General features: G+C 62.9%; 57 protein-coding genes and 3 pseudogenes (1 of these 60 only partly in view). 29 read left to right on the top strand and 31 right to left on the bottom strand.

Going from position 1 to position 55,053, the window contains the following annotated elements:
- Positions 1-571, bottom strand: the 5' portion of a protein-coding gene (locus LB556_RS29905; protein WP_224571094.1) for an SDR family oxidoreductase. 296 nt of this gene lie to the left of the window's left edge; the window shows 571 of its 867 coding nt (coding positions 1-571); the start codon lies at positions 569-571; the stop codon falls past the left edge of the window.
- 176 nt (positions 572-747) lie between these two features.
- Between LB556_RS29905 and LB556_RS29900 the strand changes: the two genes are divergently transcribed.
- Positions 748-1,014 carry a type II toxin-antitoxin system VapB family antitoxin gene (locus LB556_RS29900; protein ID WP_224571093.1) on the top strand — a complete coding sequence of 89 codons (267 nt, stop codon included), beginning with the start codon at positions 748-750 and terminating at the stop codon, positions 1,012-1,014.
- Complete coding sequence (locus LB556_RS29895) at positions 1,011-1,400, top strand: type II toxin-antitoxin system VapC family toxin (RefSeq protein ID WP_224571092.1); 390 nt, start codon at positions 1,011-1,013, stop codon at positions 1,398-1,400. Before LB556_RS29900 ends, LB556_RS29895 begins: the two co-directional genes overlap by 4 nt.
- 8 nt (positions 1,401-1,408) lie before the next feature.
- Here the strand turns inward: LB556_RS29895 and LB556_RS29890 are convergent, their stop codons facing one another.
- A complete protein-coding gene (locus LB556_RS29890; RefSeq protein ID WP_224571098.1) occupies positions 1,409-2,044 on the bottom strand; it encodes a helix-turn-helix transcriptional regulator in 636 nt (211 codons plus the stop codon).
- Positions 2,045-2,052: 8 nt separating this feature from the next.
- Entirely contained in the window at positions 2,053-2,925 is an 873-nt protein-coding gene (locus LB556_RS29885) for a S1C family serine protease (RefSeq protein ID WP_224571091.1), read from the bottom strand.
- A 169-nt stretch (positions 2,926-3,094) separates the two neighbouring features.
- Between LB556_RS29885 and LB556_RS29880 the strand changes: the two genes are divergently transcribed.
- Positions 3,095-4,045: a S1C family serine protease gene (locus tag LB556_RS29880; RefSeq protein ID WP_224571090.1), complete on the top strand. Its 951-nt coding sequence runs from the start codon at positions 3,095-3,097 to the stop codon at positions 4,043-4,045.
- 9 nt (positions 4,046-4,054) lie between these two features.
- On the opposite strand, the gene LB556_RS29875 is transcribed toward LB556_RS29880, so the two are convergent.
- On the bottom strand, positions 4,055-4,480 hold the full coding sequence (locus tag LB556_RS29875; RefSeq protein WP_224571089.1) for a VOC family protein: 426 nt from the start codon (positions 4,478-4,480) through the stop codon (positions 4,055-4,057).
- A gap of 66 nt (positions 4,481-4,546) precedes the next feature.
- Between LB556_RS29875 and LB556_RS29870 the strand changes: the two genes are divergently transcribed.
- Both LB556_RS29870 and LB556_RS29865 read left to right on the top strand, forming a co-directional pair.
- A complete protein-coding gene (locus tag LB556_RS29870; protein WP_224571088.1) occupies positions 4,547-5,140 on the top strand; it encodes a TetR/AcrR family transcriptional regulator in 594 nt (197 codons plus the stop codon).
- 140 nt (positions 5,141-5,280) lie between these two features.
- Entirely contained in the window at positions 5,281-5,379 is a 99-nt protein-coding gene (locus LB556_RS29865) for a putative RiPP precursor (protein WP_224571087.1), read from the top strand.
- Positions 5,380-5,434: 55 nt separating this feature from the next.
- Here the strand turns inward: LB556_RS29865 and LB556_RS29860 are convergent, their stop codons facing one another.
- Complete coding sequence (locus LB556_RS29860; RefSeq protein ID WP_224571097.1) at positions 5,435-6,397, bottom strand: LysR family transcriptional regulator; 963 nt, start codon at positions 6,395-6,397, stop codon at positions 5,435-5,437.
- Between the two features lie 107 nt (positions 6,398-6,504).
- Between LB556_RS29860 and LB556_RS29855 the strand changes: the two genes are divergently transcribed.
- Positions 6,505-7,140, top strand: coding sequence for an FMN-dependent NADH-azoreductase (locus LB556_RS29855; protein ID WP_224571086.1), 636 nt, complete (start codon positions 6,505-6,507; stop codon positions 7,138-7,140).
- Positions 7,141-7,194: 54 nt separating this feature from the next.
- On the opposite strand, the pseudogene LB556_RS29850 reads toward LB556_RS29855, so the two are convergent.
- Positions 7,195-7,447, bottom strand: a pseudogene (locus tag LB556_RS29850) (AzlD family protein).
- The gene (locus LB556_RS29845; protein ID WP_224571085.1) at positions 7,444-8,178 is read right to left on the bottom strand and encodes an AzlC family ABC transporter permease; all 735 of its coding nucleotides are present in this window, start codon (positions 8,176-8,178) and stop codon (positions 7,444-7,446) included. The pseudogene LB556_RS29850 and the gene LB556_RS29845 overlap by 4 nt, the downstream one beginning before the upstream one ends.
- Before the next feature lie 172 nt (positions 8,179-8,350).
- Between LB556_RS29845 and LB556_RS29840 the strand changes: the two genes are divergently transcribed.
- Positions 8,351-8,809, top strand: a complete 459-nt coding sequence (locus LB556_RS29840; protein WP_224571096.1) for an Lrp/AsnC family transcriptional regulator — start codon at positions 8,351-8,353, stop codon at positions 8,807-8,809.
- Positions 8,810-8,965: 156 nt separating this feature from the next.
- On the opposite strand, the gene LB556_RS29835 is transcribed toward LB556_RS29840, so the two are convergent.
- Positions 8,966-10,936, bottom strand: coding sequence for a putative bifunctional diguanylate cyclase/phosphodiesterase (locus LB556_RS29835; RefSeq protein WP_224571084.1), 1,971 nt, complete (start codon positions 10,934-10,936; stop codon positions 8,966-8,968).
- Positions 10,937-11,257: 321 nt separating this feature from the next.
- Between LB556_RS29835 and LB556_RS29830 the strand changes: the two genes are divergently transcribed.
- Complete coding sequence (locus LB556_RS29830; RefSeq protein ID WP_224571083.1) at positions 11,258-12,292, top strand: class I SAM-dependent methyltransferase; 1,035 nt, start codon at positions 11,258-11,260, stop codon at positions 12,290-12,292.
- Between the two features lie 101 nt (positions 12,293-12,393).
- Here LB556_RS29830 and LB556_RS29825 read toward each other — a convergent pair.
- Positions 12,394-12,507 (bottom strand): annotated as a pseudogene (locus tag LB556_RS29825) (HlyU family transcriptional regulator); the annotation flags it as partial.
- Between the two features lie 65 nt (positions 12,508-12,572).
- Here LB556_RS29825 and LB556_RS29820 point away from each other — a divergent pair.
- Positions 12,573-13,463 carry a hypothetical protein gene (locus tag LB556_RS29820; protein WP_224571082.1) on the top strand — a complete coding sequence of 297 codons (891 nt, stop codon included), beginning with the start codon at positions 12,573-12,575 and terminating at the stop codon, positions 13,461-13,463.
- Positions 13,464-13,483: 20 nt separating this feature from the next.
- On the opposite strand, the gene LB556_RS29815 is transcribed toward LB556_RS29820, so the two are convergent.
- Entirely contained in the window at positions 13,484-13,780 is a 297-nt protein-coding gene (locus LB556_RS29815) for an HlyU family transcriptional regulator (RefSeq protein ID WP_224571081.1), read from the bottom strand.
- Positions 13,781-13,823: 43 nt separating this feature from the next.
- Positions 13,824-14,465, bottom strand: coding sequence for a TetR/AcrR family transcriptional regulator (locus LB556_RS29810; protein WP_224571080.1), 642 nt, complete (start codon positions 14,463-14,465; stop codon positions 13,824-13,826).
- Between the two features lie 176 nt (positions 14,466-14,641).
- Here LB556_RS29810 and LB556_RS29805 point away from each other — a divergent pair, with 176 nt between their 5' ends.
- Both LB556_RS29805 and LB556_RS29800 read left to right on the top strand, forming a co-directional pair.
- Positions 14,642-15,319, top strand: a complete 678-nt coding sequence (locus LB556_RS29805) for a PspA/IM30 family protein (RefSeq protein ID WP_224571079.1) — start codon at positions 14,642-14,644, stop codon at positions 15,317-15,319.
- A 67-nt stretch (positions 15,320-15,386) separates the two neighbouring features.
- Entirely contained in the window at positions 15,387-15,647 is a 261-nt protein-coding gene (locus tag LB556_RS29800) for a YiaA/YiaB family inner membrane protein (RefSeq protein WP_224571078.1), read from the top strand.
- Positions 15,648-15,735: 88 nt separating this feature from the next.
- Here the strand turns inward: LB556_RS29800 and LB556_RS29795 are convergent, their stop codons facing one another.
- A complete protein-coding gene (locus LB556_RS29795; RefSeq protein WP_224571077.1) occupies positions 15,736-16,410 on the bottom strand; it encodes a PadR family transcriptional regulator in 675 nt (224 codons plus the stop codon).
- A 205-nt stretch (positions 16,411-16,615) separates the two neighbouring features.
- Between LB556_RS29795 and LB556_RS29790 the strand changes: the two genes are divergently transcribed.
- Positions 16,616-17,482 carry a patatin-like phospholipase family protein gene (locus LB556_RS29790; RefSeq protein ID WP_224571076.1) on the top strand — a complete coding sequence of 289 codons (867 nt, stop codon included), beginning with the start codon at positions 16,616-16,618 and terminating at the stop codon, positions 17,480-17,482.
- Positions 17,483-17,542: 60 nt separating this feature from the next.
- Here the strand turns inward: LB556_RS29790 and LB556_RS29785 are convergent, their stop codons facing one another.
- The 6 genes from LB556_RS29785 to LB556_RS29760 all read right to left on the bottom strand — a co-directional run bounded on the left by LB556_RS29785 (position 17,543) and on the right by LB556_RS29760 (position 23,684).
- Entirely contained in the window at positions 17,543-17,917 is a 375-nt protein-coding gene (locus LB556_RS29785; protein WP_224571075.1) for a thiol-disulfide oxidoreductase DCC family protein, read from the bottom strand.
- 14 nt (positions 17,918-17,931) lie between these two features.
- A complete protein-coding gene (locus LB556_RS29780) occupies positions 17,932-18,201 on the bottom strand; it encodes a DUF333 domain-containing protein (RefSeq protein ID WP_224571074.1) in 270 nt (89 codons plus the stop codon).
- A gap of 109 nt (positions 18,202-18,310) precedes the next feature.
- Complete coding sequence (locus LB556_RS29775; protein ID WP_224571073.1) at positions 18,311-18,604, bottom strand: GYD domain-containing protein; 294 nt, start codon at positions 18,602-18,604, stop codon at positions 18,311-18,313.
- A gap of 182 nt (positions 18,605-18,786) precedes the next feature.
- A complete protein-coding gene (gene rpoD, locus LB556_RS29770) occupies positions 18,787-20,811 on the bottom strand; it encodes an RNA polymerase sigma factor RpoD (RefSeq protein ID WP_027145766.1) in 2,025 nt (674 codons plus the stop codon).
- Between the two features lie 428 nt (positions 20,812-21,239).
- Positions 21,240-23,180 carry a DNA primase gene (gene dnaG / locus LB556_RS29765; protein ID WP_224571072.1) on the bottom strand — a complete coding sequence of 647 codons (1,941 nt, stop codon included), beginning with the start codon at positions 23,178-23,180 and terminating at the stop codon, positions 21,240-21,242.
- 141 nt (positions 23,181-23,321) lie between these two features.
- Positions 23,322-23,684: an RcnB family protein gene (locus LB556_RS29760; RefSeq protein ID WP_224571071.1), complete on the bottom strand. Its 363-nt coding sequence runs from the start codon at positions 23,682-23,684 to the stop codon at positions 23,322-23,324.
- Positions 23,685-23,973: 289 nt separating this feature from the next.
- On the opposite strand from LB556_RS29760, the gene LB556_RS29755 reads away from it, so the two are divergent.
- From LB556_RS29755 to LB556_RS29745, 3 genes are all read left to right on the top strand, one after another.
- Positions 23,974-25,638 carry a Na/Pi cotransporter family protein gene (locus tag LB556_RS29755; protein ID WP_224571070.1) on the top strand — a complete coding sequence of 555 codons (1,665 nt, stop codon included), beginning with the start codon at positions 23,974-23,976 and terminating at the stop codon, positions 25,636-25,638.
- Between the two features lie 130 nt (positions 25,639-25,768).
- Positions 25,769-25,978 (top strand): DUF2061 domain-containing protein, encoded by a 210-nt coding sequence (locus LB556_RS29750; protein WP_224571069.1) that lies wholly within the window; start codon positions 25,769-25,771, stop codon positions 25,976-25,978.
- A gap of 114 nt (positions 25,979-26,092) precedes the next feature.
- Positions 26,093-27,277 carry an MFS transporter gene (locus tag LB556_RS29745; protein WP_224571068.1) on the top strand — a complete coding sequence of 395 codons (1,185 nt, stop codon included), beginning with the start codon at positions 26,093-26,095 and terminating at the stop codon, positions 27,275-27,277.
- A gap of 167 nt (positions 27,278-27,444) precedes the next feature.
- On the opposite strand, the gene LB556_RS29740 is transcribed toward LB556_RS29745, so the two are convergent.
- Positions 27,445-27,990, bottom strand: coding sequence for a GNAT family N-acetyltransferase (locus tag LB556_RS29740; protein ID WP_224571067.1), 546 nt, complete (start codon positions 27,988-27,990; stop codon positions 27,445-27,447).
- A 313-nt stretch (positions 27,991-28,303) separates the two neighbouring features.
- Here LB556_RS29740 and LB556_RS29735 point away from each other — a divergent pair, with 313 nt between their 5' ends.
- Complete coding sequence (locus LB556_RS29735) at positions 28,304-29,287, top strand: murein L,D-transpeptidase catalytic domain family protein (RefSeq protein WP_224571066.1); 984 nt, start codon at positions 28,304-28,306, stop codon at positions 29,285-29,287.
- A 136-nt stretch (positions 29,288-29,423) separates the two neighbouring features.
- Here LB556_RS29735 and LB556_RS29730 read toward each other — a convergent pair whose 3' ends face one another.
- Positions 29,424-30,674, bottom strand: a complete 1,251-nt coding sequence (locus LB556_RS29730; protein ID WP_224571065.1) for a hypothetical protein — start codon at positions 30,672-30,674, stop codon at positions 29,424-29,426.
- Positions 30,675-31,304: 630 nt separating this feature from the next.
- Positions 31,305-31,754, bottom strand: coding sequence for a GatB/YqeY domain-containing protein (locus LB556_RS29725; RefSeq protein ID WP_224571064.1), 450 nt, complete (start codon positions 31,752-31,754; stop codon positions 31,305-31,307).
- Between the two features lie 275 nt (positions 31,755-32,029).
- Between LB556_RS29725 and carA the strand changes: the two genes are divergently transcribed.
- From carA to LB556_RS29710, 3 genes are all read left to right on the top strand, one after another.
- Positions 32,030-33,235: a glutamine-hydrolyzing carbamoyl-phosphate synthase small subunit gene (gene carA, locus LB556_RS29720; RefSeq protein ID WP_224571063.1), complete on the top strand. Its 1,206-nt coding sequence runs from the start codon at positions 32,030-32,032 to the stop codon at positions 33,233-33,235.
- A gap of 68 nt (positions 33,236-33,303) precedes the next feature.
- Positions 33,304-33,555 carry a type II toxin-antitoxin system RelE family toxin gene (locus LB556_RS29715; protein ID WP_224571062.1) on the top strand — a complete coding sequence of 84 codons (252 nt, stop codon included), beginning with the start codon at positions 33,304-33,306 and terminating at the stop codon, positions 33,553-33,555.
- Between the two features lie 10 nt (positions 33,556-33,565).
- Positions 33,566-33,949, top strand: a complete 384-nt coding sequence (locus LB556_RS29710; RefSeq protein ID WP_224571061.1) for a helix-turn-helix domain-containing protein — start codon at positions 33,566-33,568, stop codon at positions 33,947-33,949.
- Between the two features lie 153 nt (positions 33,950-34,102).
- Here LB556_RS29710 and LB556_RS29705 read toward each other — a convergent pair whose 3' ends face one another.
- The 5 genes from LB556_RS29705 to mntR form a co-directional block, all read right to left on the bottom strand.
- On the bottom strand, positions 34,103-35,368 hold the full coding sequence (locus LB556_RS29705) for a TCR/Tet family MFS transporter (protein ID WP_224571060.1): 1,266 nt from the start codon (positions 35,366-35,368) through the stop codon (positions 34,103-34,105).
- Positions 35,369-35,524: 156 nt separating this feature from the next.
- Complete coding sequence (locus LB556_RS29700) at positions 35,525-36,454, bottom strand: neutral zinc metallopeptidase (RefSeq protein WP_224571059.1); 930 nt, start codon at positions 36,452-36,454, stop codon at positions 35,525-35,527.
- A gap of 162 nt (positions 36,455-36,616) precedes the next feature.
- Positions 36,617-37,084 (bottom strand): hypothetical protein, encoded by a 468-nt coding sequence (locus tag LB556_RS29695; RefSeq protein ID WP_224571058.1) that lies wholly within the window; start codon positions 37,082-37,084, stop codon positions 36,617-36,619.
- Positions 37,085-37,214: 130 nt separating this feature from the next.
- On the bottom strand, positions 37,215-37,403 hold the full coding sequence (locus LB556_RS29690) for a hypothetical protein (protein ID WP_224571057.1): 189 nt from the start codon (positions 37,401-37,403) through the stop codon (positions 37,215-37,217).
- Positions 37,404-37,506: 103 nt separating this feature from the next.
- Positions 37,507-37,956, bottom strand: a complete 450-nt coding sequence (mntR, locus tag LB556_RS29685) for a manganese-binding transcriptional regulator MntR (protein ID WP_224571056.1) — start codon at positions 37,954-37,956, stop codon at positions 37,507-37,509.
- 84 nt (positions 37,957-38,040) lie between these two features.
- Here mntR and LB556_RS29680 point away from each other — a divergent pair, with 84 nt between their 5' ends.
- The 5 genes from LB556_RS29680 to LB556_RS29660 all read left to right on the top strand — a co-directional run bounded on the left by LB556_RS29680 (position 38,041) and on the right by LB556_RS29660 (position 43,010).
- Positions 38,041-38,229, top strand: coding sequence for a hypothetical protein (locus tag LB556_RS29680; RefSeq protein ID WP_224571055.1), 189 nt, complete (start codon positions 38,041-38,043; stop codon positions 38,227-38,229).
- Positions 38,216-39,760 carry an FAD-dependent monooxygenase gene (locus LB556_RS29675; RefSeq protein WP_224571054.1) on the top strand — a complete coding sequence of 515 codons (1,545 nt, stop codon included), beginning with the start codon at positions 38,216-38,218 and terminating at the stop codon, positions 39,758-39,760. The genes LB556_RS29680 and LB556_RS29675 overlap by 14 nt, the downstream gene beginning before the upstream one ends.
- Before the next feature lie 228 nt (positions 39,761-39,988).
- Positions 39,989-41,353, top strand: a complete 1,365-nt coding sequence (locus tag LB556_RS29670; protein WP_224571053.1) for an Nramp family divalent metal transporter — start codon at positions 39,989-39,991, stop codon at positions 41,351-41,353.
- A gap of 49 nt (positions 41,354-41,402) precedes the next feature.
- Positions 41,403-42,272, top strand: a complete 870-nt coding sequence (locus LB556_RS29665; protein WP_224571052.1) for a protein-L-isoaspartate O-methyltransferase family protein — start codon at positions 41,403-41,405, stop codon at positions 42,270-42,272.
- A gap of 87 nt (positions 42,273-42,359) precedes the next feature.
- A complete protein-coding gene (locus LB556_RS29660) occupies positions 42,360-43,010 on the top strand; it encodes a dihydrofolate reductase family protein (RefSeq protein WP_224571051.1) in 651 nt (216 codons plus the stop codon).
- 134 nt (positions 43,011-43,144) lie between these two features.
- Here the strand turns inward: LB556_RS29660 and LB556_RS29655 are convergent, their stop codons facing one another.
- Positions 43,145-44,014 (bottom strand): LysR substrate-binding domain-containing protein, encoded by an 870-nt coding sequence (locus LB556_RS29655; RefSeq protein WP_224571050.1) that lies wholly within the window; start codon positions 44,012-44,014, stop codon positions 43,145-43,147.
- Between the two features lie 95 nt (positions 44,015-44,109).
- Here LB556_RS29655 and LB556_RS29650 point away from each other — a divergent pair, with 95 nt between their 5' ends.
- Positions 44,110-44,709, top strand: coding sequence for a LysE family translocator (locus tag LB556_RS29650; RefSeq protein WP_224571049.1), 600 nt, complete (start codon positions 44,110-44,112; stop codon positions 44,707-44,709).
- Positions 44,710-44,860: 151 nt separating this feature from the next.
- On the opposite strand, the gene LB556_RS29645 is transcribed toward LB556_RS29650, so the two are convergent.
- Positions 44,861-45,655 carry an SDR family NAD(P)-dependent oxidoreductase gene (locus LB556_RS29645; RefSeq protein WP_224571048.1) on the bottom strand — a complete coding sequence of 265 codons (795 nt, stop codon included), beginning with the start codon at positions 45,653-45,655 and terminating at the stop codon, positions 44,861-44,863.
- Between the two features lie 212 nt (positions 45,656-45,867).
- Between LB556_RS29645 and LB556_RS29640 the strand changes: the two genes are divergently transcribed.
- On the top strand, positions 45,868-46,323 hold the full coding sequence (locus LB556_RS29640) for a MarR family winged helix-turn-helix transcriptional regulator (protein WP_224571047.1): 456 nt from the start codon (positions 45,868-45,870) through the stop codon (positions 46,321-46,323).
- A 24-nt stretch (positions 46,324-46,347) separates the two neighbouring features.
- On the opposite strand, the gene LB556_RS29635 is transcribed toward LB556_RS29640, so the two are convergent.
- Positions 46,348-47,526 (bottom strand): MFS transporter, encoded by a 1,179-nt coding sequence (locus tag LB556_RS29635; protein WP_224571046.1) that lies wholly within the window; start codon positions 47,524-47,526, stop codon positions 46,348-46,350.
- A 193-nt stretch (positions 47,527-47,719) separates the two neighbouring features.
- Between LB556_RS29635 and LB556_RS29630 the strand changes: the two genes are divergently transcribed.
- From LB556_RS29630 to carB, 3 genes are all read left to right on the top strand, one after another.
- Positions 47,720-48,076, top strand: a complete 357-nt coding sequence (locus tag LB556_RS29630; RefSeq protein WP_224571045.1) for an ArsR/SmtB family transcription factor — start codon at positions 47,720-47,722, stop codon at positions 48,074-48,076.
- Between the two features lie 202 nt (positions 48,077-48,278).
- Entirely contained in the window at positions 48,279-49,043 is a 765-nt protein-coding gene (locus LB556_RS29625) for an SH3 domain-containing protein (protein ID WP_224571043.1), read from the top strand.
- A 214-nt stretch (positions 49,044-49,257) separates the two neighbouring features.
- On the top strand, positions 49,258-52,761 hold the full coding sequence (gene carB / locus LB556_RS29620; RefSeq protein WP_224571041.1) for a carbamoyl-phosphate synthase large subunit: 3,504 nt from the start codon (positions 49,258-49,260) through the stop codon (positions 52,759-52,761).
- Positions 52,762-52,886: 125 nt separating this feature from the next.
- Here carB and LB556_RS29615 read toward each other — a convergent pair whose 3' ends face one another.
- Both LB556_RS29615 and LB556_RS31955 read right to left on the bottom strand, forming a co-directional pair.
- Positions 52,887-54,278 carry an ATP-binding protein gene (locus LB556_RS29615; protein ID WP_224571036.1) on the bottom strand — a complete coding sequence of 464 codons (1,392 nt, stop codon included), beginning with the start codon at positions 54,276-54,278 and terminating at the stop codon, positions 52,887-52,889.
- A 235-nt stretch (positions 54,279-54,513) separates the two neighbouring features.
- A pseudogene (locus LB556_RS31955) lies at positions 54,514-54,901 on the bottom strand (Rid family hydrolase).
- Between the last annotated feature and the right edge of the window lie 152 nt (positions 54,902-55,053).

Below are 55,053 nucleotides of genomic sequence, written 5' to 3'. Positions count from 1 at the left end.
GCGAATTGACCGCGATGCCGTCCTTGGCGAATTCCGCGCTCATGCCCAGCGTGCACATAGACATGCCGAACTTGGCCATGGTGTAGGCGACGTGGTTCTTGAACCATTTGGCCTTCATGTCGAGCGGCGGCGCCAGATTCAGAATGTGAGGGTTCTTAGCCAACTTCAGGTGTGGAATGCACATTTTGGACACCAGGAATGTACCGCGCGTGTTGATCTGATGCATGAGGTCATAGCGCTTCATGTCGGTTTCCAGCGTGCCGGTGAGCTGGATGGCGCTGGCATTGTTGACGCAGATATCGATGCCGCCGAATGTCTCGACCGTTCTGGCGACCGCCGCGGCAACCTGCGCTTCCTCGCGGATATCACACAGCACCGGCAACGCCTTGCCGCCAGCCTGCTCGATTTCCTGCGCCGCGCTGTAGATCGTGCCCGGCAGCTTGGGATGCGGCTCGGCGGTCTTGGCCGCGATGGTCACATTGGCGCCGTCGCGCGCGGCCCGCAGCGCGATCGCCAACCCGATGCCGCGCGACCCGCCGGAGATGAACAGCGTCTTTCCCTTGAGCGACATTTTTCCTCCGCTTCCCTGCACTCTTTTCGTCGGCGCGATCCTTGCCCGTGGCGGCTCCGGATACAAGGGCTTGGCGTCCCAAAGGACGATGACGCAACGGAGGCCGGTATCGCCCAACGCCTGTTGGATGCCGTGGCTTTGTAGTATATATTCTATACAATGAGGTAGATTATAGAATGGCGCTGTCCATCAAGAATACGAAAGTCGAACAGTTGGCGCGCGATTTAGCGCGTCGGCGTAGGGTGTCTGTGACCGAAGCGATCCGCCAAAGTCTTGAGCGCGAGATTGCCCGCGAGCGGCTGGTGCCGCGTGACGAACCCGATAGTCTCTTCCAGCGCCTGATGGCGATCGCCGACAAGGCCGGCAAGATTCCAAGACGCGAGAATGCGATGACCGAAGATGAGATCCTCGGTTACGATGAACTTGGAATTCCGACGCGATGATCGTCGATTCATCGGCTCTCGTCGCGGTTCTGCGCGCCGAACCTGGCCATGATCAATTTGTGCGCGCCATCACCAACGCCGGGAGACGGCTGATCGCGGCGCCAACGCTGCTTGAGACGACGATGGTGCTGGTCGGCGGCTGGCAGGACGAGATAGCCGATCGTCTTGACGCCTTCCTGAGCGCGGCTTCGATCGATACGATCCCGTTCACGGCCGACCATGCGGCGGTAGCCCGTCAAGCCTTCCTGCGCTATGGCAAGGGCAGACATCCGGCCGCGCTTAATTTCGGCGACTGCATCGCCTATGCCGCGGCTCGGCTCGAGGCCATGCCGTTATTATTCAAGGGCAATGAATTTCGACTAACCGATATCGAACCTGCCATCTGACTGAGGCGCTAGACCAGCACCAGCCCTTGCCGCATCGCAATGGCAATGGCATCCGTCCGATTGGCGGCACCGAGCTTGATCAGGATCGCGGCGACATGGAACTTCGCCGTATGCACCGAGATGTTGAGGCGCCGCGCGATTACCTTGTTGGGCGCGCCTTCGGCGAGCAGCGCCAGCACTTCAGCCTCGCGTGGCGACAGCACTGGCCGGGCGGCGTGGTCGTCCAAAACCTCGTCCTCGAACGGCTCGCCGTCGCCGGCGTGGAAATCCTCACCATGTTCGGGCGCGCGGCGATTGCCCGATACGCTGTAGCCAGCGGCGGCCAACCGGGCCGCCGCGGCGATCAGCAGGTCGTCCGCGCCGGCAGGCATGACGGCAGATACCGCGCCGGCAGGCTGCTCGCCACTGCCGCGCGCCGAGAGCAGCACCCGTGGCACCGAGGCCGGCACGGCGTCACCGCTCCTGTCGTCGACGATCGCGACGTCGGCCCGGCCGCCGCCGACCACCACCGGCAACAAATCGTCGCTGGCGGCAAGTGAGGCGGCAAGGCGCTCGGCGCGCCCGGCATCGGCAAGCGCGATCAGCACCACCAGCTGTCGCAAGGCGGCGCTGCTGCTGACCCGGTCGCTGGCGAGCGTTTCCATCATACCTCTCAGCTCAGCGGCTTTTCGCCGATGGTCAGCACGACATCGCGCTGTTCGCCGCCGCGCACGACACCCAACGTCACCGAGGCACCGGCGCTGTCGGGCCCGAGCCGGCGGATCAGGTCGCGCGGACCTTGCACGGCCTCACCGTTCCACGCCGCGATGATGTCGCCGAGCGAGAGGCCGGCGGCCTTTGCCGGGCCATTGTCGTCGAGGCTCATCACCATGGCTCCACGCGCGTCGCGGTCACGCACAGGATGTAGGCCGGCACCGAGATAGCCGCGCGCGACATGGCCCTTTTCGCGCAGCGTGGCAACGGCCCGCTCGATCGTCTCGTAGGGCATGACCAGAGCCCGGCCACGCGGCCCGAACAGCAGCATGCCGATCAGTGCCCCCTTGGCGTCCAGCACCGGGCCGCCCTCGAAGCGACCGCCGGCGCCGACGGCCAGGTTGATGCGCCGGTCGATGGTGCCGCCGCGCATCGAGCGCCAGGCCGGGCCGACTTCACCGACCGAGCCCGAAACGGCCAACTCCGCCCCGTGGCTGTTGCCGACGGCAATGGCGATGTTGCCCGGCCGAACCGCATCGGCCTTGGCCAGGACAGGCACGGTGCCCGCATCCGCCGGCTTCAGCAGGGCGACGCCGGTCGAAGGATCGCGGCCGACCAGTTCGGCCTTCGATGTCGCGCCGGAGGCCAGCGTCAGGTCGATCTCCTCGCCGGCCTCGACGGCCTCCTCGGCGGTGACGAAATAGCCGTCGCGCCAATGGAAGGCACTGGCCGTGCGGTGGTGATGGGTGGCGAAGCTCGCCGTCGTGGGGGCGGCCTTGGCGGCCAGACCGGCGATAGCGTCCGAAAACGCGCTCAGATTGAAGTCGCTCATATGGGTCTCCTGGGTTTCTTGCATATCCCAGATATCGCTCGACGGCGCTCCTGCAGATACTCGCCTGACGGCTAGTTGCGGGTTCGACTGGCCATCTGGTCAGGTCGCGGCGGTTCGGACCGCTCCGCACATATAGTTACGAAAAAGCCTGAAAACACGGAGCCCGCTCATGGCCCTCGCCGCCCAGAAATTCGAATCCGACGACACGCTGCTCGACGCCTATTCGACGACGGTCACGGACGCGGTCGACCGCATCGGCCCGGCCGTCTGCCGCATCGAGCGCATCGGCGGCCCGGGCGGCCATGGCTCGGGCTTCGTCATCGCGCCGGACGGGCTGGTCGTCACCAATTTCCATGTCGTGGGTGATGCCAGAACCGTGCGCGTCTCGATGCCCGACGGCGCCTCCAGCGAGGGCCGCGTGCTCGGCCGCGATCCCGACACCGACATCGCCCTGGTGCGCGCCGACGGCAGCTTCGCCGATGTCGCGCCGCTTGGCGATTCCAAGCGGCTGCGGCGCGGCCAGATCGCGATTGCCATCGGCAATCCGCTGGGCTTCGAATGGACCGTCACCTCAGGCGTCGTGTCGGCGCTCGGCCGCTCGATGCGCGCTTCGACCGGCAGGCTGATCGACGACGTCATCCAGACCGACGCCGCGCTCAACCCCGGCAATTCCGGCGGGCCGCTGGTGTCGTCGGCGGGCGAAGTGATCGGCGTCAACACCGCCATGATCCACGGCGCGCAAGGCATCGCCTTCGCCGTCGCTTCCAACACCGCGAACTTCGTCATTTCGGAGATCATCCGCTTCGGCCGCGTGCGCCGCGCCTTCATCGGTGTCTCCGCGGACACGACGAACCTGCCGCGCCGCGCAGCACTTCTATCGCAGGTCTCGACCAGCACGGCGGTGCGGCTGCGCAGCGTCGAGAAGGACGGCCCGGCGGCCAAGGCGGGGCTCAGGGAGGGCGACATCATCGCCGCCATTGACGGGCGCCCGGTAACCGGCGTCGACGACCTGGTGCGTATCCTCGACGCCGAGCGCATCGGCCGCGAGACGCAATGCACGGTGGTGCGCCGCACCGGCGTCAGCCAAGTGGCGGTGACGCCGGTTGCAAGGGCGAGCTGAGCCTGCCGCTCAGGCCCCGGCCGCGCCCTCCGCATACTGCGCCAAGAATTCCTCGCTGGGCGGGATCGGCTTGATGACGTCGATCAGCACACCGTTCGGATCCCTGGTGATGAAGTGGCGCTGGCCGAAAGGCTCGTCGCGCAACGGTCGCAGGATCGGCAGGCCGGCGGCGATGGTCCGCTCATAGACCGCATCGGGATCGCGGACCTCGAAATTGATCAGCAGGCCCGAGGCCCGCCCCCGCCCCTCCTCCGGGATCGTCTCATGGTCGCCCTGGACGATGCCGAGGTTCACTCTGCTGTTTTCCACCGATCGCAGGTGTACGTACCAGTCGCTGGTGAACAGCGGCTGGAAGCCGAAATGCTCGATGTAAAAGGCCGCCGTGCCGGCGACATCGCCGGTCATCAGCACCGGATAGTAGCTCGTCGTCTTCATCTTTCCTTCTCCCGTCGATTAACATACAGTCTGCATGTAAGTTCAAATAACATACAGGCTGTATGTATGCAACAGGAATCCACGCGCCGCTCCAACCGCGACCGCACCGAGGCGACACGCGCCGAACTGATCGCGGCGGCGCGGGAACTGTTTACGCGGAAGTCCTATGCCGAAACCGGCACGCCGGAGATCGTTGCCGCCGCCGGCCTGACCCGTGGCGCGCTCTACCACCACTTTGCCGACAAGCAGGCGCTTTTCGCCGCCGTGGTCGAACAGGAGGCGGCGGCGGTGGCGCGGGAGATTGACCGCGCCTCCAAGCCTGCGCTCAGTGCCCGCGATGCGCTGATTGCCGGTTCCAACGCCTATCTCGACGCCATGCGCACGCCAGGTCGGACCCGGCTCCTGCTGCTTGATGGCCCGGCCGTGCTCGGCCGGGCGCGAATGGATGCGATCGATAATCGTCACGGCAACCGCACACTGCGTGAAGGCCTTGTCGCGGCGATGCGGGCCCGATCGATGACGAAGCTGCCGGCGGAGGCGCTGACGGCCCTGCTTGCCGCGGCTTTCGATCGGGCGGCGCTCGCCATCGAGGCGGGTGCTTCAGCCGAGGATTACCGCGCCGTCCTGACGGCGCTGATGGACGGGCTGTCCCGCGCATAGTGGCGCCCAGTCGCGCAAATCCATCCTCCAGCGTTAAGCATCGCCGTGATGATGAAAAGACCGCGCGATGCAACCGGAACTCTCCGTTCGCGTTCTGGCAGGGTCCATGCATCCGTAGAGGCTCATGACCGGACCGACACATGAAAAAGACTTATGAAAAACCAACCCTGCGCAAGCGCGGGCAATTGACCGCCCGCACCGCGCAGATCGTGGTTTCCGGGGTGACCATAATCCAGTGATCTCTCAAGAGCGCGAGCTCCAGGGTCTGGGCGGGTGCCTCCGGGCACTGCCAGGTCAGATATTGGAGCCGGACACGCCATCGGCCTCCGGTTCGTCTTCGGGCACCTCGCCCGGCTCGAACTCGTTGAAGCAGCCGAGTTGGCGCTTGAACTGGTCGATAAGCCAGGCGGCGGCGGGCTTCGGGCTGCGATCGTTGCGGTGCATGGCAAACAGCGGCGAACTCACTTCCCTGTAGGGTTCGAGATCAAGTTCCACCAGCCGGCCGCTGGCCAGGTCGTCGGCGATCAGCCAGCGGGGCAATCCGCCCCAACCCAGGCCCTCGCGCATCAGTATGTGTTTGGTGCGCATGTCGGTGAGGCGCCAGGTGCGGTAGGCGAAGACGCCATAGTCGCGTCCCTTGGTACGCTCGGACTGGTCGGTGACGACAAGCTGCGTATGTTCGCGCACATCCTCGAGCGCCACCGGCCTCGGCAGCAGGGCGAGCGGATGACTGGGTGCGGCCGCCGGCACCATGGACATGAAGCCGATGCGCACGAGATGCACATTCACCTCGCCCAGCAAGCCGCCAATGCCGAGATCGGCTTGTCCGTTGACGACGAGATCGGGAATGAGGCCAAGCGTGCCGATATGCAGGCGCAGCATCACTGTCGGAAACCGCGCCTCGAATGCCCTGAGCACCCGTACCAGCACGGGCGAAGGCAATGCCACATCGACCGCCAGCGCCACCTCGGCTTCCAGCCCGTGATGGTGGCCGTCGGCGCGGGAGCGGATGCGCTGCAGCATGCCCATCATGCGCCTGGCATCCTCCAGCATCGCCCGGCCGATCTCGGTCAGTTGCGGCTCGCGCGTGCCCTCGCGCCCGAACAGCTTCAGCCCGAGCTGGGCCTCGAGATTGGCAATGCCGTAGCTGATGACGGATTGCGCCCGGTTGAGCTTGCGGCCGGCGGCAGAAAAACTCCCGGCATCGGCGACGGCGACAAGGATCTGGAGCTGGTCGAGTGTCGGATTGGGCTGCATCATTGTATCCACTTTATGGATGGGTCGTATAGAAAATATACCAGTTTATTTGATTGGTCGACAGCCCCATATCTGGCGGGACATTCATTCCACTGGAGAAACCCGCTATGTCCATTCTTCTCGTTACCTCAAGCCCACGCGGCGCCGCCTCGCACTCGACCCGCATCGCCACCGAATTCGCTGAAAAGCTGCTTGCCGCGGATCCGTCGAACACGCTGGTTGTGCGCGACCTCGTCGCCAACCCGCTGCCGCATATCGATGCCGACTATTCGACCGGCATCTACACCCCGGTTGAAGCGCGCAGCCCGCGCCAGGCTGAAGTGGTCGGCGTGTCCGATGTCGTGCTCGATGAACTCTTCGCCGCCGACACGGTGATCCTGGCCACCGGCTTCATCAACTTCAACATCTCCTCGACGCTGAAATCCTGGGTCGATCATGTCGCCCGTTCCGGCAAGAGCTTTGCCTATGGCGAGAACGGTCCCAAGGGCCTGGTCACCGGCAAGAAGGTCTACATCGTGCTGGCTTCGGGCGGCATCTATTCCGAAGGTGCCGCCGTGCAGATGGATCACGCCATCCCTTACCTGCGCAGCGTGCTCGGTTTCATCGGCATGACCGATGTCGACGTCATCCGCATTGAAGGCGTGGCCATGGGTCCCGACGCCGTGGATGCGGCGCTCGCCAAGGCGACGGCCAAGGTCGACGCCGTGGTGGCGGCGGCTCATGAGATCGCGGCTGCGGCCTAAGCCACTGATATCGACTGGGAAAAAAGGCAGGCGTTCGCGCCTGCCTTTTTCGTTCTAGCCTATAAGATGCCTGAGTACCCCTGTCGCCGCCACGCCGACCAGCACCGTCGGCAACATCGACAGGCGCGTTGCCGCCGCCAGCGTAATGGCCAACCGAGATCAGCACGCAGCCGGGCGCCGCCTCCATCACCGCGGTGGCGCGGGCACCGAGCACGCGGTTGCGCAGCACGACATAGCCGCCGATCCGCGTCAGATAGGTCACGCCGGCCATCAGCACGATGGTGAGAAGCGTGGATGCGTCGATCATGCGTCACCCGCCATCAGCCAGGCCGCGACCAGCCCGGCCATCGCGCCCGCGGCGACATACCAGGCGCCGGGAACAAAGAGAGAGACCAATGCCGCGACGACAAGGCTGACCAGCCAGGGCCGCGCCGCCGCCACGCTCTTCCACATGCCGCGCATCAGCACCAGGAAGACGGCCGGAAACGCCATGTCGAAACCATAGGTCTCGACATGGCCAAGCATCGGACCGAACAAGGCGCCAAGCGTGGTGAAGGATACCCACGCCAGATACATCGCCAGCGCCGCGCCCATGTAATAGCGCGGGCTGAAGGCCGGCGAGGTCCCGGCAGCAGTGCGTTGTTTGGCGTCGGCAAGGCCGAGCGCCCAGCTTTCGTCGCACATCAAGAACAGCGCCGGAAACACCTTGCGCCGCGGCAACTCGCGCAGGAACGGCGCGAGCGCCGCCCCCATCAGCAGGTGACGGCTGTTGACCAGGAAGGTGATGGCGACGATGAGCAGGATATGCGGCGGCGACGTCCACAGCTGGATCGCCGCGAATTCCGAGCCGCCGGCGAAGTTCAGTCCGGTCATCATGGACAACTCGGCCGTGCTCAGCCCTTTCTGCGTGGCCTGGGCGCCGAGCACCAGCGCGTAGGGAATGGTGCCGAACAGCACCGGCGCGCAGGATATCACGCCACGCCGGAATTCGGATCCCGAACCAGCACCGGCTGCCCCGACTGCCTGTGAAACGCTCATGCTTTTCCATCGGCGGCTTTGCGGGCTGCCGCTTCCGGTTAGGTTTGAAATCTTGTGATGTCGACGGCAAACATACCCACAAGTCTTCGCAATTTGGTTGCGAAGACAGTTGTTCTTCGAGAAATTTTGGCATTCAATGTCAGACATTGCCAGAAAAATGGAATCCAACACCATGAAGCTCGACGAGATCGACAAGCGCATCCTGCGGGCGTTGCAACGCGACGGCCGCATGGCCAACAATGATTTGGCCAATGAGGTCGGCCTGTCGCCATCGCCTTGCCTGCGGCGCGTCAAGCTCCTGGAAGAAGCCGGCATCATCGACCGCTATGTCGCCGTGCTCAATCCGGCCAGCATCGGCAAGGGCCTCACCTTCTTCACCCGCATCTGGCTGAAGGCGCAGGACGAGGACACGATCGAACATTTCGCCACCGAGGTGGCCAAGCTGCCGCAAGTGATGGAGTGCTATCTCATGCTCGGCGACTGCGACGCCATGGTGCGTGTCGTGGCCGCCGGCATCGACGACTACCGCCGCTTCCAGTCGGAACATCTCAGCCGCATCAAGGGCGTGCAGAACGTCAAGACCGACGTGCCGAGCCAGACGATCAAATACACATCGGAACTGCCGATCTAGGAGCGGTCCAGGAACGCGGCGGCCAGGCTCCCACAAGCAGGGTCGAAAACCGGATCCAGAGGGCGTGCATTCGGGAACCGGCTGTCGCGCGACCGCTACCCGTGCGCTGCGCCACAATCGACGGGCCGGTCGCCGGTCGAGCCGCCGCCTGCCCCGTCACGCCGACTTGAGGACTGTCAGCGACTGCTTTTGAATGGTCCGTTTGGCCTGGAAATTCAGGGCCGGCGCCGGGCGGCCGACATGGAAGCCCTGGACCAGGTCGATGCCGAATTGGCGCATGAGGAGCATCTGCTCTTCGGTCTCCACCCCTTCGACCAGGATTTTGTGGCCGCGATTCCTGACCAGCGCAATGATGTCCTGCAGCATCGCCATGCCCTTGGGGGTACCGCAGTCGTGGAGAAACGAGCGGTCGATCTTGACCGTATCGAAATCGATGAGACGAAGCCATGAAAGGCCGGCGAAACCCGTGCCGAAATCATCGAGCCATATCCGGATCCCGAGCAGCTTAAGGTCGCTGATGCAGCGCAGGATGTCGGAGTGCATCTCCATCTCCAGCCCCTCGGTGATCTCGAAGGCCAGCCTGTTGCCGGTCACGCCGGTCTCGCCCAGAATGGTCGCGACCGATGTCGCGAAGCCGGGGGTCTTGAGCTGGATCGGCGAGACGTTGACGCTGACCACCCGCACGTGATCCTGCGCCAGGAGCTCGGCGCACACGGTTCTTATTGCCCAACGCCCGAGCGCGAGGATGGCGCCGGTTCGCTCCGCGACGGGAATGAACAGGCTCGGCGGAACCAGGGTGCCGTCCAGCATCTTGAGGCGCATCAGCGCCTCCACGGCCTCGACCCTGCCTGATGCGACGTCCTGGATGGGCTGATAGACGAGCGAAACCAGATCCTGGCCGATCGCGATCTTCAGCAAAGCCGCGAGGTTCTCGCTCTCGTCGCTGCTCTGGGGATCGGTCGGATCGAACAGCCGGGCACAGTTTCGGCCGCCGGCTTTTGCCAGATAGAGCGCACGATCGGCCTCGTGGATGATCTTCTCCAGCTTGGCGGCGGTCTGCTTCCTGGTGAATGCCGCGCCCACGCTCGCCGTCACGATCGAGATGCCATCGCGCCGCAGCTCGTGCGCGATCGCCAGATTCTCGACGGTGCGGCAAATGGCTTCCGCGAGATCCGCGACCTGGCCTTTCCTGCCCATGCGGGCCAGGACGATGAATTCCTCACCGCCATAGCGGCCGATGGAGCCGTCATAGTGCTTGATCAGTTCGCTGAGCGCATTGGCGACCTGGATCAGGCAACGGTCGCCTTCCTGATGGCCGTAGCAGTCGTTGAATTTCTTGAAGAAGTCGACGTCGATGAGGATCGCCGCAAAACCGTGGCCGAGTTTTTGCCAGTCATTCCAGTAGTCGCGCAGTTTCTCGTCGATCGCCCGCCGGTTCTCCAGACCTGTCAGCGGGTCCGTCCGCGACAGCCTGAGCAGCGCCTTGCCGCGCTCGGTGGCCTCATTGTGCTGGATCTTGGCCTCCAGCGCATTCAGGAAGACGTTGTAGCGCTCTTCGTTCAGCTTCCAGTTCACATAGGATGTGAACGTGAAGCACGAAACGTAAAAAGTGCCAAATACCATCTTGTAGGTCAGCGATGCGGGTAAAAAGTAGTTCACCACGTACAAGATGCACAGAATTATCGTCGATGTGATGATCGAAACCTTGAAGCGGAACGTGAAGAAAAGATTGGCACTCATCATGAAAATGGTGCCGAAGACCATATAATAGGCGACGCTTTCCTTGTTGGCGCCCATGGAGGCGGGGTAAAGCCAGCCGATATAACCAAAGATGATGGCCGCTGCGCAGGTTACGTCAAGCCACTCCGTGGCGGCTCCCCGGCGCAGCTGCGCTTCAAGGATCAACAGTGCGGTAAGCCCGACCGCGAAGCGGGCCGTGATCGTAAGGGCGGCCACATCCGGTATCAGCAGCAAATCCGACACCGAAAACAAGACATAGATGAGGACGGCGATCCAAAGGCCTGGCCTGGCTTCCTTCCTTCGCTTCGCCTGGGCTTCAGTCCTGTAGAGGATGCGAAGTTCGGCCGCCCCCAATTGCTGGCGCGGATCATGTGGCTCCGCATCCACAGCATCGGTTACTCTGGATGAGACGCGCTCGTTCGCGACAAATCCCGGATGACGGGGATTTCGCGTTCCGAACTCTTTTCCAGCTTCCGCCCCCAACGCAGACCGACTCCTTGAGCACGACACGTTTGCCGCGTGATCAAATGCAATGATGCAGGACAAGTTTCCGTTAACTCGAACCCGGAATCGCTTCCTTAAAAACTCCAAAGAATTGGCATGGTTAGCGAGAAATTAATCATATCGGTAAAATGCCCGCGCACCGACATTGGCAAACGAAGTATTCTAGGTAATAAGTTAACTGACTGTTAACTATGGAGCGTTGGTGTGCAAACTGTGTTTGATGGCCAGAGTTTGATTACCGCAGAGGCAATCGCGGGAGGTCTCCGTCGAGGAAGGCCCGAGCATCATGGCGAAGGGCTCGAGACCGCTCGCGCGGAGCTTGCGCTCATCCTCCACACGACACAGCAACAGATCGAGCAGCAGAAATTTCCAGCTGAGATCGTTCGCCGCCTGCTGTCGCTTCTCAACGCGCTGCGTGCCAAGGTCCATCCCGACGTGTGGCAAGCCTTGATACCGCTGGCGCAGAACCACCCTATCCAGAAGTACTTTCTCGAGGATCCGCTGACGCATTGGTCATTCACCAAGCCCAGGGGGTATTCCGGCGACGCGCAGCTGCTCGACTACATCTACTGCGACCCTCACGTGGCCGAGAGCGTGGCGAACGCCTCGGAGGTCGGCAAGGCGCTTTACACCCATACCCAGAACGTTCCCTCATGCGTCGCGGCCCGAGAGCGCCGCGATCTTTTGACCCGCTATGTCGATGAGACCGCTGCTAACAATGGACCGGAAACCGAAGTCCTGGCTATCGCGGCCGGCCATCTGCGCGAAGCGAACCGTTCGGCCGCATTGGCCGAGGGCGGTCTCAAGCGCTGGGTCGCGCTCGACCAGGATCCCCAGAGCGTCGGACTGATCGCGCGCGACTTCCAGGGCACCGCGGTCGAGGCCATTGACGGCTCGGTACGGACCGTGCTCACCAGGGGCCACAGACTGGGCAAGTTCGATCTCATCTATGCCTCCGGCCTTTACGACTACCTCCAGCACAACGTCGCGGTGAAGCTCACCAAGACCTGCCTGCAAATGCTGAAGCCGAACGGCACGTTCCTGTTCGCCAACTACGCCGAGGGCACGCCTGACGCCGGCTACCGGGAAACGTTCATGGACTGGGTGCTGCTGCTGCGGTCGGAGGTCGACATGTGGAACATCATCAATGCCAGCGTCGACCGCAACACCGTCGAGGCGCAGGTGTACTTCGGCGAAAACCGCAACGTGCTCTACGGCGTCATCAAGAAGCGCGGATAACACCGGGCTGGATGGCACACCGGCTGACGTAGGACCTCGAACGCTTCGACCGGAGCGCTCGAGGTTTGCCCCTCGAGCGCAATCGACGCTCCTCAGGGCTCCTACCCCAATATCCGCTCGCCCTGTTCACCCACCAGCTGGATGCCCTTCTTGATCGAGATGTCGACGGCGTCGTCCAGCCCGGCGAAGCGGTCGGCGCGGAGGAATCGGCTATCGACGCGGCGACTTTGCTGCTGGGGCACGAGTTACCGAACCGGAGTATTTGTGGGGTTTTTCCATCATGGTAATTCGCATCAGCTTGCGAGCAGTCTTTCGCTTGATCGTCGCAGGTTTCCTCGCGACGACGCTTGTTGGTACTTCGTCGGGCGCCACAAAGCAGAAAGCGCCCGGAGAATGGCCCATGAATTTCATGTTGGTTCGGAACGGCGATTGCAATGTAAGCTGCATCCAATGGATATCCGCCGAGGGCACGATTAAACCCGACACAGCCGGACGATTTGAGACTTTTCTGCGAAAACTGAAGGGAAAAAGGCTTCCCATCGTCTTTCAGTCTGGCGGGGGAAACGTGGATGCGGCGCTTTGGATGGGACGCATGATCCGGGCTGCCGGCCTCGAGACCGCGGTGGGCAGAACGCAGTTGAACGGTTGCCCGATGCAGGTGCCGCGCTGCCCGGAAAAGATAGTCAAGAACGGCTGGTCGGAAGGGGAAGTTCATTCTGGCGGGGCATACTGTTTCTCGGCTTGCCCGTGGGCCTTGGCTGGAGGCAAGGTCCGCACTGCGGCTGCCACCGCCTCCATCGCCGTCCATCAGATAACGAACGGTCGGAAGAAACCGCGTATGCACAACGGCAGAAGAGACTTGGACGAAATTTCGACCGTGCCCGATCCCGCCCTTAAGCAGTTGCTATTCGACTATTTTGACGAGATGGGTGTCAACAGCGCCGATGTATTCGCGATGATGGGTCTGGCAACGCCGCAAGGTCTCTATCACGTTTGGAGCGCTGAGGCGCTCAAGTCAGGCATCATAACGAAAGTCTATTCATACTCCGAAGAACCGGGCTATGTCACCGATGGAACCGATGCCACGCACCCGGCTACTTCCATGCCGGCGACTGCTCCTGTGCCAGTGGCCATTCCAACGCAGGATGAACTAAACCATTTACTTCAGTAACGTGTTGCACGTCTGCTGCCCTACCCGAAAATCCGCTCGCCCTGTTCATCCACCAGCTGGATGCCTTTCTTGATCGAGATGTCGACGGCGTCGTCCAGCCCGGCGAAACGGTCGGCGCGGATGAACTTGTGCTCCTTCACCACGCCATCGATCTCCTTGGAGACGACGCCGCAGGTCTGGTACTGGCCGTCGGTCTTGTAGGGCGTGGCGCTGATGGTGAAACCCTTGTGCTCGACCTGCTTGGCGGGCGCCGCGCTTCCAGGCTCGGCCGCTTCGCCGCCGCCGCCACCACCGAAAAGACGTTTCAGAAAAGACATCGCTCAAAATCTCCTTGTCGCCGGTGATCGCCTTCCCTGCGATTCACGACGCTGTCGGTCCAGAATGCGCGAATGTGCCGCCGCGTTCCAGCCCCCTGATGAAGACGTTGACCAGGAGCGCGATCTGCTGGTCGATCTCGTCCGCCTGCCGGCGCACGGATCTGGCCGCATAGCCGCTGGTGACGATGCCATGCACGCTTGACCAGAGGGTGCGCGCGGCGATCCGGCGCATGTCCTCGTCGAGATCGAAGTCGCCATCGGCAAGGACGCTGGCGATGATCTCGAACAGCTGGTCGAGCCGCGCTTCGTAGACGTCGGGCTCGGTCAGCACCGGACGCCGCCTGTTGAAGGCAAGCAGGGCCGGCCAGCTGCCGGGATGCGCCTCGACGAAGCGCACATAGGCGGCGGCCAATGCCAGCAGCCGTTGGCGCACATCGGTGATGCCATGCCTGCCGAGATCCGCCATCGCCGCCGCCCCCGCGACACCGAGCCGGTCGAGCAGCCGCATGTTGACGGCGCGGTGGACACCGTCGAGATCGGAAAACAGATTGTAGACCGAGCCGACCGAGATGCCCGCCTGTTCGGCGATGGTCCTGGCCTTCAGATTGTCCATGCCGCCCTCGTTGAGCAGCGCTTCGGCAATGGCCAGCACCCGCTCGCCCGTCTCTTCCTTGTCGAGTGCCATGCTTTTCCTTCTGAATCAACGCACCTTGCAAAACGGCCTGCGAGCCTGACGCCCGCTTCGTTTACCATATGCCGGGCATCGTGAACAGCGTTCACAATTGCCCTTGAACAATGTTCATTTCCTGCTATGCTGGCTTCGTGAACATCGTTCACAGAAACTTCGAAGGGAGAAGAACCATGCTTAGCCTGATCAGAACATTGCTCGACGGCGCCAGCGCACGGGCCGAGGACGGCCTTAAGGATCGCTTCGCCATCGACCTTCTGGCCCAGCGTATCCGCGATGCCGAGGCGGGACTTGCCGCCGCCAAGCAGACACTTGCCTCACTGATCGTGCGCCAGCGTGCCGAGCAGGCTGGCCTCGACCAGCTCGACCGCCGCCACGCCGATCTGGAGTCGCGCACGGTCAGCGCGCTTGCCGCCGGCGACAGCGGGCTTGCCGAAAGCGGTGCGACGGCAATCGCCGAACTGGAGAACGAACGCGAAGTCCGCCGCGCCACGGTTCAAAGCCTCGGCGAAAAGATCTTGCGGATGCGTGTTTCGGTGGAGCGTGCACACCGCCGCATCATCGACCTCAACCAGGGCATGATCTCGGCCCGGGCCATCGATGCCGAGCGCAAGGCGCAGTCGCGCCTTGTCAGGTCGATCGGCCATTCGGCAAGCCTCAACGAGGCCGAGGAGCTCCTGGCTCGCATCAAGGCCGGCAGCCACCCGTTCGAGGAGGCCGGCATTCTCGACGAGATCGACGGCGAACTGCGTCACGATGCAATTCGCGACCGCCTTGCCGATGCCGGGCATGGCCGGGCGGTGAAGGTGCGCGCCAGGGATGTGCTCGAGCGCCTCAGGACCACCAACTGAAAATTTCCGGCCTGACTTTCACCACGCCATCAACCCCAGTTTTCATCAGACCAAAGGGAATACGACAATGAACGGCAATCAGACCTACATCATGTTCAACACCATCTCGGTCGGCGCCGCCTACGCCATGCTCGGCCTGTCGCTGTGGCTCGCACCGGTCGACCTCTCGACCAAAGGCTATTGGGCGATGGGCATCCTGTTGCTCACCGGCAGCCTGGTGAACCTGGTCAAGTACCGCACCGACGAGCGCATCTCCGCCGAGACCACCGCCAAGATCGAAAAGGCGCGCAACGAAAAGCTGATCAGCGAATATGTCGGCAAGGAATGAGGCCGGCATGGCTTGACGAGAAAAGCCCGGGTCTCCCCGGGCTTTTCTGTTGAGCATCAGTGCCTCAAGGGACGGCGGCATCGCGGGATCAGCGATGTGTCAGCGCTTCCAGCGCCTCGGCGGCGGCTTCGAGGATGGCGATCGCCTCGGCCTGCTTTTCGGCCGGAGCATCGACGATCTCGCTCAGTGCCGCGCGCAGGCGATGACGGATGGCGCGGAATTCGTCGCGCGTTTCCGAGCGCCCGCCACGGCCGCCGCGACGGTCGGCGCCATCGTCGTTCCAGCCGAACCAGTCGCGCGCCTTTTCCATCTTGCGGCCGAAGCGTTCGAGATGTTCGAGCACGCCGTCGATCATCTCGCGGTTGTCGGCAAGATGCGCCTGCCCGGCTTCGGTGATCGAGAACACCTTCTTGTTGCCTTCGCTCGACGACACGGCATAGCCGGCCTCTTCCAGGAAGGTCAGCGTCGGGTAGACCACGCCCGGGCTCGGGCTGTAGATGCCGCTGGTGCGCTCTTCCAGGGCCTTGATGATGTCGTAGCCATGGCGCGGCGCCTCGGCCAGCAGCGACAGCGTGATCAGCTTGAGGTCGCCGTCGGCCAGCATGCGCCCGGCGCGGAAGAAGTCGCCCGGACCGCGGCCACCGCCGCCCCTGCCCCCGAACGGACCGAAGCCGCTGCCACCTCTGCCGCCAAATTTGCCGGCCATGTGCATGAACATGCGCTCACCGAAATGAGGATGGTCTGAATGATTGTGTCTGTGCATTGATTGCTCCTTGAGTTCTATCTTACGATATATCTTAATTAGGCGCACATAGCCATGCAGTCAAGATATATCTTACGATGCATCTGGACCCATGCGCCAGAAGGGCTTGCCGCCGCGGCATCACGAATGCGTGCTGTGGCTGTTCGGGGAAACAAACCCGCCAACCGCCGCGAACTTCCAATCAAGGGCGTGCAGGGAGGTTGCGATGCCATCAGGAACTGACGGCAAGATTGCGCTGGTGCTGGCGGGAGGCGGCAGTTTCGGCGCCGTCCAGGTCGGCATGTTGAAGGCACTGGTCGCGGCGGGCGTCAGGGCGGATTTCGTCGTCGGCTCCAGCGTCGGCGCCATCAACGGCGCCTACTATGCCGCCGCCGGCACGGTGGAGACTATTGCGCGGCTGGAAACGCTTTGGCGCACCATCACCCGCAACGACGTCTTTCCGGTCAGCTGGCGCTCGATGCTGGGCTTTGCGGCGCGACGGGATTTCCTGTCAGCCTCGCATGGCATCCGCAATCTCGTGGAACGCAACCTGCCCTATCGCAATCTGGAAGATGCGCCGATCCCGATCCACATCATCGCCACCGATCTGTTTTCCGGCGAAGTGGTGGTGCTGTCACGCGGCAATGCGGCCGACGCGATCGCCGCTTCCAGCGCCATTCCCGTCGCGTTCGCGCCGGTAAAGGTCGGTGACCGGCTGCTGATCGACGCCGCCGTCACCTCCAACACTCCCATCCATGTCGCGGTCGGTCTCGGCGCGCGGCGGCTGATCGTTCTGCCGACCGGCTTTGCCTGCAACCTCAGTGCTGCCCCGCAAGGCGCCATCGCCAATGGCCTGCACGCATTGACCCTGATGATTGCCCGTCAACTGGTCCGCGAACTCGATCATCTGCCGGATGAAATCGATTACGCCATCGTGCCGTCGCTCTGCCCGCTGGCCGGCTCGCCTTATGATTTTACGCGCACGGCCGCCCTGATCGATGACGCGGAGAGATCGACGCGGAGTTGGATCGAGGCCGGCGGACTGTCTCGGCGCGCCGTTCCCAACCAGCTGCGCCCGCACAGCCATCACTGACGCATGTCGCCCAAAATCATACCTCGGGCGTTGGGGCAACGATATTGAGACCAAGAGACGCTACCAGCGGCCGTTGCGCCGGTTCCAGGCATAGAGCAGATCGGCGAACCGGTCGTAGCCAAACCGCGTCAGCGGCAGCGCGACAGGATTGCCGAACAGCTTGGCGAGCCACTCCTCGCCCGGCGTTAACAGCCACACGGCGATGGCGACGTCGGCGCCGACCAGCAATCGGCCATCCGCGTCGGTCGCGTGCAGCCGGCGGCGAATGTCCTCCAGCGACGCGCCCGCCCCTGCGAGCACCTCCGGCTCCAGGTTGATGTCGCGAAACTCGATCCGCCCGGCCTTGACCGCCTCGATCAGCCGCCGCTTCTGCCTGCCGATGCCGGCGTCGCAGACCGGGCAATATGTGTTGTACCAGACGGTCAACAAAGGCATGGACCTGTCGGCACTCACTTGCCGCGCATCGCTATCTTCGGCCCGACGCATCTGTTGTCGCGAAACAGTGCCCACTCCTCGCACAGGCGTCCGTTGGGCAGGCGGCAAAAGCCATATTCATTGCCGGCCTTGTCTTTCCTCATCACCAGCCGCCCGCCGACCTCGCCGCAATGGACTGAAGCCGGATTGGCCATGCCGACAGGTTTTTGCGGGGCCGTGTCGGCATCGGTCGGCATCAAGACCATTGCGGCGAGGCTGGCAGCCAATAGCGGGACTTTCTTCATCGCGACCTCTCCCTGGCCGCAGTCTATCACGACAAGGCGTCCCGTCTCGCGGCAAGACACCGTCAGGGCATGCGCATCATTGTCGACGTCGGGAAACGTCGCGACAGCTTCATGCAAGCGACGAGATGATCTCGCGATAAGCCAATTCCGGGAAAGCCTTCAGCGTCCGCGTCCTGATGTTGCCGGCCGCCGCCAGCATCAGCGAGAAGCGCGCCAGGACCGCGTCGTCGGGGGCTTCGACCACGGCCACCATGTCGTATTCGCCCATGGTCAGGTAGAACGCCTTGAACGATCCGCCCATTTCGCCCAGCTGCTTCCTGGCGGCATCGAGCCGCTTCGGTGAATCGCGCACATTTCTGGCGCCCTGCTCCGTCCAGTTCATCAGCACGATGTAGCTTGTCATGGCACACCTCCCTCCGGCGCCACGGAGCACGGCGACTTCGCCGGGGCGGGCTTCCGGGTTGTCGCCCAGAAAATGCATCCGAGGCGGGACTATCGTCCCTAAGATCGTCGGCTGCAAGGGCGAACACCGCCAATGACAAAGGGCGCCGATGGCGCCCTTGATCTTCGATATGATTGCAAGTCTCAGCTATCCAGGAAGCTGCGCAGCTTGCGGCTGCGGCTTGGATGCTTCAGCTTGCGCAGCGCCTTGGCTTCGATCTGGCGGATACGCTCGCGGGTGACCGAGAACTGCTGGCCGACTTCTTCCAGCGTGTGGTCGGTGTTCATGCCGATGCCGAACCGCATTCTGAGCACACGTTCCTCGCGCGGCGTCAGCGAGGCAAGCACCCGCGTGGTGGTCTCGCGCAGGTTGGCCTGGATCGCCGCGTCGATCGGCAGGATCGCCATCTTGTCCTCGATGAAATCGCCCAGATGCGAATCCTCCTCGTCGCCGACCGGCGTTTCGAGCGAGATCGGCTCCTTGGCGATCTTCAAGACCTTGCGCACTTTTTCGAGCGGCATTGCGAGCTTTTCGGCCAGTTCTTCCGGCGTCGGCTCGCGGCCGATCTCGTGCAGCATCTGGCGCGAGGTACGCACGATCTTGTTGATCGTCTCGATCATGTGCACGGGAATGCGGATGGTGCGGGCCTGGTCGGCGATCGAACGCGTGATCGCCTGCCGGATCCACCATGTCGCGTAGGTCGAGAATTTGTAGCCACGGCGGTATTCGAATTTGTCGACCGCCTTCATCAGGCCGATATTGCCTTCCTGGATCAGGTCGAGGAACTGCAGGCCGCGATTGGTGTATTTCTTGGCGATCGAGATGACGAGGCGCAGATTGGCCTCGACCATTTCCTTCTTGGCGATGGCGGCTTCGCGCTCGCCCTTCTGCACCTGGTTGACGATCTTCCTGAATTCCAGGATCGAGATCGCCGTTTCGGTGGCCAGGTGCTGGATCTCGGCGCGCAGGTCCTTGATCGCATCCTTCTCGTTCTTGGTGAACTCCTTCCAGCCGCGCGAGGTCAGATTGGCGATCGAGCGCGTCCAGTTCGGATCGAGTTCCGAGCCCTGATATTCCTTCAGGAACTCCTCGCGGCGCACGCCGTAGCTTTCGGCGAGGCGCAAAAGCTTGCCCTCGTTCTGCACCAGACGCTTGTTGATGTCGTAGAGCTGCTCGACCAACGCCTCGATGCGCGCCGTGTTGAGCGACAGCGACTTCACCGCCTTGATCAGCTGGTCCTTCAGCTCCTTCAGCCGGCGGTCCTGGCTGGGCGACAGCGTGCCGGCGGCGGCCAGCCTGTTCTCGACCTGCTGGTCCTGCAGCTTGCGCAGCTTCTTGTAGGTGTCGGCGATGACGTCGAGCGTCTCCATCACCTGCGGGCGGAGCTCCGCTTCCATCGCCGCCAGCGACAGGCTCGCCTCGTCCTCGTCTTCCTCGTCGTCATCGCCGATGCCGCGCGTATCGGCGCCGACATTGGTGATATCGTCTTCATCGTCGCGTCCGCGACGTGGCTTTTCCTCGGCCTTGGGTGCTTCCTCGACGCGCTCCACCACCGGCGCCTGCTTGGCCTCGGGCCCGGCATAGGTGGCTTCGAGATCGATGATTTCGCGCAGCAGGATCTTGGATTCGTTGAGCTCGTCGCGCCAGATGATGATGGCCTGGAAGGTCAGCGGGCTTTCGCACAGGCCCGCGATCATCGTCTCGCGGCCGGCCTCGATGCGCTTGGCAATGGCGATTTCGCCTTCGCGCGACAGAAGCTCGACGGAGCCCATTTCGCGCAGATACATGCGCACGGGATCGTCGGTGCGGTCGGTCGGCTCTTTCTTGGTCGTGGTGGCGGCGACCGCGGTGCCGGTCTGCTCGGCCAGTTCGTTGGCGTCTTCCTCGGCATCGGCGGCTGTGTCGCCGGCCTCTGCCTCTTCGCCCTGCTCGTCGTCCTCGACGACATTGATGCCCATGTCGGACAGCATCGCCATCGTGTCTTCGATCTGCTCGGAGGTCACCTCCTCGGAAGGCAGCACCGAATTCAGCTCGTCCATGGTGACATAGCCGCGCTTCTTGGCGGCCTTGATCATCTTCTTGACAGCATCATCGGAAAGGTCGAGCAGGGGCCCATCGGTGGCGCCTTCGCGTTCGGTCTCGACCTCTTCCTTTTCCTTTGTCGCCATAGTCTTTATCTTCTCCTAGCGGCCGGCCATCGGGGCCGCGTAAGCTGTCGGACCAGTCAAATCGGATAAGCTCGTTTTTTCTAAACGCGCCTCACCCGGCCCACGAACTGCATCCACTCTTTTGTTTGGCGCATGCCGTTGCCCCAAAACCGGGTTTCACTCTTGGGCGGCATACATTAAGTCCAGATTAACCCTGATATCTGTGGCAGGCGGACTGCCTGTCCAGTGACCGAGCACCTTGCATCGCTTGTTTCCCGTCGACGCGGGTGCGGGTTAACGTTTCGAATCGTCCTGATTCCGCCATTCTATTCGAAGGTCAAGCGCCTCTGGCATGATTCGCATGAAAAAAGCGAATCAATTACCCGACTTAGCGCGCCATGCCCCCGAAAGGAGCCATGGCAACGCCTTCGTCCCGCACGCGCTCGCACCTAGGCTCGACCAGCCCTGCCCGACGAAACGCCAAATCCTTCGATCAGCGCTTCCGTCGCTTGCACGTCCTGAAATTGCGCCTGAATTTCGATCAGATGGCGGAAGTTTTCGTCCGAAGGATCAGCTTCGAGGGCCGCTTCCGCCTGTTTCAGTTCCTTATGTAAGGTGCGCGCGCTGCGCTGCAAGTGCAACGCCTGGTTCAGAGCGTCGCGGGCATCCTCGAGCGCCGCCGTCTCCAGCGCTGGCCATTGCCGCGCCCGCCTGATCAGGCCGACGGCCCGCTCCCAGATCTCGGCGCAGCCGGCGCGCTCGATCGTCGCCACCACGGCATGCCGGTCATTGGCCATGTCATGCGCCATCGCGTCGAGGATGGCGGCATGCAGCCGCGTCAGGTCGGAGTTGGCGAGGTCGAGAAACTCGACATGGGCGAAGTTCTCGTCGATCAGCGCCGGGTGATTGACCAATGCCACGATGATCGTCGCCTCGCGCACCGACATCCCCTCGCCGCGTCTGACCAGCGCCGACTGACCGAGGCTTTCGGTGATCGCCATGCGGCCGCCGCCGGCCTTGGCGAATTGCCCGCCTGGCGCAGGCTTGCCCTGGCCGCGCTGGCCGGGCCGGCCGCCGTCCTGACGACCTTGCCGCGCATTGCGCTGGGAGCCGAAGAAGCTCAGCACCCGCTCGCGCATCTCCTGCTGATAGTGATAACGCAGGCTTTCGTCGCGGATGCGGCTGGTCAGTTCGCGCAGCGTCTTCTCGAGCTCGGCCCGCCGCTCCGGCGTGTCGAAGACGCCACCAGCCGTCTCGCGCATCCACAAGAGGTCGACCAGCGGCCGTGCGTCGGAGAGCACCGCACGGAACGCATCCGGCCCCTCGGCCTTGACCAGGTCGTCGGGGTCCTTGCCTTCCGGCAGCAGCGCAAAGCGCGCCGAGCGTCCGGCCTGTACTGACGGAAGCGCCATGTCGGCGGCCCGCCAGGCGGCCTTCAGCCCGGCCTTGTCGCCGTCGAAGCACAGCATCGGCTCCGGCGCCATGCGCCACAGCAGTTCGAGCTGGTTTTCGGTGAGCGCGGTGCCGAGCGGCGCCACGACATTCTCGAAACCAGCCTGCGCCAGCGCGATCACGTCCATGTAGCCTTCGACAGCGATGACCGTGCCGCCCTTGGCCAGGGCTTTGCGCGCACGGGCGAAATTGTAGAGCACATTGCCCTTGTGGAAGAGCTCGGTGTCGGGCGAATTCATGTATTTGGCCGGAGCATCGGCCGCCAGCGCGCGCCCGCCGAAGGCGATGATCTTGCCGCGCGAATCCGGGATCGGGAACATGATGCGGTCGCGGAACCAGTCGTAGGAGACGGGAATGTCGTCGCCGTGCCGCACCAGCCCGCAGGCCTCGATATCGGCTTTCGGCACACCCTTGGCCGCCAGATGCTCCTTGAGCGCATTGCGGCTGTCGGGCGCGAAGCCGAGCCGGAACGATTGCTGTGTCGCCGGCGTCAGCCCACGATCGCGCAGATAGGCGCGGGCCTTGGCCCCCTCTGGCCCTTGCAGGCGCTCCTGGAAGAAGGCGGTCGCCATCTCCATGACATCGGTCAGGCTGGCGCGTTCCTTCTCGCGCCGCTCCTCCTGCGCGTCGCGAACCGGCATCGGCACGCCGGCCATGTCGGCGATCTTCTCGACCGCCTCGGGAAAACTCAGTCCTTCGAGCTCGGTCAGGAACTTGAAATGATCGCCCGAGACCGAGCAGCCGAAACAGTGATAACGGCCCTTCTTGTCCTCGCAGTGGAAGGACGGGCTCTTCTCGCCATGGAACGGACAGCAGGCCCAGTAGTCGCCACGCGACGCATTGGTCTTCTTGCGATCCCACGCCACGCGCTGGCCGATGACCGATGAAATCGGCACACGGTCGCGTATCTCGTCGAGGAAGGCGGGCGGAAAGCGCATGGGGGAACTCGTTTTCCCACCATATAATCATGCGCACGAAATCCGACGACCCCCAATACGGGCCATACCCGGTTTCCACAGGGCAAAAAGAAGGGCGGCCATTGCGGGCCGCCCTTCGCTACATTCCGGTTATGCGCGGACTTATTGCGCGGCAATCGCGCCGAAGATGATGCCGGAGAGGATACTGACCAGCACATAGTCGTTGCCGACGCGAATCCACTCCTGGCCGGGGCCGGGGCGACGCAGGCCATAGCGGCGATAGTCGCGGATCGGCTGGTGACGCTTCCAGTTGGAATATTTCTGGCCATTGCGCCAGTGGTTGCGCTTCACGACGACCTTCTTCTTCACCACGCGCTTCTCGACATGCCTGCCGGGCTTCTGCCAGTCGACCTTGATGTAGTTCGACTGCGGCGCTACCGGCGCGTTCATCGGCGCTGCCTGGCCGGTGAGCGAGGTGGCGGCCAGCATCGAGAAGGCGAGAGCGGAAAGAACAATGCGTTTCATCGGAAGTCTCCTTGGTTGTCGATGCCCAACGATTAGCGGCGAGACGATGAACCGAAACTGAACACATGCATTACAATTGTGTAATGGAATCCTGAGCTTGGAATGACAGGTTGAACGTGCCGCCGAAGCCCGCCCCTGTGCGCGCCAGCCATCTTGCCGCAGGGGTCAAAATTTGTTATCCGGCTAAGGTACATCGACCTACAATGGCTGCCGCGATGTTGATCCACACCCTTTTCCATGCGGGCTTGCTCACCGCGCCGCTGCCGCCCACCGGGCCACGGAGGCGGCCATGAGCGGCTCGGTCGTCCTGCTGCATCTGGCCGGTGCGGTCGCGCTGATGCTGTTTGCCACCCGTATGGTCAAGACCGGCGTCGAGCGCGCCTATGGCGACGTGCTGCGTCATCGTCTGCGCGCCACCATGCGCAATCCGGTCATGGCGGTGCTGGCTGGAACGGGCCTCGCGATCGCGCTGCAAAGCTCGACGGCGGTCACGCTGCTGGTCGGCTCCTTCGCCGGTTCCGGCATCGTCTCGGGCGCCGCCGGCCAGTTGGCCGTGCGTGGCGCCGAGATAGGCTCGGCCCTGGTGGTGAAGCTGCTGACCTTCGATCTCACCCTGTTGGTGCCGCTCTGCCTGATATCAGGCACGGTGATGTTCATGGCCACCGAGCGCCGGGACTGGCGCCAGACCGGCCGCATCATGGTCGGCATCGGCCTCTTGATCCTGTCCCTGGAAATGATCGGCCAGGCGTCCGAGCCGCTGCGCAACAGCCAGCTGCTGCCGGTCATTCTCAATTACTTCTCCAGCGATTCCATCACCGCCTACCTGCTGGCCGCGATGATCACATGGCTGTTCCAGTCGAGCATCGCGGCGGTGCTGTTGATGGCGACGCTGGCCGGCCGCGGCCTGATCAGCCCTGAACTCGGCCTCGTCCTTGTCCTCGGGGTCAATCTCGGTTCGTCGCTGATCGCGCCGATGCTGACACGCTCGGCCAGCCCCGAAGTGCGCGTCGTGCCGGTCGGCAACCTCCTGATGCGCGGCCTGGGCTCGCTGGTCATGCTGATCCTGTTCATGATCTTGCGGCCGCATGTCGCCTTCCTCGGCCCGACGGCGGCCGATCAGATCGTCAACGCCCATATCCTGTTCAACGTCGTCATCCTGCTCGCGGGACTGCCGTTGGCCGGTCTGGTCTACCGGGCTTCCGAAAGGATCGTGGCGCTCGGCGCCAGGCCGGCGCCGGCCGCCACGCTCGACATCGTCGAACTGTCGGCGCTCAACGAAAGCGCGCTCGACGCGCCCAGCCAGGCCTTGGCCAACGCCACGCGCGAGGTGGTGCGCGTCTGCGAAACGGTCGAGATCATGCTCAAACGCATCATCGAACTCTATGAAGACGCCGACTCGGACAGGATCAAGGCGCTGGCCGCCCTCGACGACCGTGTCGACCGCAGGCACGCGGCCATAAAACTCTATCTCGCCAAGGTCACCAAGAACCCGCTGAGCGAAGACGAGGCGCTGCGCTGCCAGGAATTGATCGGCGCCTGCGTCAAGCTCGAGCAGGTCGGCGACATCATCGTGCGCAACATGCTGGCACATGTGAAGAAGAAGCTCGAGCGCGGGCTGGAATTCACGCCCGAGGGCTGGCGAGAGCTCTGCGCCTTCCACGCCTCGGTGCTGGCCAACGCAAGGCTTGCCTTCAACGTGCTGGTCTCGCGCGATGCCGAGACCGCGTGCCAACTCGTGCTGGAGAAAGACCAGTTGCGCGACCGCGAGAAGGAAACCAGCGCCAGCCATTTCCTGCGCCTGCGCGAAGGCAGCGCCAAAAGCATTGAAACCAGCTCGATCCACCTCGACACCATCCGCGACCTGAAGCAGATCAACTCGCTGCTGGCGTCGATGGCCTATCCCGTGCTCGAAGAGCGCGGCCTGCTCTTCGGATCGCGGCTGAAGGCTGGCTGAGGCGGTATGATTGCCGCCGCGACATCAACTTGAGAACAACCTTCCGGCATTCCGGCAGGAAGGGCAAAATTATTCTTTGCCCATCCTCGCATCCGTCGGCTAAGCATCTAGCGCCACTGGGAGGAGATCGATGGACACCCATACGCGCAGTTTCGCCAAGGCGCTTTCCTGGCGCGTGACCGGCACGATCGATACGATGATCATCTCGCTGGTGGTGACCGGAAGCTTCAAGCTTGCGGCCGCCATCGGCGTAACGGAGGTCTTCACCAAGTCGCTGCTCTACTATTTTCACGAGCGGGCGTGGCTGAGGATTCCCTACGGACGCAAGTCGGTGACCTGACCGGCTTGCGTTCAATGCGTCCGGTCAAGAAAAGCTAAAGCGACATCGACAATTTCTGGATTGCCTGCCCGGGCTATCCATGGTTTGAGCCCTGCATTTCGAGGGTTTCTTTTCATGTCGATGCCGCTGATCGCCCTGTTCATCGCCGCTTTCGCTTTCGGCACCACCGAATTCGTCATCGCCGGCGTGCTGCCGCAGGTGGCGCATGGGCTTGGCGTTTCGGTTCCCACCTCGGGCTATCTCGTGTCCGGGTATGCCTGCGGCATCGCCATCGGCGGACCGCTGCTGGCGCTCGCCACCAAGTCGCTGCCGCGCAAGACCTTGCTGCTCGGCCTCGCCGTCGGCTTCACCTTTGGCCAGGCCGCCTGCGCGCTGGCGCCCGACTTCACCTCCATGCTCTTGCTGCGCATCGCCGTGGCTGTAGCGCATGGCGCCTATTTCGGCGTCGCCATGGTCGTCGCCGTCGGCCTTGTGCGCGAGGATCAGCGCGGCATGGCAGTCGCCGTCATCCTGTCGGGCCTCACCGTCTCCAACGTCATCGGCGTGCCGGCCGGCACCGCGATCGGCAACATCTGGGGCTGGCGCGCGACCTTCTGGGTGATGTGCGCGCTGGGCGTGGCGGCAACTCTCACCATGGCGGCCTTGTTGCCGCACACCACGGGATATCAGGCCAAGTCGGCGAACCTTGCCAGCGAAGTCCGCGTGCTGGCGCGCCAGCAGGTCTGGAGCTCGCTGATCCTGATGCTGATGCTGATGCTCGGCCAATTCTGCCTGTTCACCTACATCACCCCGACGCTGCTGGAGGTGACCGGGCTCGACGAGGGCCTTGTACCCTGGGTGCTGCTGCTCAACGGCGTCGGCGCCACGCTTGGCGTCTTCCTCGGCGGCAAGCTGTCGGACTGGAAACTGATGCCGTCGTTGATCGCCATGCTCGCCCTGCAGGCCGCGACGCTGGCCGTCATCTATGCCGTCAGCCCCTATCCCGCGCCGATGGTTGTCGCGATCATCGTCTGGGGCGGTCTCAACTTCGCCATCGGCACGCCGATCCAGACCCGCATCCTGTCGTGGACGGCCGACGCCTCCGGCCTCGCCGCCTCGCTCATCCCGTCCGGCTTCAATATCGGCATCGCGCTGGCCGCTTCGCTCGGCGCCGCCATGCTCAATGCCGGCTATGGTTATCGCAGCCTGCCGGTTGTTGGCGCCTTCGCCATGCTGGTCGCCGTCATCGTCGCCGTCGCCTCACATGTCTGGGAGCGTCGTGCCGACGTCAGGCCGCCGCTGCCGGCCGCCGCCGAATAGAAGACCTCACCCGCGCCGGCGCAACAGCCGCTCGGCCTTGACGGTGACCAGCACGGTGGAGGCAATGCCGCCGGAGCTTGGCGCTAACCCAAGACCGTAGAGACGATTTGAGGGTAGGATTCCGCGATCTGAGCACAGATTTGGCAGGAGTCTCGCCGAAATACTGCCTACAGTTCGATCCGGAACCGTAGGCTTTCCACCCCGCCATAGGCGGCATCCTCGAAGAAGCGCTCGACGAGCTTGCCGCCATTGGCCAGGATCACTTTGTGCGACGCCGGATTGCCCGGCTTGGCGGTAATCTCGACATAGGGCAGGCCCACCGCCCTCGCCTCGTCCAGCATCAGCCGCAACGCTGCGGTGGCGTAGCCGCGCCCCCGCTTCCACGGCACGACGGCGTAGCCGATGTGGCCAAGCACGTGCGAAGGCAGTTCCGCCGTGCCCTTCTGCCAGCGAAAGCCGATCGAGCCGGCGGCTTCGCCGTCCCAGATCCAGCGGCGGAAGCCCGGCAAGCGCGGAACTTTCGTCCCGTCGGGCAAGATGATGGGACCACCCCTGGCCTCGGGGTCGTCGAGGCTGGCCAGGAACGCCACGGGATTTTCTTCAATGGCCGCGAGTTGCTCGCGCGTCGCCTCGTGGAGCCGCACATTGTCCGGCGACCAGCCGCGTTTGTAGGACGCCAGATGCTCAAGCGCGGGTTTGACGATCGTGACCATGATCGATGCCTCATGAAAAACGCGGCAGGCATAACCTTGGACAGCAGAGCGCTCAAGCCGCCTGGAATCCTGGCGGATCGAAAATCGGGAATGCTCGCCGATATGGGGGCTTCCACCGCAAGCCTTGGGCCAGCATCGCGGTTATGGAGGATTGCGCGTCGCCCTCGGCCCTTCGCGCACACTTGCCGGCGCGCTAAACAAGATGTGTTTCGCCTGATTGCGCGCGGCGTTTTATCATTGTGCTATTTTATGATCGTCCTCGGGTGATTCACCACTCTGGAATCACGACCGGCTTCGACAGGAGAATGGTCCGGTGCGGTTGAGATCTGTCCCGTTTGGTGTCGTTACGCTCTTCGGGCTCCTTGCCGTCTTCATGGCCTTGATGGCATCGGCCCGGTCCTTTGCCGCGTCTTCGGCCGTTCCGGCCTGGCTGGAGGCCCATGTCGGCGACGGCGATGGCCAGATCTCGCAAGTGGTGCTGGAGCGGGCGCGCGCGCTTTATCTGAAGAAGGTGGCGCAGGGCTCCGTCCGGAACCCCTGTTACTTCGCCATGGACGCCACCCGTCCCGGCGACCTGGGCAATGGCGTGCTTGGGCGCCGCTACTATGTCGTGTGCGAAGCCAGCCAGTCGTTTCGCGCGATTTCGTCGGGTCACGGCGGCGGCCGGAACCTGAAAGGCACCGTGGACTTTTCCAATGGCAGGCGCTGCGCGAAGAACTTCGGCAATGCCATGGATTCGGAGCTGACCGCCGGCGGCGCCTACATGACCCGCGAGGCGAAAACATCGTTCAAGGGCTTTTACCGTGTTGCCGCGAAACAGGACGTGGCTTTTCAACGCACGTTCATTCAGTTCGACGGCGAAGGCGAAGCCGCCAATGCCAGGCAGCGCGTGATCGGCGGCCACGCGGCGCAGGTGCTGCGCACCATGTGCATGCGCAAGAACCCGAAAAGCGCCTATGCCGATGGCGATGGCATGGTGCCGTTCGGCAAGCTGGTGGACTATGCCGGCGGCCGCAGCAATGGCTGCACCAGCTGGTCCCCGGCCGATGCCGCGCAACTCATCTCGATGGTGAAAGATAACCCGACCACGCTCTACATCTATCCGGAATCGCGCGATATCGCCGCCGTCGCAAGCGGCCATTCCCCTTCAGGCGCTTACTGGAACGCATCCTGCCTGAAGGAGATCGGCAAGCCGAAATTCTGGCCACGGAAAACCCTCGAACCGATCATTGCCCAGTACAGGAACGATCATCCGGCCCCGCCGGCGCAGCCGCTGCCGATCTGCAAGGAACCCTAACTCAAGACGACAGTTCGGCGCGAAAGTGTGACTCTCCGCCTGATTCTCGAGTGAGGAAACGATCACGTCCCAGCCTGCAGGTCATTCTGGACCGAGCTCTGTCGGACCGTGAACGGTTATTTAATTCCTGAAACGCTCAGGCAGGGTCAGCCGACAATTTTTCGAGCAACTCGTGTTGAATGAAGTCGCCGACGCTCTCGCACGACTCTTGTGCGGTTGCCGAATTTCCAGGCCGATACCAACCGTGAGTGGTCAACAGGGGTGGAAAAACCGGAGGTCGATTAATGGAGGTATAGGTCGCAGCGACGAGGTGTGTGCCACCCGGATCGACCGCGTAAACTTCCACCGCTGGCGATGCGATATCCTGGCCGACCCGACTGTCCTTAAGAAATTGCGGCTGGCGTGGCAATCGAATGAGGACATAATCAGGCGGCGCCGTTTCAGCCGCCTGGCCCTGATTGATTGCCGATCCCGCCGCCGCCCGCGTGAACCGGAGATACGCGCTCTTGCTTTGTCCGCGAGTCAGGACGTCGCCGACCTCACGGTCGCTGGAAAGGACGCGGGTCCGCGCGCAATTGATCAACGACCAGTCGTCGCCTTCGATGACCACACCCCTGACCTTTGCCGGGAGCGTGACCTTGGAAATGGCGGCAACGGCGGCCTTTTCACGCGCTTTGGCCGCCTGAACCGAAGAGAACGACGCAGCCCACAGGCCAAATGGGATCAAGGTGACCAGCAATGCCGCGACAGCAATCAGGTCTGGTTTTGCCTTGAGCCGCAAAACCGATGCGACGACTCCGGTGTAGAGAAGGAATGTTGGCATCAAGATTGGCAGCGCGTAAACCGCGAGCAAGATGGGCAAGAGCTGACCGCTCATTTGGCCTTTTGTCGAGAGCGACCAGAAGAAAACAGCGAGCGCCGCAATCATGCCAATGACTGCGGCGCGTTTCGGCTGCCAGAGGTTCGGCGCCTCGCCCCCCGAAACGGATACCGCTGACGGCGTAACGGGAGCAATCAGATTCGACCGCCAGACCCGGTAGACCGCCAAAGCGAGAAAGATCGGCATCGTGTATGGCGCGTAGAACAGGAACAAGAATAGCCGGGCCGTGATCTGAACTGGCAGTTCCGTAAGGCCGAATGGTGGAAAGCCACTTGCGCGCAACGCGGCGGCAATCGACAACCAGCCCGCCAAGAGCCCTATTGCATTGTCCAGGATACGATTTCCTCCATAGCGAAGGACATAACGTGAAGGGAAGCCGAGCAGTCCGATAAGGACCATGCCAAACAGAGCATAGATCGGTGCATGAAATGATAGGATGCCCGTCGAGAACGGATACGCCCACCCTGACCCTGCATGTTGCAGGAAGCCTTGGTCGCCGACCAACATGAGGGGTGGGAACGCCCCCATCCATGGGCGCAACCCGGCATCACGTGCCCTACGGATACATGCGCTCAGGATAATCGCCAAGGCGCCAACAAAGAAAAGAGGGCGTAGCGCGGTGGAAGCAACGAGAGAGACGGCGCCACATGTATCTATTTGACAGTGTGAAGCCGTCGCAATCACCTTCAAAAGGAATGGAAAAAGAAAGGCTGTTCCGATAAGGAATACGATCGCAACAGCCGCTCGCCATGCATACGAGGGTCGATCGAGAAAACCTGCCCAAGTAAACATCGAGCGCTATCCTTCTCCAGAGCGCACTTTCTTAACCGTTGAAGGTGATCAAATCCTTACAGACGATCTTCTTTTTTAGCCACGCAAACTTAACGCCAACACATAGTACTTACACATCATGAGCCTTCAGTCTACGAGGCGAGAACCCGCGGGGGCGAGAAATCTCCGCCTCGCAAAGTGAAAAATGGGGAGTCCTTCGGACCCCATCGCCAGTTACATCCAGTGTGAAAAAAACTGCTCCGCGCCGCGACTAGGCCAATGAGCCGAGCTTTGCGGATTCCGAGTCAGACTACTTTGGTTTTGAGTCAGACTTCTGAGCACCCCCACAGGGGTCGGGAAATCGCCCTACTGCAGCAGCCCCTTGACGATGCCGCTCGCCTTGCCGAAATCCATCTGGCCGGCATATTTCTGCTTCAGCGCGGCGATCACCTTGCCCATGTCCTTCTGGCTGGCCGCACCGGTCGCGGCAATCGCCTCGCGCGCCGCCGCCATGACCGCCGCATCGTCGAGCTGCGTCGGCAGGAAGTCGCGGATGATCTCCATCTCGCCGCGCTCCTGCGCCGCCAGTTCCGGCCGCTTGCCGTCCTCGAATGCCTTGGCCGACTCCTCGCGCTGCTTCACCATCTTGGCCAGGATCTGCAGGATCTCCTCGTCGCTGGCCGGTTCCTTCCCCGCACCGCGATTGGCGATATCGCGGTCATGGATGGCGGCCTGGATCAGCCGCAATGTCGGCAGCCGGTGCTTGTCCTGCGCCTTCATCGCGGTCTTCAGGGATTCGGCGATTTTTGCGCGCATGGCTCTCTCTCCTTCGGTCGGCGCGGACAATAGCGCCGGGAGCAAGCCAACGCAAACCCCGATATCCCAAGGCAAGCCTCTGATATTCCTCAATGAAATAAATCGCCGCCGTATTTCGCAGGATCATTGACCGCCCTGCCCCCTTCCCCTATGTACTGGGCCTTGCATGAACTGAAGCTTGAGTGCGTGGAGGCCGCGAATTCGCCGCTCCGCGCCATTTGCTGCGCGGATGGCCGGCCAGGCCTGTGGAAGCGCGGCTCGATAGGAGTGCCGCCATGACCGAGATGACGCCCGCCTGGGCAACCGAAAAGCCGACCGCCCTGCTGGTGCTGGCCGACGGAACCGTCATCGAGGGCCGCGGCCTCGGCGCCACCGGCTCCGCAGTCGCCGAACTCTGCTTCAACACGGCGCTCACCGGCTACCAGGAAATCCTCACCGACCCTTCCTATGCCGGCCAGATCGTCACCTTCACCTTCCCGCATATCGGCAATATCGGCACCAATGGCGAGGACATCGAGGACGTCAATCCGGCCGCCCGCGCCGGCGCCGTCGGCGCCGTGTTCAAGGCCGATGTCACCAACCCATCCAATTATCGCGCCGCCGGCCACCTCGACCAGTGGCTGAAGAAGCGGGGCATCGTTGCGCTCTCGGGTATCGACACGAGGGCGCTCACCGCGCTGATCCGCGAAAAGGGCATGCCCAACGCCGTCATCGCGCACGCGCCCGACGGCATCTTCGACGTCGACGACCTGAAGCGGCGCGCTGCCGCATGGTCGGGCCTGATCGGGCTCGATCTCGCCAAGGAGGTCACGTCGGGCCAGTCGTCGGTCTGGCGCGAGACGCCGTGGGCCTGGAACGAAGGTTTTGGCGAACAGGACGAGCCTTCGCTGCATGTCGTCGCCATCGACTACGGCGTCAAGCGCAACATACTGCGCCTGCTCGCGGGTCTTGGCGCCAAGGTGACAGTGGTTCCCGCCAGTACCGGTTCGGAAGAAATCCTCGCCATGCGGCCGGACGGCATCTTCCTCTCCAACGGCCCCGGCGATCCGGAGGCCACCGGCGACTATGCCGTGCCGGTCATCCAGGACCTGCTCAAGACCGACATTCCGGTTTTCGGCATCTGCCTGGGCCACCAGATGCTGGCGCTGGCGCTGGGCGGCAAGACCGCCAAGATGCACCAGGGTCATCACGGCGCCAATCATCCGGTCAAGGATCACACCACCGGCAAGGTCGAGATCGTCTCGATGAACCACGGCTTCGCCGTCGTTGCCGACTCGCTGCCCGCGGGTGTCGAGGAAACCCATGTCTCGCTGTTCGACGGCTCGAACTGCGGCATCGCGCTGACCGGCCGCCCAGTGTTCTCGGTCCAGCATCACCCCGAGGCCTCGCCCGGCCCGCAGGATTCGCACTATCTGTTCCGCCGCTTCGTCAACCTGATCCGCGAAAAGCGCGGCGAGGAATTGCTGGCCGAGCGCGCTTGATCCTTTGAAGGTTCGCAACCAGGATAATATCGCTTAACCCAAAGCGATAAATCTGCGATACTGCTGGTGTGAAGACGATTATCCTTTCGGTATCGGCGGCTCGTGATTTCGACAATCTGCCCGCTGACGTCCGCGAGCAGGTTTCCGAAGGTTTGATCGCCTACGCAATCAGCGGCCGTGGAGATGTAAAGCGTCTTTCCGGCAGGGATGGTTACAGGCTGCGGATTGGCCGCTACCGCGTCATCTTCGATGAAGATCGCATCACGATCCTTGCGGTCTACATCGGCAAGCGTGAAACGACGACTTACAGCCGGCCATAGGACTGAACCCATGAACGCCCCGCAAATCATAAAGACTTCAACCGGCGAAGAACTGGTCGTCATCCCGAAGGCCGACTATGAGGCCTTGCTGCATGCCGCCGAAGAAGCCCTCGAAGATGCCGCGGACGTCGTCATCTATGATGAACGGAAAGCTGATCTCAAAACGGAAAAGGCCCTGCCCGCTGATGTGACCATGGATATTTTGCGAGGCTCCGGCCGCCTCAAGGCCCTCCGCAATTGGCGCAAGCTGACACAGGCCGAGTTGGCGGCTGCCGTCGGGGTGAGCCAGGGCTTCCTATCGGATCTTGAATCCAATCGCCGCAAACCGTCTGCGCAAACCAGCGCGATGCTGGCAAAGCAGTTGGATGTCCCCAGCGAGTGGATTGAATCCTGATTTCCGACCTCACGCCACCGGCCGGCCCTCGCTCGCCTCCTGGTTGGTGGCGAGCGCGAACGGCAGCCGCGAGGCTAGCAGATCGAACTGCGACGGCGTGAAATTGGACATGCCGACGCCCTCATTTGGTCGGCATGATGCGGCTGTGATGGGTCACACCTGCGCTCCATCTTCCGCGACCTCGGCCGCGACTGTCCTCACCGCCGCCGGTCTCGCCACCTTGGTGACGAAGACGACAACCGCCAGCACCAGGAAGCACGCGCCGACCAGGTAGGGTGCGCCGCCGAAGGTGACGGGCGCGCTTGGCCCGGTGAACCAGGAAAAGATCGCGGTGTAGAGCAGCGGCGTGACGATCGACGTGATCGAGAAGATCGAGGTCATCGCGCCCTGCAACTCGCCCTGTGCCGATGGCGGCACCTTGGCGGCTGCGAGGCTTCTGAGCGGCGGATCGGCCAGCGCTTCCAGGCAGCCGACCACGATCACGGCGTAGATCATCCAGCCTTGCGAGGCGAAGGCATAGCCGAAGGCGCTGGCCGCCGTGAATGTGAGGCCGATGACCGCCGTTCTCCACTCGCCGAGCCTGCGGATGACGCGCGGCAGCACCGTGCCCATGATGATCGCGCCGCACAGGCCGAAGGCGCCGAGCGAGAAGCCGATCTGCTGCTCGCTCCAGCCATAGCGGTAGTTGGAAACGAACGACCACACCGCCGGATACATCATGTGGCCAAGCGTCATCAGGAAGAAGACCAGCCCGATCCAGCCGATGCCCTGATACTGGCGCATCTGCAGGAGCGTGCCGACCGGATTGGCGCGTTTCCACTCGAAGCGGCGGCGATGTTTTTCATCTAGCGTCTCCGGCAGGAACACCATCGCGATCGTGAAGTTCACGAAGGCCAGCCCGGCGGCGAAAAAGAACGGCACGCGCGGTCCGAACGTGCCGAGCAATCCGCCCAGCACCGGCCCAATGACGAAGCCGACGCCGAAGGCGATGCCGAGCAGGCCGAAATTCTTCGCCCGGTTATCGTCGTTCGAAATGTCGGCGATGAAGGCCGATGTCGTCGAGTAGCTGGCGCCCGAAATGCCGGCCAGGACGCGCCCGATGAACAGCATCGGATAGGACCAGGCGATGGCGCAGATCAGATTGTCGATGGAGAACGTCAGCACCGAAGCGAGCAGGATCGGCCGCCGGCCGAACCGGTCGCTCAAGCCGCCCATGATCGGCGCGAAGAAGAACTGCATGGCCGCGTAGACGAAGAACAGCCAGCCGCCCTCGATCGCCGCTTCGCTGATGCCGACGCCGGTCAACTCCCTGAGAAAGGCCGGCAGCACCGGCATGATCATGCCGAAGCCGATGATGTCGAGCAGCAGCGTGGTGAAAACCAGCGCAAGGCCCCGCCTGGCGGTTTTGGGATCGATCATGACGGGTCAAGCTCCTCTGGCCGCCTTGGGGCGCGGGCGGACGCACCTTATAGGCGAGGCCGCGAAAAGGAACAATGAGGGAACAGGCGGGAAGCTTTGATCCTGACATCCCCTGACGGCGTCTTCGCCGTCAGGTCTTTGTCCGAAAACGATCGCTTAGAGCGGGCCGCTCATCGTGTTGCAGTCCGACAGCTTGCCGTTCTTGTAGCCGCGCGCCAGCCAGGTTTGCCGCTGCTGCGACGTGCCGTGGTTGAAGCTTTCCGGCACGACATAGCCCTGCATCTTCTTCTGCAGCGTGTCGTCGCCGATTTGCTTGGCGGCGTTGAGCGCGCTTTCGAAGTCGCCCTGCTCCAATATGCCCTTCTGCGCGGTATAGTGGGCCCACACGCCGGCGAAGCAGTCGGCCTGCAACTCGATGCGCACCGACAGCTGGTTGGCATCGGCTTCGCTCATGCCCTGGCGCATCTGGTTGAACTTGCCCATGATGCCGGTGAGGTTCTGCACATGGTGGCCGACCTCATGCGCGATGACATAGGCACGGGCGAACTCGCCGGAAGCACCGAACTGCTGGTCGAGCTGCTGGAAGAAGGTCATGTCGAGATAGACCTTGTGGTCGCCCGGACAATAGAACGGGCCGGCCGCGGCGGAAGCAAAACCGCAGGCCGAGCGGACCTGGCCGGAAAACAGCACCAGCTTGGGATCCTCATAGGTCAGGCCTTGCGACTTGAAGATGCCGGTCCAGGTGTCCTCGGTCTCGGCGAGCACGGTGGCGACGAACTGCTTCATCTCGTCATTGGCCGGCGCACCTGTGCTGCTATCCTGGCCACCGCCGCTGTTGTCTGTGATCTGGCCACCACCGCCCGGCAGCAGGCCGCCGTCGCCACCGCCCAGGATCGCAGAGGGATCGAAGCCGAAATACCAGCCGGCCAACACCACCAGGATGACGAGGAATATGCTGCCGCCGCCACCGGCGCGGCCACCGATAGGGATGCGGAACTGGCCACCGCCACCACCGATCCCGCCACCACCGCCGTCGCTGCGGTCATCCTCGATGTTGTCACTCTGACGACGGCCTCTCCAGAGCATGGCAACTCCTCGCGCTGCAAACTTTCATTGCTCCGGCAAGGCCGGCTCAACCCAACAAACAATTATCGCAATGGTTGCTCCAAGTCACAGCATTTTTCGGTAGTGCATCAGTTTGAAATCGGCAAACTAGCCGGCGCGTCACGAGATCGCATGCGGGACTGTTCAACCAAGCCAACGATGAGCCAGCCACGCGAGGGACAAGCCGCCTATGGCCGCATAGATCAAGCCGATCGGGCCTTTGGGGAAGGGCTCGTGGTGCACCACGCGTGGCGGTGGCGGCCGATAATAGGATAGCAGTTGCCGTTGTGAGACGATTAGCATTTGCTCCAACTCGCGGCGCCCTTCCTCCCTTGCCCGCTTTGAATCCAGGCGCTCCTGAGCGTAGATCTGTCTCGCATGCTCTGAGGCCGAGAGTGATTTTTCGTCTAGCCACGCTTTGAATTTGCCAGGCCTGACGAGGACTTTGGCGTGGGTGAAGTCGCGTCGATGGAGTCTCTCCGCCTTGGAAGCTTCAAAATCTGTATGCCGCTCTTCCCAAGTCGCCGGCATGTCATCGGCGCCGACAAGCTGGCGGATACGAGGATAATCCTTGGCAGTGTAAACTGGAATAGCCCTGACTTCGCTGGTCATTGCAAGCCTTCCCCTTCTCCCAAGAAGAGGATGCGACTCCTAGGACTCGCTGTCCAGATAGCGCTACCCAGCCATCATAAGCCACTTGGTCTCCACCCGCGCGGCTGGTACAGCCGTAACAGCAGAGTGCTCAGTCTTTTTGCTTAGCGTCGGCGCTCTTGCCGTCGGAGCTTTTCGAACGTTCCTCGAACCGCTCCGCTCCCTTCTTCAAGGGGTGGCCTGTCTCGGCTTCCGTCTTGCGCTCATCTCTGGCCGCAGCCTGCTTCAATCCCTTCGCCGCCTGCTTGCCCTTCGCGGTCGGTGCTTGTTCGACGCCCATCGTCTTCTCCCTGGCGCGACAATCGCGCGATCTCGGAAGCAACGTGCGGTGTGGTCAGCCGGTTCCGCTCGCTGGTCCGCCCGAGGAAGTCGCCCCACCAGGCTCAGCGCAGCGTCATCGCCTTGCGAAACGCCTCGAGCGTCTCGGCACTGACATGGTGCTCTATGCCCTCGGCGTCGATGCGCGCCGTCTCGGCACTGACGCCGAGCGAACGCAGGAAGGCCTCCACCGTCTGGTGGCGAATGCGGCTTTCCTCCGCGACCTTGCGGCCGGCTTCGGTGAGGAACACACCGCGATAAGGTTTTCGCGACACCAGACCGTCGGCGCAAAGCCTGGTCAGCATCTTGGCCACCGTCGGCTGGGCAACGCCGAGCCGCGCGGCGATGTCGACCTGACGCGCCTCGTTGCCGTCCTCGATCAGGTCCGCGATCAGTTCGACATAATCCTCGACCAGAGCGCTGCGGCGCGCTTCGCGTGTCTGCCGGAACCCTTCCGAGTGGACATCGGCGTCGAGCAACGGCTCACGCGGGACCGGTCTGTTCTTCAGCGCCAATGCGCGCTCCTCCTCGGAAGTTTAGCCGTCGCTGCTTTTATAGCATGGGCTCTGATTCTTCAGGCCGTTTATTTGGAGGCTTGTTTGTCGATCGGCAAGCGGGTCGACGCGCTTTGGGACGACGTTCCCTCGGTCGTCAGCCTGGCCCGCGATGAAACGGCGGAAACTGATCCGGTGGCATTGTCGGCGACTCCCGCGGCCATATCTGCGGTGTTGCTGATCTCAAACGCCCGACTGCAATCATCGCCAGGAGAAAAACATGACCCGCAGTGACGTCCTGATCGTAGGCGCCGGCCCGACCGGGCTGGTATTGGCGCTTTGGCTCACCAAGCTGGGGGTTGGCGTCCGCATCATCGACAAGACCGGCGAGCCGGGCACAACGTCGCGCGCCCTGGCCGTAGCCGCGCGCACACTTGAACTCTACCGTCAACTCGATCTGGCCGATGCCGTGATCGCGCGCGGCCACAAGGTTCGCGCCGCCAATTTGTGGGTGCGGGGGAAAGCTGAGGCGCGCATACCGTTCGCAACGATCGGGGAGGATCTGTCGCCCTATTCGTTTTTGCAAATCTTTCCGCAGGACGAGCACGAACGCCTTCTGGTCGAACGGCTCGGACAATTGGGCGTCACCGTCGAGCGACAGACAGAATTGCAAGGCTTCACCGACCATGGCGACCGCATTGTCGCCCGCCTGCGGGGCGAGCATGGCGAGGAAACCGCCGAGTTCAGCTACCTGGCGGGTTGTGACGGCGCGCATTCGCTGGTGCGCGAGACGATATCGGCCGGTTTTCCCGGCGGCACCTATCGCGAGCTTTTCTACGTCGCCGATGTCGAGGCATCGGGTGAACCGATCAATGGCGAATTGCATGTCGATCTCGACGAAGCCGACTTCCTGGCGATCTTTCCCTTGGCGGACACGCGCCGCGCCCGGCTGATCGGCACGGTCCGGGATCAGCGCGCGGATCAGGCCGACACACTGACATTCGACGACGTCAGCAGCCAGGCGATCAAAAACCTCAAGATCAAGATCGAAAAGGTGAACTGGTTTTCGACCTATCACGTTCACCACCGCGTCGCCGGCCAATTCCGCAAGGGCCGCGTATTTCTCTTGGGCGATGCGGCGCACATTCACAGTCCGGTCGGCGGACAGGGGATGAACACCGGGATCGGGGACGCGATCAATCTTGCATGGAAACTGTCTTTTGTGCTCGCTGCGCGGGCGCCCGACGCCCTGCTCGACAGCTATGAGATCGAGCGCATCGCATTCGCCAAGCGCCTCGTCGCCACCACCGATCGCGTCTTCACCTTCGTCACCGCCGACGGGCGCATCGCCGACCTCGTTCGCACGCGGATCGCCCCGATCGTCGTGCCCAGCATTCTCAGCATCGACCGGGTTCGCGAATTCATCTTCCGCACCGTTTCGCAGATCACCCTCAACTACCGCGAAAGCCCCGTCAGCCAGGGCTCGGCGGGAGGCGTACACGGCGGCGAGCGGTTGCCCTGGGCCCCGGTCGGCGGATCGGACAATTTTGCGTCGCTTTCCGCCATGCAATGGCAGGTCCACATCTACGGCGTCGCCAGCGAGGACGTCAGGTCATGGTGCGAGCGCCATCGGGTTCCGCTGAACGTCTTCGAGTGGCGGCCTGCCTATGAAGAGGCTGGCCTTGCCCGCAACGCGCTCTATCTCCTGCGGCCCGACACCTATGTGGCGCTCGCCGATCCCACGGCTTCGGTCGATACGCTCGACCGCTATTGCAGCGATAGAGGGTTTTCTGTCGGAAGCGCGCCCCATGATGCGGAAGCGTGAAGTGGCCTTCGGATGAAGTCATGCTCTCTCTGATTTTGAAGCGGATTCAGTTTTCAAGGTGAACCGACCTGAAATCCTCCGATGCCAGGCAATCCGCGGCTCGGATTGCTTGTTGCCATCCCCGGCAAATGCGGGATGGAAAGCAGCGACAATGAAATATAGCCTATTGCATAATGTTGAGCCATGGCATACCTTATAGACATCCTCCATAAGTCCGGAAGCCCTTTCATGTTAGAAGCAGAAGCCACAGCCACCCGACCGGCATGGGGGTTCGCCAAGCGGGACGAGGAGGACCAGCCCAGCCTGCGCGAGGTCAACTCCACCATCGCCGTGCCGACGTCGGGCGTGTGGTTCCGCCGGCTGTTCGCCTTCATGGGGCCCGGCTACATGGTCTCGGTCGGCTATATGGACCCGGGCAACTGGGCGACCGATCTCGCCGGCGGGGCGCAGTTCGGCTACACGCTTTTGTTCATCATCATGCTGTCCAACCTGATGGCGATCCTGCTGCAGGCGCTGGCCGCCCGGCTTGGCATCGCCACCGGCCGCGACCTCGCCCAGGCCTGCCGCGCCTACTATCCGCGTCCAGTCAACTTCGTGCTGTGGATCGCCTGCGAGCTCGCCATCATCGCCTGTGACCTCGCCGAGGTCATCGGCACCGCGATCGCACTGCAGCTCCTGTTCGGCATTCCGCTGATCGGCGGCGCCATGCTGACCGCGCTCGACGCTTTCCTCGTGCTGCTCTTGATGAACAAGGGGTTCCGCTATCTCGAAGCCTTCGTCGTCGCGCTTCTGATCATCATCTTCAGCTGCTTCGCCATCCAGATCTTCGTGGCTGCTCCGCCGGCCGGCTCGATCCTGCATTCGATGTTCGTGCCGTCCTCCGAGATCGTCACCAACCCGGCGATGCTCTACATCGCCATCGGCATCATCGGCGCCACGGTGATGCCGCATAATCTCTATTTGCATTCCTCGATCGTGCAGACCCGCGCCTATGAGCGCACCGAGGCGGGAAAACGCGATGCCATCAAATGGGCGACGACGGACTCCACCATTGCCCTTATGCTGGCGCTGTTCGTCAACGCCGCCATCCTGATCGTGGCGGTGGTCGCCTTCCACGATACCGGCCACCAGGACGTCGCCGAGATCGACCAGGCTTTCAAGCTGCTGTCGCCGCTGCTTGGCCTGGGCATCGCCTCGATCCTGTTTGCCGTGGCACTGTTGGCCTCGGGCCTCAACTCGACGGTGACGGCAACGCTCGCCGGCCAGATCATCATGGAAGGGTTCCTTCGGCTTCGCATACCCAACTGGGCACGGCGCCTTTTGACGCGCGGCCTGGCCATCATTCCGGTGGTGGCCGTCACCGCGCTCTATGGCGAGAAGGGCACCGGTCAGTTGCTGGTCTTCAGCCAGGTGGTGTTGTCCATGCAACTGCCTTTCGCGGTCATCCCGCTGGTGCAGTTCGTCTCCGACAAGAAGAAGATGGGCAACCTCGCCATTCCGCGCGGTGTGGCGGCATTGGCCTGGGTCGTCGCGGCGGTAATTCTGGTGCTCAATTTCAAGCTGCTCTACGATACCATGTCCGGGATGGGGTGAAGACCGGGGCATACCCAGGGCGCCGGGTCGCGCTATCTTCCGGGGCGTCATGACCAATATCGAAGACGCCAGGGAGTTCTACGCAAGGCTGATGGCGGCCAACGCGGCCTCACCGGACCCGCGCCTGGAAGAAGTTTTCGCCAGCGTGCCGCGCGAGGCCTTCCTCGGCCCCGGGCCATGGACGATCGTCGCCGGGAAAGGCCAGATAACGACGCCGAGCGCCGATCCGGTCCACCTCTACCAGAACGTGCTGGTAGCGCTCGATGCGGACAAGGGCATCAACAATGGCGAGCCCTTTCTGCACGCCATGTGGATCGGGAAAATCGCGCCGAAGCCCGGCGAGTCTGTCACCCATATCGGCGCCGGCAGCGGTTATTACACGGCGCTGCTGGCCAATCTGGTTCTGCCCGGCGGAACCGTCACCGCTTTCGAGCTCGACAAAGACCTGGCCGGCCGTGCGCGAAAAAATCTTGAAGCCTACGGCAACGTCGCCGTCGTTCATGGCGACGCCGTCACGTCGCCCCTGCCGCCATCCGACATCATCTACGTCAATGCAGGCGTCGTCGCACCTCCGGCCGCCTGGCTGAAGGCGCTGCGCCCGGGCGGCCGCATGATCTTTCCCTGGCGCCCGGCCGAGAGCGTCCCGTTCGCAGTCATTGTCACCCGCACCGAAAAAGGTTTCGCGTGCGACCCCTTCATGCGGTCCTGGTTCATCCCTTGCGTCGGCGCCTCGACCGTGGACCCCGCCGCGAAGATCCCGACCCGCGACCAGGCCGCACGCAGCCGCTCGATCTGGCTGATCGAGGACAGGCCGCCCGACCGCACCGCAACGGCAGTCCTGGGCGATGTCTGGTTTTCGTCGCGCCACCTCGATGCGACCTCCGAGGTTGACACTTCCAGGCCTGGCCCAAAAATCTGACATGCCGTGTCGGACGGGCGACCGGTCGCCCGTCCTTGGGCTGAAGTCCGGCCGCGACGGTGCGGACGAACAAAACAGGAGCACCCCATGAGAAAGATCATCGCCGCGACGTTCGTCAGCCTCGACGGCGTCATGCAGGCGCCGGGCGGGCCGGAGGAGGATCCGGTCGGCGGCTTCGAGTTCGGTGGCTGGACCTTCCACTACTTTGACGAGGTGGCGGGCACGGCCATGGATGAATTGTTCTCCAGACCCTTTGCGCTGCTGCTCGGCCGCAGGACCTACGACATCTTCGCGGCGTACTGGCCGTATCAGAAGGATCCGATCGGCGACGCCTTCAACCCGGCGACCAAATATGTGGCCACCCATCGTCCGGATTCGTTGACCTGGCAGAACAGCGAGTGGCTTGGGCCCGATATCGTAGCCAGGCTCGGCCAGCTCAAGCAGGAAGACGGACCCGACCTGCTGATCCAGGGATCGGGCGATCTGATCCAGACGCTGCTCGCCAACGGGCTGATCGACGAGATCCGGCTGATGACCTTTCCGCTGCTGCTGGGCAAGGGCAAGCGCCTGTTCGGCGACAACGCGCTGCCCGCCGCCTTCAAGCTCACCAAGTCACTGACGTCGACCACCGGCGTCATCATGGCGACTTATGAACGCGGCGGTGAGATCAAGACCGGCTCCTTCGTGGAGGGGAAGCCGTCAGACGCCGAACTGGAGCGACGCAAGAACTGGAAGTAGCAGATTGGGCTTTTGCCTTGAACGTCTGCGCCGCCCCTCATCCGCCTGCCGGCCCTTCTCCCCGTATATACAGGGAGAAGGGCAGCGCGACGTTTCAAAGTCGATCGAACGTCGCCGTTCCCCAGTGCAACGATTCAAGCCGCCTGTCTTTGCCGGCCCAACCCATCACGAATATGCCGCGCGAACTCCAGGGCCGCCGGCCCGGCTCCGTGCCTTGGCAGATGCAGGTTGATGGCAAAATTCGGCAAGGGCGGCAGCCCCGCATCCAAGGCAAGAATATCGAGGTCGGCGGGCACGGTCGACGCCAGCCAGGCGGTTACGGCCAGGTCTGAGCGCACGGTGGCCGTCGTCGCGTCGATGTTGCCGTTCTCGAACACGCTGCGCCATTCCAGTCCGTGCTCGTTGAGCGCCGCCAGTACGGCCGGCCGGAAGGCGCAGGTATCGGCGACGATCGACACCGGCAGCGGCCGCTTGGCGCGGGCAACGCCGCCCTTGGCACCGACCCAGACCAGACGGTCGACGGCCAGGCATTCGCCTGACGTCGGGCCGACCCGCTCCTCGATCACAGCGAGGTCGATGGTTCCGGCCGCGAGTGCCGCCGCCAGTTCCGGCGAGGAGGAGCAGACCAGCGATATCTCGACCTGCGGATAGGCTTCGGCATAGGCCTTCAGCACCGGCGCCAGCAAGGTGCCGACGAGATCGTAGGGCACGCCGAGCCGCACCTGGCCGGCAACAGTGCTCCCCACCATCTCGGTCCAGATCTCGTCATTGAGGTTGAGCAGGCGCCTAGCCTTGTCGAACAGCCGCTCGCCGGAACGGGTCAGGCGCAGACCGCGCCGGTCGCGCTCGAACAGGCTGCAGCCGAACGTTTCTTCCAGCCGCCTGACCTGCTGACTGACGGCGCCCTGCGTCAGGTGCAGCGCATTCGCCGCCGCCGTCATGCTGGCCATGTCGGCGACGGTGACGAAGGTGCGCACAAGTGCGGTATCGAGATTGCGGGTCATCCTCTCATTATATATGCTAATGTCAACCATCGCAAACATTGCATTTACTAATGTAAGCCCGCGTCTATCCTGGAGCCTCCGACAAAGGACGCCCCATGCTCCAGCCTATCCTGCCGCTGATCCTGTTTGCCTTCGTGGCCACCGCCACGCCGGGCATCGCCACCACCCTGTCGACTGCTTCAGGCGCGCAGTTCGGCTTTCGCCGGTCGGTCCCGTTGATGGCCGGAAGCGCGGCCGGCCTGGCCACGGTGACGGGTGCCGCCGCCGCCGGGCTTGCCGGGCTGCTGCTTGCCGTGCCTTCGCTACAGCTCGCCATGAAGATTGCCGGCTCGCTTTACCTCGCCTGGCTGGCGATCAGGATCGGCCGTGCCGGACCGCCTAATCTCGATGTGACGATGGCCAGGCCGAACAGCTTCTTCGGCGGCGCCGGCATCCAGTGGATGAACCCTAAGGGTTGGGCGATGGGGCTGGGCGCCGCTGCCTCCTTCGCCGCGCTGGCCGACGGGCCGGGGCAACTGGCGCTGCTGCTCGGCTCGACCTTCGGTCTGACCGCAGCCGTCTCGCTGTCCATATGGTGCGTTGCCGGCATGGTGCTGGCGCGGCTGCTCAAGACCGAATGGCAATGGCGCGCGCTGAACATCGTGCTGGCGCTGGTGCTGGCGGCGTCCATCATCCCGATGTGGCGCACGGCCTAGGGGCACAGCCCTCCTTCCTCCCCCCCACGGACGTGGGGGCAGAGGTGGCTCGGCGAAGCCGAGACGGAGTGGGGGACTGGCGTGGCGATGCTGGGTTTTCAGCGGCATTCGCCCTACGAAGCCCCACTCCGTCCGCTTCGCCCCTGTTTGGTCAGGCCGCGTAGCGCGCGGCCGGCTTGTCGGCGTGCAGGCTGCCATAGAAGGCCTGCCGGGCGCCAAGGAATGCGTCCAGCTTGGCCGCGTCGGCAAGTGCCGGAACGGTGACGGCTTCGCCTTTGGCCAGGCCGACAAGGGCGGCGTCGACCAGATCGTCGGCATTCATGATGATTTCCTTCGGCAACTGGTCGATGTCGCTGCCGGCAAGTTCCCAGAAATCGGTCCGGGTCGCGCCCGGCAGGACCACCTGTACCTTGACGCCGGTGCCCGCGACCTCGCGATGCAGGGCCTCGGTGAAGTTGACGACATAGGCCTTGGTGCCGCTGTAGATGCCGCCGAACGAGCTGTCATAGGCGAGCACCGAGGCGATGTTGACGATGGCGCCGCGGTTGCGCGCCAAGAGCCCCGGCAGCACGGCACGGGTCAGGCGGGTGAGCGCCACGACATTGACCTTGATCATGCGCTCGGCCGCGTCGGCATCGGCGGTTGCCACCACCTGCTGGCCGCCAAGGCCGGCATTGTTGACCAGCAGCGTCACGCTGTCGTCAGCCGCTATAGCCTGTTCGACGCGGCGGACGTCAGCGTCGTCGGACAGGTCCGCCGCGATCACGCTGACATTACGGCTATACGCATAGCGCAGCTTCTCGGCCAGTTCCTGCAGCCGGTCGGCGCGTCGTGCCACCAGGATGAGGTCGTAGCCCTGCCCCGCCAGCCGGTCCGCATAGACCGCGCCGATACCCGATGAAGCGCCGGTGACGACCGCCGTGCCCTTGTTTGCCTGTCCGCTCATGGTCCTGTTCCTTCTGTCTCGAATTGTTCGCTTCGACCTGGCTGCGGTTGTCGTGGGCATGCGCCCTTCGGTTCGCAGCAAGCCGTCTGATTGATTTAGTGGCATATGCCACTTCCAGGAAATAGGCATATGCCACTATCTTGTCAATGCGCGCATCCGGGATTATTTATCAGGCAGCCGCCGCAGGGTCGTCGCGGCCGAGGACCACCACCATGTCGAAAGAAGCCGTGTCCGGACTAGCGCTCTGCAACAACGCCATGCTGCGCCGCGCGACGCGCAAGATTGGCCAGCACTATGACGATGTGCTGGCGCCTTCGGGCCTCAAGGCCACGCAGCAGGGCCTGCTTTACCAGATCCATGTCGGCAACGAGCCGGCCATGGGCGCCATCGCGACGTCCCTGATCATGGACCTGTCGGCGCTCGGCCACACGTTGAAGCCGCTGATCCGCGACGGCTATGTCGAGACCTTCGCCGACGCCGCCGACCGCCGCGTCAAACGGGTGCGGCTGACGCCGCGAGGTCTGGCCAAACTCGATGAGGTGATGAAGCTGTGGCAGGTCGCCCAGCAGCGCTTCGAGGATGTGGTGGGCAAGGAAAAGGCGGCGAGGTTGCGCGCGGTGCTGGATGAGATCGCCGCGGTGGATTTCAACGAGACGCCGGCCGGTTGAACCGGCCGGCGCTTCGATAGCCGTTCATTCGGCCGGCATCGCCACCGGTCTGGCAAATGCCCGTCCGGCAAGCACGATGCCGAGCCCTATGACCGGGAAGGCCGCGGCGACCAGGCCGAGATCGGCCGGCGCGCCGTAGCGCAGCACCGCCCCGCCGGCCACCGCGCCGAGCGCCACGCCGAGATAGAGCGCCGAGGCGTTGAGCGACAGCACGATCGGGGCCGCGTCGGGCGCCAGCTTGATGATGCGGCTGGCCTGCGCCGGCGGGAAGGCCCAGCCGACGATGCCCCACGGCACCATCATGCCCATCAGCGCCGGCCCGGCGAGGTGATGCGGCAGGAAGGTCGGGATCAGCGAGAAGGTGACGAGCATGGCGGCGCTGAGCGCCAGCGACCAGGCGACGGTGCGCGTCGCGCCGAAGCGATCGGCGGCCTGGCCGCCGGCAATATTGCCGATGACGGCGCCGGCGCCGAAGGCGAGCAGCATGCCCGGCAGCGCGATCGGCGCCAGCCCGGCGCCTTCGATGGCCAGCGGCGCGATGAAGCTGAACACGGTGAAAGCGCCGATGAGGGCAAGCGTCGTCGTCACCAGGATCGGCATCACGCCGGGTCGCATGGCCGCCGCCAGCCGGCGCGTCAGCGGCAGTCTGGTGCCGACGATGCCGCGCGGCAGCCGGTACCACAGGATCGCGCCGGCGAGCGCGCCAAGGCCGGCAATGGCGTAGAAAGTGCCGCGCCAGCCGGCGATGGCCGCGACCAATGCGCCGAGCGGCGCACCGACGGCGACCGCCACCGTGGTGCCGCCGACGACGACTGCGATGGCGCGCGCCCGGTGATGGTCGTCCACGAGCGCCACCGCGGTGCCTTGCGCGGTCGCCGCGAACAGGCCCGACGACAGCGCCATGATGATGCGCGCGACCAGCAGCACTTCGAAGGAGGAACTCATGGCGGCGACGACATTGCCGATGACGAAGAACACCAGCGTCCACAGGATGACGCGGCGCCGGTCCCATTCGCCGGTCAGCGTCGCCAGGATCGGCGTGCCGATCGCATAGGCGAGCGCGAAGGCGGTGATCAGCGAGCCGGCGAGCGGCACCGAGATGCCGGCGTCGCTGGCGATGTCGGGCAGAAGGCTGGAGATGACGAAGCCCTCGGTCGAGATCGCAAACGATCCGAGCGCAAGCCAGAAAATCCGCTTGTCCATGGCACGTGTCCTTAGTTCAAAAGTTATTGAACAATTGGACATAAAAGGGCATGATGTCAATGAAGCCAGGCGAAAATAGCGCAACCATGCTGACAGCCCTGTGTCAGGACGGTCTGGACAGGAGAAACAGTGTGTACGGGACGAGCAGGATCGACGCGTTGAAATCGGCCCCCACTGTGCTTAGGTTCCAGCCATGACCTTGCCACACCCGAATGCGGACCAGATCAGCCTGCCCATCGTGCTCAGCGTGCTCGGCGACCCGACGCGGCTCGCGATCGTGCGCTATCTCGCCAGCAAGGAAGGCGTGCCGCTGAACTGCAGCCGGTTCCTCGACCTCGCCTCCAAGACCAATCTCAGCTACCACCTCGCCAAATTGCGCGAGGCAGGCGTCACCCGCGCCGACGTGGTCGGCACCAACCGCATGATCACGCTCCGCCGCGCCGATCTCGACGCCCGCTTTCCCGGCCTGCTCGACAGCGTCATCGCCGCGGCGGTGCACGATCCCGCCCTGCCGGCCGTCGGCGGTCATGACATCGAAGTGTCGGCCTGACCGTCGTTCATGCCGGGCTGAACGTTCGCGTTCATGCCGGGCTGAACGTTCGCGTTTCATGCCGGGGACTTGGACAGGCGTGACAAATCTCGGTTGCAGACATGACGCGGCGCCGTCGCCTATAAAACCCGCTTCGTATGCGGCAGCGTTTCTGGGTCTGGCGGTGCCATTGGTAATGCTATCTATCGCCTGCGGCCGAGTGATGAGGCGCCGAATTTCGTTCCGCAAAGCGCTCTACGCATTGATTGCCGCGCCGCTGCTGCTGGCGGCATTCGCCGCCCATGCCGAAGAGGCGCCGTTCATTTCCGTCGTCACCGGGCTGGCGCCCGACGACCTGCTCAATGTCCGTGCCCAACCATCGCCGATCGGCAAGACCGAGGCTCGCCTGCCCGCCGGCGCGAGCGTCAGGAACCTCGGCTGCAACGATATTGACGGGCATCCCTGGTGCAAGATCGTGTCGGACAATCCCCAGGCAACTGGCTGGGCCCCCGCGCGCTATCTGGTGCCACTCAATCCGGCGACGGCGCCCGACCAGGCGACGGACGCCGTTGGCAGCGAAGCCGGTGCGGCGTCCGATGCACCCGACCTGACCGCCCGGCTGGGTGACTCAAGCCAACCGGCCAGCCCCGAGACCACGCCGAAATCCGCGGCGGAGATCGCCATGCAGGATGCCTATGGCCTCGCGCTGGCGGCGAATGGAACCCTGCAAATTCCCTGCGCCCGCTATGTTGGACAGCCCATGGCGTCTTGCGCGGCCACCGTGACGCGCAAGGGCACTGACAAGGCCGACGTGACCGTGGCCTGGCCGGATGGCGGCAGCCGCGTCATCTCCTTCGATGCCGGCCTGCCGGCAAGCTCGGACGCCGGCAGCGACTTCCGCTTCACCCGCGAGGGCGGTCTCAACATGATCCGCATCGGCGTGTCGGAGCGCTTCGAGATCACGGATACGGTGGCGCTGGGGGATTAGGCACGCTCCAAAGGTCGGCGGGACAGCGGGGGGCGCGAAGGAATGAGGCGCTTGTTGCTAAGAGCCACACAACCCCTCATTTTCGGGGTTACATCGGGCAAAACTCTTCCCTATAAGGCCCTCCTAGCCTGATACCAGAATCGCGAGCACAACCGGCCGGGTCTTCCCGTCCCGGTTTTTTGTGCAAGCCCGCTGCCGAACGGAATTCACAGACATGCCAAGACGCACCGACATCAAGTCGATCCTGATCATCGGGGCCGGCCCCATCGTCATCGGCCAGGCCTGCGAGTTCGACTATTCCGGCACCCAGGCCTGCAAGGCGCTGAAGGAAGAGGGCTTCCGCGTCATCCTGGTCAATTCCAACCCGGCCACCATCATGACCGACCCGGAACTGGCCGACGCCACCTATATCGAGCCGATCACCCCCGAAGTGGTGGCCAAGATCATCGCCAAGGAGCGGCCGGATGCGCTGCTGCCTACCATGGGCGGCCAGACCGCGCTCAACACAGCCCTGTCGCTGCGCCGCATGGGCGTGCTCGAGCGCTACCAGGTCGAGATGATCGGCGCCGACGCCCATGCGATCGACAAGGCCGAGGACCGGGCGCTGTTTCGCGAGGCGATGAAGACGATCGGGCTCGAAACGCCGAAGTCGATGCTGGCCAACGCCACCGACGTCAAGAACGCCGACCGCAAGACGCATGAGGCCGAGCGCGCCGCGCTGAAGGCCGAAAAGCCCGACAATCTCGACGCCGCGCTCGACGCGCTGGAAACCCGCTGGAACCTCGGCGAAGGCGACCGCAAGCAGCGCTACATCAGCCACGGCATGGCGATCGCAGCACAAGCGCTCGACCATGTCGGCCTGCCCGCCATCATCCGCCCGTCCTTCACCATGGGCGGCACCGGCGGCGGCATCGCCTACAACAGGGCCGAGTTCTACGACATCGTCCAGTCCGGCCTCGACGCCTCGCCGACCACCGAAGTGCTGATCGAGGAAAGCGTGCTCGGCTGGAAGGAGTACGAGATGGAGGTCGTCCGCGACAAAGCGGACAATTGCATCATCGTCTGCTCGATCGAGAACATCGACCCGATGGGCGTGCATACGGGCGACTCCATCACCGTCGCCCCGGCGCTGACCTTGACCGACAAGGAATACCAGATGATGCGCAACGCCTCGATCGCGGTGCTGCGCGAGATCGGCGTCGAGACCGGCGGCTCCAACGTTCAGTTCGCCGTCAACCCGGCCGATGGCCGTCTCGTCGTCATCGAGATGAACCCACGCGTGTCGCGCTCGTCGGCGCTGGCCTCCAAGGCGACCGGTTTCCCCATCGCCAAGATCGCGGCCAAGCTTGCCGTCGGCTACACGCTGGACGAGCTGGAGAACGACATCACCGGCGGCGCCACGCCCGCCTCCTTCGAGCCGTCGATCGACTACGTGGTGACCAAGATCCCGCGCTTTGCCTTCGAAAAATTTCCCGGCGCCGAGCCGGTGCTGACCACCGCCATGAAGTCGGTCGGCGAGGTGATGGCCATCGGCCGCACCTTCCAGGAGTCCTTGCAGAAGGCGCTGCGCGGCCTGGAGACCGGCTTGACCGGTCTCGACGAGATCGAGATCCCCGGCCTCGGCCATGGAACCGCAGTCGCCAGCCATGCCGACGACCGCAACGCCATCCGCGCCGCACTCGGCACGCCGACGCCCGACCGGCTGCGCATGGTGGCGCAGGCGATCCGCATGGGCACCTCCCTGGAAGACGTGCACGCCATGTGCAAGATCGACCCGTGGTTCCTCGAGCAGATCGCCGGCATCGTCGCCATGGAAGCGCGCATCCGCGAGCATGGTATCCCCATCGATGCCGTCAATTTGCGCATGCTCAAGGCCATGGGCTTCTCCGATGCCCGGCTCGCCTCGCTGACGAAGACCGACGCCGAAGTCGTTCAGAAGATTCGTGAAAAGCTCGACGTTCATCCGGTTTACAAGCGCATCGACACCTGCGCGGCCGAGTTCGCCTCGCCCACCGCCTACATGTACTCGACCTACGAAGTGCCCTTCGCCGGCGCGCTCGCCAACGAGGCGCAGGTTTCGTCGCGCAAGAAGGTGGTCATCCTCGGCGGCGGCCCGAACCGCATCGGCCAGGGCATCGAGTTCGACTATTGCTGCTGCCACGCGGCGTTCGCGCTGCGCGATGCCGGCTATGAAGCGATCATGATCAACTGCAACCCCGAGACGGTCTCGACCGACTACGACACCTCGGACCGGCTCTATTTCGAGCCGCTGACGGCGGAGGACGTGCTGGAGATCCTGCGCGCCGAGCAGGCCTCGGGCGAGCTGGTCGGCGTCATCGTCCAGTTCGGCGGGCAGACGCCGCTGAAGCTGGCCGACGCACTGGAGAAGGCCGGCATTCCGATCCTCGGCACCTCGCCCGACATGATCGACCTCGCCGAAGACCGCGACCGCTTCCAGAAGTTGCTGCACAAGCTCAACCTCAGCCAGCCGAAGAACGGCATCGCCTATTCGGTCGAGCAGGCCCGCCTCGTCGCCGGCGAGCTCGGCTTCCCGCTGGTGGTGCGCCCGTCCTATGTGCTGGGCGGCCGCGCCATGCAGATCATCCATGACGAGGGCATGCTGCAGACCTACCTGCTCGACACCGTGCCCGGCCTGGTGCCGGAGGACATCAAGCAGAAATACCCCAACGACAAGACCGGCCAGATCAACACGCTGCTGGGCAAGAACCCGCTGCTGTTCGACACCTATCTCTCCGGCGCCATCGAGGTCGACGTCGACTGCCTTTGCGACGGCAAGGAAACCTTCGTCTCCGGCATTCTCGAACACATCGAGGAAGCCGGCATCCATTCGGGCGACAGTGCCTGCTCGCTGCCCGTCCACTCGCTGCCCTCGGACCTCGTCGACGAGTTGGAGCGCCAGACGGCCGCCCTTGCCCGCGCGCTCAACGTCGGCGGGTTGATGAACGTGCAATACGCGATCAAGGACGGCACGGTCTATGTGCTGGAGGTCAACCCGCGCGCATCGCGCACCGTGCCCTTCGTCGCCAAGACCATCGGCCGTCCGATCGCCAAGATCGCCGCCCGCATCATGGCCGGCGAGACGCTGGAAGACGCCTTCGCCCATTACGGCGCCATGCCCGACCCCAGAAGTCCCGGCCACATCGCGGTCAAGGAAGCCGTCTTCCCCTTCGCCCGCTTCCCCGGCGTCGACATCCTGCTCGGCCCGGAAATGCGCTCGACCGGCGAGGTCATGGGCCTCGACCGCGATTTTGCCCTCGCCTTCGCCAAGAGCCAGCTCGGCGCCGGTGTCGATCTCCCCCGCTCCGGCACGCTGTTCGTCTCGGTGCGCGACGAGGACAAGAAAGGCATCCTGCCGGCCGTCAAGCGCCTCGCCGGCCTCGGCTTCAAGGTGCTGGCGACATCAGGCACGCAGCGCTTCCTCGCCGAAAACGGCGTCGTCGCCGAAAAGATCAACAAGGTGCTGGAAGGCCGCCCCCACATCGAGGACGCCATCCGCAACCGCCAGGTCCAGATCGTCTTCAACACCACGGACGGCCAGAAGGCGGTGTCCGACTCGAAGTCGCTGCGTAGGGCAACGCTGATGCAGAAGGTGCCGTATTATACGACGCTTTCGGGGGCTGCCGCGGTGGCGGAAGCGATCGCGGCACTGAAGGCAGGTAGCCTGGAGGTCAGGCCGCTGCAGGAGTATTTTGCTTGAGGCGATTGGCTTTCTTCTCTCCGTGTACGGCGAGAAGGTGCCGGCAGGCGGATGAGGGGCAGCGCGATCCACTCGATGAAAGGCGGCTACTGACCAAACGCTGTGACCTTCAGCATTGGAAGTATTTAAGGCGTAGAAATAGTAGTCTCTTTTGCCACCTTACGCCAAGCAGATGCATTCCCTCTCTTTTCTGGAACTTGTTCAATAAGCTCTCTATGGCGAAGTCGATAAAACACCTCTTTCATTTGGTTCTCTGATCTAATCCCAGTTAGCTCTCTGGCAACAGAGTTTCGGATTTCGTCGTGAACTTCGAGGTATTTCAAAACCGCTTCCTCGGGAGTAGCCAATGGCTTGTGCCCAATTGTTACCTTAAGGTAGTTTCCAACCTCCTCGAATATAGGGGGCTGCAATCTCCATTCCTTCATTTTATCGAAAGCGGTATTTAAACCCTCCCCTAGGTCTTGATTTGGAGCGTCCTTATATCTTCTCAAACCCTTAACTATTTTAGGATTGCGACTATCGCGGACATCAAGTATATTTCTAATAGTCACGCTACCGGGTAATCTTCCAGGACTTAATATTTCTATTCGATTCTGAAATATAACTATTTGTATGTCGTCAGAAATTGAATAATCACGATGGATCATCGCATTTACGACAATTTCCCATATCGCTTCCGGAGGATACGATACCTTTGTTAGTCCAGCAGGCGTCAAAATGCTAATTCCCGACATTATCTCCGTGATACGTTTGATCGCTGCGTGAATCTGCTGATAGAGTGGCCCTCCAATCGTCTCATTTATCTTCAAATGATGGCGCTCTGGCTTTTCTTCCTTCGTGTCATAGAAAACAATCCTGGTTTCGCAACGTGTAGGAAAAACTCCTTGAGGATTATCGGCATATAGAAGGGCACCAGAGGCCAAAGGAACCCAATCTTCCTGAGCGATAAACCCTTCGTTAATTGCGTACGACAATGAATTTGGAATTATCTTAGCTTCATCGATAAATCTTTTCATCTCCGCAGAATCCACAATTACCTCGGGTTTTACCCCTTCTATTCTTCGATTCTCGTATGTTTGAGCGCCCTTAGAGAAGGCAAGCTGGGTAATCTTCTGAGGTTCTTTCAAGGGAAGGCTTTGAGCCCCCATCCGGACATAGACAGACTTGTCGGAAGTCATGCATACTTCACGGCTTTTATCGATAAATAGCCTTAAAATGTATCCGTTATATTCCAAGCAAAATAAAAACTCGTATCGAAAACCTATCGAGGGGCTCAACTCAACGATGCTTTGAATAAGCTGATTGAATTCCTCCGGATCCTTCGCGCCATCCCACCTTTTTGCTGGATCAGGACTCTCTTTGTCATCTTTGACGCCAACAACAAGCTCTCCACCGTCCGCATTAGCAAATGCCACAACGGCTTTCTGTACGCCTTTTCCTGAAATGGACCTCCCCTTTCGATCGAAGAATTGGTCCTCAACCGTCGAGGCGAGCTTGAGAATTTCCTGTTTGGACACCTCTGGTATCGCCATCATATCCCTCAAATCTGATGAAAAACGTGCCGAAAGTCGTTGGCCAAGTAGCTGAATCCAATTCCGTCATACTAGTAATTTTGATAGCTTGGCCAATGAATCGACATGTCTATCCAGCGAAGATTTGAGGATGAGTTTCATCGAAAGACAAGGGGTTTAAAAGACTTTGTCGAGCTTTCCCTTCGCCAATTCTCTTAGAAATTGATTTGCCCCGCCACCCTCACCCCACCGCCACGCACTCAATCTCGATATCAAACTCCATCGGCCACGACGCCACCGGCACGAAACTGCGCGCCGGCGGGTTCACACTGAAATACCGGGCATAGACCCGGTTGATGGCGTTGTAGAAGCCGGAATTGACGGCGTAGATGCGCACCATCATCACGTTGTCCAGCGAGGTGCCGGCTGCTTCCAGGCAATATTTCAGCGCCTTCAGCGACGCGTCGGTCTGGGTTCGATGTCGCCGCACACCATCTCGCCGGTCACCATGTCCACAGGCGGCGTCGCCGAGATGAACATGAAGCCGTTGGCCTTCACCGCCGTCGAACAGGGCAGCCGAGCGCCCGCACCTTGTCCGATATGACGGGCACTTCGATGATTTCTTTCATGGTGGTGCTCCCTGGGTTGCCGGGAAGCTTAGCGCGGCGACGACGGAACTCCAGCGCGGGTCTTCCTTCTCCCCTTGTGGGGCTGGTGCGCAATTAGCTGAGAGATTGCCGTGGGGAGCAGATCGCCACTTTTTGAGGAGAATGGGTTCTGG

The organism is Mesorhizobium sp. ES1-4, assembly GCF_020164745.1.
Taxonomy (GTDB): domain Bacteria; phylum Pseudomonadota; class Alphaproteobacteria; order Rhizobiales; family Rhizobiaceae; genus Mesorhizobium.
The sequence above is the reverse complement of the archived record's forward strand: the minus strand, read 5'-3'. Positions and strand labels throughout refer to the sequence as shown.

Coding starts and splice junctions, on each gene's coding strand:
- LB556_RS29755 (WP_224571070.1), top strand. CDS start 23,974: ATGAGCGGCTCGGTCGTCCTGCTGCATCTGGCCGGTGCGGTCGCGCTG.
- LB556_RS29900 (WP_224571093.1), top strand. CDS start 748: ATGGCGCTGTCCATCAAGAATACGAAAGTCGAACAGTTGGCGCGCGAT.
- LB556_RS29625 (WP_224571043.1), top strand. CDS start 48,279: ATGAGGCGCCGAATTTCGTTCCGCAAAGCGCTCTACGCATTGATTGCC.
- LB556_RS29890 (WP_224571098.1), bottom strand. CDS start 2,044: ATGGAAACGCTCGCCAGCGACCGGGTCAGCAGCAGCGCCGCCTTGCGA.
- LB556_RS29810 (WP_224571080.1), bottom strand. CDS start 14,465: ATGGCACTCGACAAGGAAGAGACGGGCGAGCGGGTGCTGGCCATTGCC.
- LB556_RS29665 (WP_224571052.1), top strand. CDS start 41,403: ATGACCAATATCGAAGACGCCAGGGAGTTCTACGCAAGGCTGATGGCG.
- LB556_RS29705 (WP_224571060.1), bottom strand. CDS start 35,368: ATGATCGATCCCAAAACCGCCAGGCGGGGCCTTGCGCTGGTTTTCACC.
- LB556_RS29710 (WP_224571061.1), top strand. CDS start 33,566: ATGAACGCCCCGCAAATCATAAAGACTTCAACCGGCGAAGAACTGGTC.
- LB556_RS29650 (WP_224571049.1), top strand. CDS start 44,110: ATGCTCCAGCCTATCCTGCCGCTGATCCTGTTTGCCTTCGTGGCCACC.
- LB556_RS29745 (WP_224571068.1), top strand. CDS start 26,093: ATGTCGATGCCGCTGATCGCCCTGTTCATCGCCGCTTTCGCTTTCGGC.
- LB556_RS29760 (WP_224571071.1), bottom strand. CDS start 23,684: ATGAAACGCATTGTTCTTTCCGCTCTCGCCTTCTCGATGCTGGCCGCC.
- carB (WP_224571041.1), top strand. CDS start 49,258: ATGCCAAGACGCACCGACATCAAGTCGATCCTGATCATCGGGGCCGGC.
- carA (WP_224571063.1), top strand. CDS start 32,030: ATGACCGAGATGACGCCCGCCTGGGCAACCGAAAAGCCGACCGCCCTG.
- rpoD (WP_027145766.1), bottom strand. CDS start 20,811: ATGGCGACAAAGGAAAAGGAAGAGGTCGAGACCGAACGCGAAGGCGCC.
- LB556_RS29865 (WP_224571087.1), top strand. CDS start 5,281: ATGAAAAAGACTTATGAAAAACCAACCCTGCGCAAGCGCGGGCAATTG.
- LB556_RS29800 (WP_224571078.1), top strand. CDS start 15,387: ATGAACGGCAATCAGACCTACATCATGTTCAACACCATCTCGGTCGGC.
- LB556_RS29785 (WP_224571075.1), bottom strand. CDS start 17,917: ATGCCTTTGTTGACCGTCTGGTACAACACATATTGCCCGGTCTGCGAC.
- LB556_RS29695 (WP_224571058.1), bottom strand. CDS start 37,084: ATGACCAGCGAAGTCAGGGCTATTCCAGTTTACACTGCCAAGGATTAT.
- LB556_RS29660 (WP_224571051.1), top strand. CDS start 42,360: ATGAGAAAGATCATCGCCGCGACGTTCGTCAGCCTCGACGGCGTCATG.
- LB556_RS29775 (WP_224571073.1), bottom strand. CDS start 18,604: ATGACAAGCTACATCGTGCTGATGAACTGGACGGAGCAGGGCGCCAGA.
- LB556_RS29860 (WP_224571097.1), bottom strand. CDS start 6,397: ATGCAGCCCAATCCGACACTCGACCAGCTCCAGATCCTTGTCGCCGTC.
- LB556_RS29855 (WP_224571086.1), top strand. CDS start 6,505: ATGTCCATTCTTCTCGTTACCTCAAGCCCACGCGGCGCCGCCTCGCAC.
- LB556_RS29690 (WP_224571057.1), bottom strand. CDS start 37,403: ATGGGCGTCGAACAAGCACCGACCGCGAAGGGCAAGCAGGCGGCGAAG.
- LB556_RS29845 (WP_224571085.1), bottom strand. CDS start 8,178: ATGAGCGTTTCACAGGCAGTCGGGGCAGCCGGTGCTGGTTCGGGATCC.
- LB556_RS29635 (WP_224571046.1), bottom strand. CDS start 47,526: ATGGACAAGCGGATTTTCTGGCTTGCGCTCGGATCGTTTGCGATCTCG.
- LB556_RS29730 (WP_224571065.1), bottom strand. CDS start 30,674: ATGTTGGTCGGCGACCAAGGCTTCCTGCAACATGCAGGGTCAGGGTGG.
- LB556_RS29815 (WP_224571081.1), bottom strand. CDS start 13,780: ATGTCTTTTCTGAAACGTCTTTTCGGTGGTGGCGGCGGCGGCGAAGCG.
- LB556_RS29670 (WP_224571053.1), top strand. CDS start 39,989: ATGTTAGAAGCAGAAGCCACAGCCACCCGACCGGCATGGGGGTTCGCC.
- LB556_RS29740 (WP_224571067.1), bottom strand. CDS start 27,990: ATGGTCACGATCGTCAAACCCGCGCTTGAGCATCTGGCGTCCTACAAA.
- LB556_RS29750 (WP_224571069.1), top strand. CDS start 25,769: ATGGACACCCATACGCGCAGTTTCGCCAAGGCGCTTTCCTGGCGCGTG.
- LB556_RS29725 (WP_224571064.1), bottom strand. CDS start 31,754: ATGCGCGCAAAAATCGCCGAATCCCTGAAGACCGCGATGAAGGCGCAG.
- LB556_RS29820 (WP_224571082.1), top strand. CDS start 12,573: ATGGTAATTCGCATCAGCTTGCGAGCAGTCTTTCGCTTGATCGTCGCA.
- LB556_RS29885 (WP_224571091.1), bottom strand. CDS start 2,925: ATGAGCGACTTCAATCTGAGCGCGTTTTCGGACGCTATCGCCGGTCTG.
- LB556_RS29655 (WP_224571050.1), bottom strand. CDS start 44,014: ATGACCCGCAATCTCGATACCGCACTTGTGCGCACCTTCGTCACCGTC.
- LB556_RS29875 (WP_224571089.1), bottom strand. CDS start 4,480: ATGAAGACGACGAGCTACTATCCGGTGCTGATGACCGGCGATGTCGCC.
- LB556_RS29675 (WP_224571054.1), top strand. CDS start 38,216: ATGACCCGCAGTGACGTCCTGATCGTAGGCGCCGGCCCGACCGGGCTG.
- LB556_RS29780 (WP_224571074.1), bottom strand. CDS start 18,201: ATGAAGAAAGTCCCGCTATTGGCTGCCAGCCTCGCCGCAATGGTCTTG.
- LB556_RS29870 (WP_224571088.1), top strand. CDS start 4,547: ATGCAACAGGAATCCACGCGCCGCTCCAACCGCGACCGCACCGAGGCG.
- LB556_RS29795 (WP_224571077.1), bottom strand. CDS start 16,410: ATGCACAGACACAATCATTCAGACCATCCTCATTTCGGTGAGCGCATG.
- LB556_RS29640 (WP_224571047.1), top strand. CDS start 45,868: ATGTCGAAAGAAGCCGTGTCCGGACTAGCGCTCTGCAACAACGCCATG.
- LB556_RS29895 (WP_224571092.1), top strand. CDS start 1,011: ATGATCGTCGATTCATCGGCTCTCGTCGCGGTTCTGCGCGCCGAACCT.
- LB556_RS29840 (WP_224571096.1), top strand. CDS start 8,351: ATGAAGCTCGACGAGATCGACAAGCGCATCCTGCGGGCGTTGCAACGC.
- LB556_RS29880 (WP_224571090.1), top strand. CDS start 3,095: ATGGCCCTCGCCGCCCAGAAATTCGAATCCGACGACACGCTGCTCGAC.
- LB556_RS29790 (WP_224571076.1), top strand. CDS start 16,616: ATGCCATCAGGAACTGACGGCAAGATTGCGCTGGTGCTGGCGGGAGGC.
- LB556_RS29700 (WP_224571059.1), bottom strand. CDS start 36,454: ATGCTCTGGAGAGGCCGTCGTCAGAGTGACAACATCGAGGATGACCGC.
- dnaG (WP_224571072.1), bottom strand. CDS start 23,180: ATGCGCTTTCCGCCCGCCTTCCTCGACGAGATACGCGACCGTGTGCCG.
- LB556_RS29805 (WP_224571079.1), top strand. CDS start 14,642: ATGCTTAGCCTGATCAGAACATTGCTCGACGGCGCCAGCGCACGGGCC.
- LB556_RS29630 (WP_224571045.1), top strand. CDS start 47,720: ATGACCTTGCCACACCCGAATGCGGACCAGATCAGCCTGCCCATCGTG.
- LB556_RS29645 (WP_224571048.1), bottom strand. CDS start 45,655: ATGAGCGGACAGGCAAACAAGGGCACGGCGGTCGTCACCGGCGCTTCA.